The following is a 56,095-nucleotide window of genomic DNA, read 5'->3' as shown; positions in this document are numbered from 1 at the left end:
ATAGGAGCTGATGTCTTTTTTGATACGAATGGCATTCTTACATCTGGCTTTATTCACGCTCCTTCAACCTCGACGATTACGGTTGCAAACTCGGGCATTTACGAGATCACATTTTCCGTGTCAGGCGTGGAACCGAGTCAATTTGGCTTGTCCGTCAATGGTGCGGTAGTGCCGGGAACCATATATGGCTCCGGTGCCGGCACGCAAATAACCAGTGGACAAGCCATTGTTACGCTGACAGCCGGTGATGTTGTTACGCTGCGAAATAATGCGTCGGCTGTTGCGGTAACGCTGCAGACATTAGCCGGAGGAACGCAAACAAACGTAAATGCTTCGATATTGATTAAAAAATTAGGTTGAGGCAAGCTATAACGTTTTCGAAAACAGAGCAACCGAGGCATGAACTCGATTGCTCTGTTTTTTATAATCGAATATTGCGTGCGGCCGGCTAGGGAGCCCGGTCGCGCTTTTTGACGAACGCCTTCTGCAATCACTTGATTAATTCAGCGAGCATCCGCAATAACGCCAGCCCTGAACAAGTTCCCCCTAATAAACTCCTCCGGTTCCAGTACGACCATGATATCTGCCGTGTCCGTTCCCGCAGGGGAGAAGTACTCTATTCCGAGAGGCGCGAAGGAGAGGAACAGCATGCGTAGAAAAGGCAGCGGCAGCATGTCGGTCAAGAGCAAATGGACGAAGACCAAGTGGTTGCGGGCGGACCGCGCATTGAGACGGTTCGTTCCCGAGACAAGACGGTTCAGCCGTTCGTCGCTGAGGGCGATGACCGGACGCTATAGAACGGTGTACTTCAAACCGACGGACGGAACGGGCGGCAGCGGGATCGCGCGCGTCGTTCGGTTGTCTCCGCGGAGGTTCAGCGTCAAGAAAGACATGCGCACCTTCCAGGTGTCCTCCGCCGGTTCCCTGTATGGCCGACTGAAGGGCATCGCCCGCGGGCGGAGCTACTTGCTGCAGAAGGGCATTGCCCTGCGGACGTCAGGCGGACGGCCCTTCGACGTGCGCATGACGATGCAGCGGTCCGGCGGAAAATGGGTGCCCTCCGCGTTGTTCGTCAAGCTGGGCAAGCGGAACAAAGTCGTCACGAACTATCACCAAGGCGGCAAGCTGGCGTTGATCGAGCCGACGCTGCGGCGGTCGGGCTGCAGCCCGGTCCAGATCAACCGGTACAAACGGCGCCTGAAGACGCTGGGCCGCCAGACGGCGCGCTGCTTCGACCGCCACAGCACCCGGTTCAAGGAGCTTGGCCTGGACGTGGCGCTCGATCGCCAGGGCCGGCTGTGGATTCTGGAAGTGAACACGCGGCCGAATTTCAATGCGCTCAAGTCGCTTGGCGACAAGCGGCTGCACCGGACCGTGATGCGGTACGGCAGACAGTACGGGCGAACGAGATGATCGCCGGAGTCGCGGCATTCGAGAAACGAGTTCGGGCATGGAGGGCGACTAGCCAAGGCGGCCGCGCCTCTGCCCGCGGCGCTCTTCGGCTGCTTCAGCTTCCGGCGTCCTTGGACCGCGACCCGATCAAGTAGCCGATGATCGTCGACTCGACGGGGAGCACGAAGAGCGTCCACATTTCCTTCAGGCCGAAGTCGGCCGAGCGGTACCGATCGGGCATGAGCGTATAGACGAGGGCGATCAGCAAGATACCGAGCGCGATCGTGCCGACGATATACAGGCGCACGTTCTCGCCCGAGCCGAAGAATTTGCCGAGGAAGCCGAGCTCCGCTTTGCGCTTGTCGCTCTCGGCGTTCGCCGCGATGATCTTGCTGGCTACCTTCGGGTCCTGAATCTCGATCTTGTTCATTGCTGCGCGACCCCCTCGCCCGAGAAAAAGGTGAACGTCAGCGCCCAAGACGTCGCGTCGGAATTGATCGTCACCTCGTAGCGCAGCGAGAGCTTGCGGTTGTGCAGGACGCCGAGGTGGATCATGTCCTGGTTGCCGGTCGGCTTCCCGCGCGGAAAGTTGACGCACGCGATCCTGACCTCGTTGTAGCGGACAAGCCGGATGTCCGTCGTGAATTCGTCCCGCTCGGGATCGCGCTCGATGCAGAATACGAAGGTGAGCGGGTCGTTTTCTTCCGACAAGACAATCTCGATGGGGTTCATCCCATAGGCGAACACGCGGCCGTAATACACCGCCTCGAATCCGCCGGACGTAATTTTCATCTTCATCCCTCCCGAACGAGCTTCCTTCTATAGTGTACGAGCGCGGTTAGGGGTTCATGTCTATAAACGGGCGTCGCGGGTCGGGAGTTGGAGCGGGTGTGGGTGAGCGGCTGTGAGCGAACGGCTCGAATACTGTCGAGTCGCGCACGGGAAATATACATATTTTTGTAGAAGAACGAGATTTAATAGGATATAATCCCCTTGTAAATCATTATCTATTTTGGAAGAGGGATGAATCTTGAATCTATTTAGGACTAAATTATCAGCGCTGCTCCTCCTGTTGTGTTTGTCCATATTCACGATGCAGGCAGCGGCGTTTGCCGAAGAAGGGGAAGATTCCGGCACGGCAACGGTAACGGTAACGGATCTCTCCGTTAAAGTATCCAAGGTCAAGCTTAACGTCGGGCAGACCAGCGATTTTTCGATCCGGATCCAATATGCCGACGGCACCGTATCCTCCGATCTCGATAGCGCCCGCATCTGGATCGACAAGCCGTATATGCTTAAATTTCTGGATAACGACGATATTAAAGCGACGGCCGTAGGAGAAGCCACGATCAACGTCGAAGCCGGCGGTAAAACGCGGTCCGTGAAGATCAGCGCCAGCGCAGCCGAGCCCGTGGCAGGGGCAAAGGTGATCAAGGGCGTGACGTACCTGCCGCTGACGCCGGTCATTTACGCTTTGGGCGGAACGGTAAGCTACGATGCTCCGACGAAAAATTACGGCATTCAAATCGGAAAGACGAAAATCGCCATCGCAAGAGGAACCGCAAAAGCGAAAATAGACGGCAAAGCCTTCGTCATGAAAGGCGCCCCGATCGTGGACAAGGGGCAGACGTTCTTCACGGCCGACGTTCTCGTGAAAGCGTTGGGAGCCGGGCTGCAATGGGATGCCGCGAATTATCGGATGATTCTCTCGCTGGGCGCCGCGAGGCTGATCGTCAATGCCGAGAAGCCGAAGCCGGCCAATACGACCGGCATGTACGAGGTTGCCGCGACCGGAGACATGGCCGGGTGGAAGATCCTGAAGGGACATCCGTACGAGAAGTCGATCCGCATCTATTTCAAATACGATGGCCGCTATCTCTCGGTCCAGACCGAAGATATCCGCACGGTCAACTTGAATCAGAAGGTGACCTGGACCGACGAGGCCGGCAGGAAGCATGTCAACACCGTCGGCGAGATCTATGACATCTTCAGCTTCAGCAATGCGTATACGTCCGACTGGCTGTATGCGAGATTCGGCAATTTATATGCCGATTGGCTCGCTTCGTCATCCATCAATGCGGATCAGCTCGTGGAGGAGTACCTCACGGCGACGGGTCAGATGGAGGCGCCGCAGTACTATACGACGTTGACGCCCGATACGGAGGTCGTGACCGAATAGTCGGCCTGACCGATTCCGTTCATATATCGTCAAGAGCCGGCAAGCTCCTCGTTTGAGGCGCTTGCCGGCTCTTTTTGATCAAGACAGAGTTATAAGCGGGGTTAGCTTTTCAAGACGAACGGAGGTTCCTGGATTAGCTTGGGCGTCAATTCCGTCGCGGGTTCGTCCGCGATTCTCTCTTGAACGCCGATTAAGCCTTTGGATACCAGCAGGCAGAGCGCGAGGAACAAGCTATACGTCACGAATGTAATTAAGCTTGACGCGAACAATATCGAACCGGGGATTTCATCGGCATTGGCCACGAAACGGCCCAACACATTCGAGGCCGACATGATGATGACCAGCGGCACGGCTAAGCCCTGGATCCATTGGCCGGTCTTTCGCAGGGCGGCCGTCCGTTGATAATGACTTCCGATCAGCCGGAAGGTCGAGGGCTGGCCGTAAAGGTTGTAGACCGGAATCAGCATGCATGCCAGCGCGCTCCCCGGCGTGCGCGGGTATTGCAGATAGAGCCGGTTCAAGTCCATATGCACGCGGTAGATCCAAATTAAATAAACCACGATGATGATAATATACAGCACGGCCGATACGGAATCGACGAAACCGTATACGGCGACGAGACGTTCTCTGAACAGCTCCTCGTCCATCATATAGACCGTGGAGAAGACAAGATCGGCAGCGGCCAGCGCGACGAGCGCGGCCAGAAGAATTTTGAGGACAAACGTCATGAGTTCGGATTTCAAGGGCAAGCAGGTTCACGCTCCGGTTTAGGTATAGGGTAGTTGTTTCAAGCAGGCAATGGCTTCTTCCAAGGAAGCCACCGGCACGACATGAAGGTGCAACCGCAGCTCGTCGGCGGTTTGCAGCGCTTCTTCCTCGTTGCTGGGCCCGAAGTACATAAAGGTTTCTTTATCTTTCGGCACGAAAAAAATATCCGCCCCCGCAGCTTCGGCCGTTTGCAGTTTCTCGCGAATGGCGCCGACCGAACCGACCGAGTGGTCCTCTTCCAGCGTGCCCGTGCCGGCAATCGTAAGCTGGCCGCCTCGGGAGAAATCTTCGCGGCGCTCTTCCTCGTACAGGCCGATGCCGAGCATGAGGCCGATCGAATTTCCGTAGTATTGCGCGGTTTCGTCGATCAACGCGTTCAATTTGGTTGCCGTTTCTTCCTCGGTGCCGGTCTGGTCCGTGATGGCCGCCGCCGAATCGATCGCATGCCGGATCGTGTCGTTTTTCATGTCCTGCTCGATGTCCAGCATGTCGTCGAAGTCGTCCCCCGCGGAGGCATCCACGCGCGTGAAATGCGCGTCCGGATAGGATCGGCTTACCGTGAGTTTCTCGTACCGGTTGCGCGTCACGCCTTCGCGCACGTAGACGAAGCGGACGCTGCCGTGCACGCCGATCTCCTGGACGGGAACGATCTCGCCGGGGGCCGTGAAGCTGTTGTACTGAGGGAGATAACCGTAGAACCCGATCGATAAAGGGAGCAGGAGCAGCAGGACGGCAACGATCCATTTGCGGGCTGGATGGTTTCTCGGTTTGGCGGGGGGAAGCGGTAGTTGTTCCAAGATCATCGCCTCCGTTTGCTGAAATTCAACAAGGTTTGACTTCATTTTGGTTCTCTTTCGCCGATCCGGGCCGATTTTCCTGCAATAGGCGGAATTGGGATAGGAAAATGGATGGATTCCGGCGATTTTTGCATAGGCGGTCAGGCCAATACAGCTTATCATTTTCGAGCGGACGTCTGAATCCTATTTACCATAAATTAATATTTGTCCCGAAAGCGAACATGACCGTATCCTGCCAATCCGATTCGCACCCCGGCAAGAAAGCCCATAACCGCTGCGCCGGTTTCTCCGGGGACAGAAGCTTGCTTTGGAAGCTGCCCGGATACCCCGCCGCGCTTAAGCGCAAGTCTGGTATAATGGAAAGCAAAACGACAATCGGGGGGATTCGTCCATGTTCGGCAACAAAAATGCGCCGTCGAAAGAGCCGGCGGCCGCGTCGGAACGGGTTGTCCCGGTATTTACCGTGCACTCGCTGCCTCGGGCCTACGAAGCGCTGTGCGTGGTCTATGCAGGCAAAGTAAGCAATAATTCGCCGCTTAACGTGCTGCAGCAGCTCGGCCGCGCGGGCGGGGCGGTTCCGGAGTGCGACGCGGTCATCGGCATGATGATCACGCCCGGTTTCGCGGCCGGGGCCGTGAACGTGTACGGCACGGCGATCCGCTATCTGTAAATGCAAGATGCAAGCCGAATCAGAACCGGGCATGCCGCCCGGTTCTGATTCGGCGTTTGGGGGTTCTTTCCATTAGGTAGCCTTGCAGGAATAGACCCCGTTCCCCTTAAAACTTGTCGACGAGGCGCATGCGTAGCTGGTATTATTTGGGTAATGCAGATGCGAAGGCGGTGGAGTCCGGCATGCCCGACTGGTCTTATCAAACGATTTTCCGCCCGGGCTTGTTCCGTTTGCCTGCCAGACGGGCCCGGGGATTGACGCTTCGCGCAATGCGGAACGTCAGCCTGCTTCCCGGCGGCACCTTGTTAATCAAGACGCTGGGTCATATGGATCCGGCTCCTATCCTCGCGAGCCGCTTGTCCGGAACGACGCTGCCGACGCCGGTCGGCCTGTCGGGCGCGGTGGATCCCGAAGGCATCGCCGCGCGCGCGATCGCCCAGCTCGGCTTCGGCTTCGTGGAAGTGGGTCCGATTACGCCGGACCCGATCACGGACGCGTCGCCGATTCGGATGGATCGGCGCGAGGAGACGATCGTCTACCCCAGCGCCTACGAGAACGTCGGCGCGGAAGCGGCCCTGCGCCGCATACGCAACCCCGGTCACCGGCTGCCGCAGCTCGCGCGCATTGCCCCGATGCCGGAAACGAACCCGGAGCAGGCAATCGACGAGCTGCGCTCGCTCGTGGACCGATTCATGAACGAGAGCCGGGTGTCGGCCCTTATCATAGAGGCGGCAGCGCAAGGAAGAAGCCGGGATGAGAACGAACGCATCCTCCGCCAGATCGCCTCCTGTATCCGGGAACAGCCTGCGAGCGAGACGGCGATACTGCTGTACATCCCCCTGGAGCTCCCGGAGACGCAGTTAGCCGCGCTGGTCGGCGCAGCCGATCCGGAGACGTGGAGCGGCTTCTTCATAGGCGATTATACCAACGGTCCGGCAGGCGCGACAGTAGGCCGTACCGGGAAGGCAGCCTCCGTCGCGAAGCTAAGCGCTATCCGAGCGCAAGCCGCAGGAACACCCCTCCTATTCGCTTCCGCGGGCGTCCACGAGCCTGCGGATGCGCTGGATCTGATCGAAGCCGGCGCCGACTATGTACTGCTGCACAGCGGGTTCGTCTACTCCGGTCCGGGACTGCCGAAGCGGGTCAACGAAGCCATCATTCACCGCAAGCTGGCGCAGGCGGAGCTACCGGCCGGCCAGTCATTTTGGCGAAATTGGGGCTGGATGTGCCTGCTCGGGATCGGCATGATCATCGGGGGCATCATCGCATGGTTCATCGCGTCGACCTCGGTGCTCCTTCCCTACGACGAAGCCTTTCTCCGCATGACATGGGATGAAGTAAACGCGATCGACCCGCATCTGCTGCATTTCATGTCGCATGACCGGATCACGCTGGCCGGCACGATGCTGTCGATCGGCATTCTGTACTGCCAATTGGCGAAGCATGGCCTTCGATACGGCGTGCACTGGGCGCGGGTCGCCCTGCTGGCTTCGGGCGCGGCCGGGTTTCCGAGCTTTTTCCTCTACCTCGGCTACGGCTTCTTCGATCCCGTGCATGCCGCGGCGGCCATCGTGCTTTTTCCGATGTTTCTGCTGGCCATGCGGCGCAATCCCGACCGTCTCAACCGGGACCCGGTCAACCTGCGCAACAGCTTGGCCTGGCGACGGGCGCTTTGGGGCCAGTTGTGCTTCGTCGTTGTCGGCGCCGCGCTGTGCGTGGGCGGCATCGTGATCGCTTCCGTCGGCGTCACGAACGTCTTCGTGCCCGAGGATATCCGCTACCTGGGCATGGCACGGGAAAGCCTGGATCTCGCGAACCCGCGGCTCATTCCGCTGATCGCCCATGACCGTGCCGGATTCGGCGGCGCGCTGTTCTCGGACGCCGTCATGATTCTGATTTTCGCGTTATGGGGGCTGCGGCAGGGCGCCAAATGGATGTGGTGGACGCTCCTCTGGGGCGGCGCGCCCGGGTTCGTCGCCGGATTAAGCGTGCATTTCATGATCGGCTATACCGATTTCGTTCATCTGCTGCCTGCTTATTTCGTGTTTGCGCTATATATAGCAGGGCTTGCGCTGCTCTATCCGTATCTCATGCGAAGCGAGATCAACGGGGCCGTTTCTTCAACGTCCGGCGGATGAGCAGGGGACCGACCATGCTGCCGGTCATGGCGGCGAGTACCGAGTGAAGCGGGAGCAAGAGCATATAGTACAGCACCGTCCCGCCGACGATATCGATCACGACGAATTTCTTGATTTCCGAAAACGGTACGACCACGACCACGACCACGAATTCCTGCTTGCTCCCCATACCTTTAGCCCCCCGCCTTTGTCGCGAACCCTACTTGAAGAGTTTATTTTCCTCCTCCTTGTCCAATGTCAATGCACGGCAAAAACCGGAGTCCCCCTGGATGAGGGCGCTCCGGCTGCGGTCTAGCGAACAATCAGCGCGTTATACGCACGTAAAGGCATCGATCCGCTGCAGATCGAAGCCGGAGAACATCCAGAAGAAACCGTTCCAGCGGAAGCCCGAGATGGACGTGCGGCCGACGAAGATCGGATAAAACCAGAAGCCCTGACCGCTGCGCGGCCAAATGTACGTATTGCGAAACAAGCAGCGGGAGATGGCTCCCGGATCGATGGCAAGCGTCGACGCGGATAAAGGTTTTGGCGGAACCGATTGCGGCGGAGGCGAAGACGGAGGCGGCTGCGTGCCTTGCGGTCCGACGGGAGGCATAAAAGCCATGCTGATCACTCCTTCATGAATTGGCTGCCGTGCTCGCTTTAGAGCAGCGAGATGGCAAGCAGATTAAACAGGACGAGCGGAAGCACGAAGTTATTGTAATACGGGCTCACGGGGCCGGGAAAAAACGCGCGGTTGCAGCCTTCGTTCGACAACCGGATGTAGAGGATGCTCTTGTCGCAGTGGACGATATGCCCTTCGAATACGTCGCCGTCCATGGTCTCCACCTTGACCAGCCGGTGGGTATGCCCGCAGCATAATTGATGCAGGTGGTCGTGGACGGTCTTTAACGTATGATGCACCTTGGAATCGCACGTATAGATCGGCGTCGTTTCATGTTGTACATTGGTTTTCGAGCTCATGGTTGAATGACCTCCATATTGAACATGGAGTATCCTATGCACCAGCCCAGTTGGGCGTGACTGGACGGCGCGGGCGGCCGCGAACGACAACAAGAGGCTGCCCTTAACGGACAACCCCTTGTCGATGCATTGATATAGACCTGCGCGATGCGTAGAACTTTACAGCGGTTCGCCGTTCAGATAATTGAAGAACGGAACATCCGTCCAGAAATCGTAGCTCTCGACCTTGACCGAAGGATCCACTTGCTTGAACCCGTCGATGACCGCCTGGGACTGTTCCTTCAGGGAGAAGGACTGCGCGTAATAGCGGCCGATCGCGATCTTGTTGTTCGTGATTTCCTTGTATTCCGGAAGCGGCGTCAGCGAGTAGTAGAGCGGCTGCCACCACGAGCCGGCAATCAGGCCCTGCTGGTTCTCTTCATTCTTCTTGGCGTAGGCGTTCACGACGGCGTTGAAGCGCGCTTTGTCGGCGGCTGTCGCGAATTCGAAGGCGATGTCGAATTCCTTCGCGTATTCGATGTAGTTGCCGTTGGCGATCTGCTTCACCTCGTATTGCTCCGATACGCCCGGCTCGCCCCATTCCTTCAGGTAGACGAAGGCGGAAGTTTTCGGCTCGAACTGCACTTTGGCGTCGAGGCCCTCGCTTCGCAGCAGGCCGATCAGCTGAAGGGCGTGATGGAGGTCGGAGTGTCCGTAGACGAGCGACAGGGATTCGACGAAATTCGGCTCGAAATGGCTGTCCTTCAGGTTATAGCCCGTGACCAGCCCTTTCTCGAGGGCGGTGTCGACGATCTTCTGAAGCTCGTCGGACTTGATGATGGCGGATTCGTTGTACGCGTCCGTCAGCTTCGTATAAATGTCGGCGTCGCCGACATAGCCGATATAATGCTTGAACTGGCCTTTGAAGACGAGCGTCTTGCCGATCAGCAGGTTCGCGAGGTCCGCGGTAACGGCGGCGTTCGGCTGCAGCTGGTTGTAATAATCGGCAGGCAGCAATCCGGTGTCGACGGCGACGGCAAGCTCCTGAACGGTCTTCAGGTCGAGCGCGGATGCTTTGACCGGCAGCTTGGCGACGGCTTTTTCCGCTTTGGCCCGCGGATACGAATAGGCCAATTCCTTGAGTCCGGCAGCGCGGACGGCGGTCTGCACGGCGTTCGCGGCGCCGAGCGGTTTCGCGGCGTTCACGGTATCCGAGGCGAGCACGCCGTTTTGGTAGAGCGCTTTGGCGGCGTCGTAGTAAGGGCTCGTCGCGCTCAAATCCTTGAAAGAGACCGCTTCGTCGGTCGGCGCGAGCGACGTCGAGCGGACCAGATCGGCGAAGAACTCGCCACGGGTCACGTTGGCGGGGAGCGTCACGCCGAATTTGTCCTTCAAGAAAGCCGCGTATTCCGCGGAGCTGATCTCCTTGTCGGCGGTCGGCGCGGCGGCGGGAGAGGCCGGGGAAGCGTACGCCGCGGATTGGCCGGCGACGAGCAAAGCCGCGGACAGCGCGGCAGTCAGGAGAAACGTGTTGCGTTTGGCAGATAAAACGGTCATCAATGATAAGCCCCCTATAACAGTTAATGTGTATAAAACATAGTGAATTAGTAGGAATATACTATCATTGGGCATTCGGTGTCAATGATAGATTTGCGATAAATTAATAATGCGAATATCGGGGGCATGGATCAACGAAGCGCAGGAAGCATAAGCAGCAGTAAGCAAAAGCAGTAGTGGCCGAAAGTGGAAATAGCAGCAAGCAGAAATGCTTCGCGAGTAGCACTATGGAAGCCGAGCTGTCGAATCCGCGAGCTGCGCTATGACAGCAATACTTTTGAATCAAGTTACGCGCCTCGCGGGCGTCAGCCGTTTCCGCTTCCGCTCCTCCGCCAGCAGCTGCATCATCCGCGTCTGGACGCTGCGGCTATGCGGAGTCGCGAGGCCGGCATGCGCGAGGTTCCGCGTCTCCAGCGGGTCCTCGGTCATGTTGTACAGCTCGAACTCGTCTTGGACCGGGGCCGTTCCGCCCGAGGCGGCATGCGGTGTACTGTCATAGTAGCGCGAGAACTTCCAGAGCTGCTTCCGTCCTTGCAGGACGATCGGCGCGATTACGGTCTCGAGGCCGTTCGGCTGGACGACGGACGGATAAGGACGGCCGAACGGATTCACCTGATGCTGGCCCTGCGTCGGATTGTCCTCGGTCATGAAATAAACCGGTACGTCCGGAAGCGAGGACGGTTGCGCGCCTCCGATGGACGGCGCCAGGTTGCGCCCGACGAGCGGCCTGGCATCGCTGAAGCGGGGCTGCAGCCGATGCCGCGCGGCTTCGATGTCCACGCCTGCCAGCCCGAGCATCGTCGGCAGCAGGTCGAGATGGCTGGTGGGCGCATGGACGTCCCGGTGCTGCGGGAACATGCGCGGATTATGAATCAGGAACGGCACATGGAGCGCCTCCTCGTAGGCGCAGTGCCACTTCTGATGCAGATTCCCGTGCGAGCCGAGCAGGTCTCCGTGATCGGACGTGAAGATCACGATCGTATTCTCGTACATGGACGAGCGAGTCAGCGCTTCGAATACGGCCGTTAGCTGACGGTCGGCATTTTGCTGGAGCTGATAGTAGAGCCTGCGGTAGAACCCGCCGTCGTTGATCGGCTGGAGCGCCAGCGGATAGATATCCCGGTAGCTCGCTTGGCAGCGCGGCTTCGTCAGGAGGGACTCGCCGATCGTCGGCGGCGGGGGGATATCGGGGATCGCGGGCTCCGCCTCGAAGCGGAACGCATGCTTCAGCCGCGCGGTCTGGTCGCCGTACAGCACGATATCGTGCGGATTGACGAAGGAAGCGACGACGAGCCAGGGCTCGGCATGGCGGCCGGCCTTGCGTTCGCCGTCCAGCGCTTCGATTAATTGCGCGGCCTCGGCGCTGTAGACCTCGTCCCGTCCGCTGAGGCCGATTGCCGCGGAGGAGCCGGAATTCCGGGGATTGCGCCCGTGCGGCTCGGGACCGATCCAGTCGGAGAAGCCGAAGCGCTCGAGCCGTCCCGCGCGCGCGTAGAGCCGCACCTTTTCCCGATCGGGCACGCCGGTGACGGGGTCGTAGCTGGCAAGGCTGTCATGGGTGCCGGGGATGATGACGTCCTCGTCCGAGATATGCCATTTTCCTTTGTAGTACGTCCGGTAGCCGGCCGCGCGAAAATAATCGCCCATCGTCGGAACCGTATTCGCGTCCAGCCAGAACATATCGGAATCGAACGCTTCCTTGGCCAGGCCCGTCGTCTGCGTGACGCCGTGCAGCGACGGATAATGGCCCGTGAACATGGTGGCGCGGCTCGGGCAGCAGGCGGCGCTCCCGATATAATGCCGGTGGAATTCCAGCGCGTGTTCCCGCAGCAAGCGCTGCCCGACCAGATGGTCCAGGCGCCACCGCTTGATCGCGGGCGTTTCGTAAACGGGCGGATAACGCTCCTCGTCGACGAGAAGCACGAGGAAGTTCGGTTTGGCACGGTTCACCTGATCGCCCCCTGGGAAAGAGTCCTACCTAAGATTATGCGGCGATGCGAGTGAATAATCGGCCGACGGAAAACGGTACGGCCCCCGGGAACGCAGTCGAAAGAGAAGCTGTCCCGAATCGCTCTCGCGCCGATCGCCGCGACGCATCCGAAAACGCTCGTCGCTCCGCTTAACTGCGACGCATCGACCCGAATAAGAAAATTCTCATCCAAAAAGGGCTCCCCGCCCTATGGCTGACCGGCTCCCGCGCCGCTACAATGAGGTCCATAACCTGCAAGAGGAGTGAACAGGATGGGAAAGCGGAAAAGCTGGCAAGCGGCAACGATCGGTTTCGCATGCGGCGCGGTGTTCTTCTCCGGGCTCAGCTATGCGGCGACCGGCTCGATCAACGTCGATTTTCGTAGCATTCACTATTATTTCGACGGGGTGAACAAACAGCCGCCGAAGGATGCGCAAGGTTTCGTCTATAAAAACACGACTTACGTGCCGCTCCGCTTCATCGGGGAGTCGCTCGGCAAGCCGGTCGCGTGGGAGAACGCGACGAATTCCGTCTATATCGGCACCAAACCGGCGAAGCCCCCGGCCAACCAGCCGGCGAATCCGGCGGGATTGCAAGCGTTTCCGAAGGACAACGCGTGGAATACGGACATCTCCAAATATCCGGTGAACGCGAATGCCAAGCAATATATCGCCTCCATCGGCGCCGGCGTCGGCATGCACGCCGACTTCGGCACGGTATGGGACGGCGCGCCGATCGGCATTCCGTATACGGTCGTCGGCGGCGACCAGGCGAAAGTGAACGTAACGTTCACGGACTACGGCGACGAGAGCGACCCGGGTCCGTATCCGATTCCCCCGAACGCGCCGATCGAGGGCGGGCCGAACGGCGACGGCGACCGGCATGTCATCGTGGTCGACAAGGACAACCTGATGCTTTACGAGCTCTTCAACGCGCGCCCGTCGGGTTCAGGCTGGACGGCGTCCGGCGGCGCCAAGTGGGACCTGAAGTCCAACGCGCAGCGGCCGAAGGGCTGGACCTCGGCGGATGCCGCGGGCCTGCCGATCTTCCCCGGGCTCGTCCGCTACGACGAAGCGGCCGCGGGCGAGATCGACCACGCCCTGCGGTTCACCGTGAGCAAGACGCAGAAGGGCTTCATCGCGCCTGCGAGCCATTATGCATCTGGCAGCACGGATCCTAACCTGCCGCCGATGGGACTGCGGCTGCGGCTGCGGCAGGATTTCGACATCGCCGGCTATTCCAAGACGAATCAAGCGATCCTGCGCGCGCTCAAGCAATACGGCATGATCGTCGCCGACAACGGCAGCAACCTCTACCTCAGCGGCGCGCCGGACCCGCGCTGGGACGACGACGATCTGCATGCGCTCGGGAAGGTCAAGGGCAGCGATTTCGAAGTCGTGGATACGGGCAAGATCGAGAAGTAGGAGAGCGGATGGGCATACGGGACAATGGCGAATATCGGGCCGTTGTCCCGTTTTTATTGTCGGGCGGCGTACGGCGCGTCCTCCCGTAGTGGTATAATCGAGCCAGACTGCGAGTGCCGCATAAGCGAGAAGGAGAGAACCATGAGCGTAATTCGGTTGGAGAACGTCACGAAGAAATACGAAGATTCGCTGATTTTCCGCGATATTTATTTTCGCTTGAGCCAGGGGGAGCGCATCGCCCTGATCGGACGGAACGGCGCCGGCAAGTCGACGGCGTTCAAGCTGATCCTGGGTCAAGAAGAGCCGACGTCCGGGAAAGTGGAGGTCGATCCCGAGGTCAAGATCGGGTATTTCTCGCAATTCTCGGAGCTGCACGGGAGTTTGTCCGTCCAGCAGGAGCTGGAGCTGTGCTTCGAGCAGGTGGCGCAGATCGAGCGGGAGCTGCAGGACGTCGGGGAGAAGATGGGCCTGGTCGCGGACGACGGCGAGATGGAACGGCTGCTCGCGCGGCAGGCGGAATTGTTCGAGCAAATGGAGCATCTGGACGGCTGGAACGTCTCCGTCGAGATCAACACGGTGCTGACGAAGCTGGGCTTTAACGACCGCTCGCGCAACCAGCCCGTCGACGAGTTGTCCGGCGGCTGGCGCAACCGCGCCGCGCTCGCCAAAATGCTGATCCAGCAGCCCGACGTCGTCCTGCTCGACGAGCCGACGAATTACCTCGATATCGAGGGTATTGCATGGCTCGAGCAATGGTTGTTCCGCTTCAAGGGCGCCATGCTGCTGGTGTCCCATGACCGCGAGTTCATCGATAAAGTCGTGACGCAGACGATCGAGATCGAGAATTACCATTTCCAGACGTACGAGGGGAACTACACGGATTACGTGCGCAAGAAGAAGATGCGCAAGAAGGAGCTGGACCGCCAGTTCGAGTGGGAGGAAGAGCTGCTCGTCATGGAGGCGGAGGCCATCGACACCCGCGCGAGCCGCAAATCCGCCAAGGATCGTCTCTCCCGCAAGCTCGCGGACAATAAGAAGCGAATCGAGCCGCATCCCGTCAACGTGCTGATCACCGACATTTACGAGCGGCTGCGCTTTCCGGACAAGCTGTGCGAGGTGAAGGGGATCGGGCAAACCTACGACGGACGGCGGATCTTCGAGAACGTCAGCTTCGATATTCAGAAGGATGACCGTCTGGTCATCGTCGGCCCGAACGGCAGCGGGAAGTCGACGCTCATCAAGGCGCTGACCGGGCAAGAGAAGCCGGAAGCCGGCGAGGTGGTCTGGGAGAAAGGCGTCGGCTACGCGTACTTCAACCGGATGTGGGAGGAGCTCGATCCGAAGGATACCGTGAGCCATGCGGTCAATACGTACGGGCTGGGATTGGACGCGCCGCGCAAGAAGGTGAACAAGTTCCTCGCGATGCTGCAATTCTCGGAGAATGACCTGAGCAAGTTCATCGGCAACCTCTCCGGCGGGCAGAAGGCGCGGGTCGCGCTGGCGAAATGCCTGCTCTCCGGCGCCGCGGTCATCGTCCTGGACGAGCCGACCAACCATCTGGATCTCATGAGCATCCAGGTCATGGAGCAGGCGCTGATCCATTTCCCCGGCGCGGTCGTGACGGTCAGCCATGACCGGTTCTTCATCGACAAGATCGGCACGAAGATGCTGACCTTCGACCCGGAGAAGGGCGTCAGCGAGCAGAATTTGTAGGCAGGGCGACCGGTAGTCGGACAATCGGTTGCGCGCGAGCGGTTACCGGGAGCCGCGGTGCCAGCGGCATCGCGGCCTTCCGTGTCATGGGGTCAACCAGTTTTTGCTGGTTGGCCTTTTTTGCGGCCGAATTCGAGAAAGTTCGAGCATTGCACGAGACGGAGGAAACGACGACGGCGACGAAGGTATTGCTCGCGACCCGGGTCTGGTCGACGTTGCCGGCCGTGAAGAACGGTCACGTGTACGTCATGAACAGCCGCCGGAATTACGACGATCCGGTCACGCGGGAGCGGCTGCTCGACGAGCTCGGCAAGATGATGGCGCCGCAATAAGAATTCGGCATGGATGCGCCGGCCGACGAACCGAGATGGCATGCGCCGGCAACCGTTGCCGCCTAACGAACCGAGGATTGAGATGGACATTAATACCCCACTAATGCCCGACGTCGAACCGGGGAGGCCTCGCCAGGAGGGCTCCCCGGTTTTATTTTCGATCGGGCCGCGTGACGCGGACCGCTGGCGTCACAACGTTAAAATCACGTTCCCCTTCTTGCGTCCCGTCTCCACGTAGCGGTGCGCCTCGGCAGCTTGTTCGAGCGGATAACGCCGGTCGATGACCGGTCGGATGCCGCCGGCTTCGGCAAGCTCGCGGAGAAAGTCGAAGTTTGCCCGGGTTTGCCGCAAGCCCGCGGCGACGAACCGCGCCTTCTTGCCTTCGCGCTTGGCCGTACGCAGCGCATGGACCATCATCGTCGGCTTGAGGCTCGTGGAGAGATAGACGCCCTGCGGCGTCAGCGCGCCCGCGCAGCGCGGGAACGAGCTTTTGCCCACCGCGTCGAAGATCGCGTCGTAGGTTTGCCTGCCCGCGGTAAAGTCGGTCCGGGTATAATCGATGACCTTATCGGCGCCCAGCGATTGCACCAGCGCCAGATTGTCCGTGCTGCATACCCCGGTCACGTCCGCGCCGTAATGCTTGGCGAGCTGCACCGCGTAAGCGCCGACCGCCCCGGAGGCGCCGTTGATCAGCAGCTTCTGTCCGGGCCGGATCGCCGCGATATCCCGCAGGAAGATCAATGCCGTCGGCGCGCCGTCGCTGAGCCCCGCGGCTTCCTCGTACGTCAGATTGGCCGGCATGATCGCGAGCGGCCCGTTTTCGTCCAGGCAGTTGAACTCGGCATGCGCGCCGAAGGTGCGGGGACTGACGCCGAACACCCGATCGCCGGGCTTGAAGGCGGTCACGCTCCTGCCGACGGATTCGACGTCCCCGGCCAGCTCGACCCCCAGGATCGGATTCCTCGGTCTCGCGAGTCCGTACACGAACCGGACGATGAACGGGTCGGCCTTGCGAAAGGAGCAGTCCGACGGGGTTACGACCGCGGCGCGGACGCGTACCCGTATTTGGCCCTCTCCGGGCACGGGGGCGGGGACTTCGGTGAACCGCAGCACGTCAGGCGTGCCGTATTTGGCGCATATCACGGCTTTCATATCAGCTTCCTCCTCGAACGTTATGGGCGATGTCAGCGGACAAGGCGCATGGAACAGGGAACGACAAGCAGAAGCCTTAGGCTTCGGGAAGCTCGATATAAAATACCTCTTCGAGCGGTGAACCGAAGACGAGCGCGATGCGAAACGCCAGTTCCAAGGAAGGGGAGTAGTTGCCTTTCTCGATGGCGACGATGGTTTGGCGGGTCACGCCTACTTTCTCGGCCAGCTGCTGCTGCGTCATTTCATCGCGGTCGAAGCGCAATTTGCGGATGTGGTTGTGAACCGAGAGTTTGACCATCTTAGAATCCTTTCCGGTACAGATAGAGCTGCGTGAACGCGCCGACGAGCTCCGACGCGACTCCGGCGAACATCAGCATGACGAACATTGCCGAGGGCTCCGCATTCAGGATCAGCGACCCGAGCGACAGGAGAAAGCCGAGCACGAACGCGTAATGGGAGTTCCGCGTGGCCTTCAGCCCGATCAGCTTGTCGCGCTCGTCGGAGAAAGAAGGCTCCTTCTCGCGATCCGTCATGCGGTAGACGATGTTGAACAGGATCGTCAGGATGATCTTCGCCGCGATCGACAGCGGGATCAGGATGAGAATGGCGGCCGCCCAGAAGCGGAAGGACGCGGTGGAATCGAAGCTCCCCGCCTCATGCCGCTGCAGCACGAACCAACAATAAACCGCAAATAACAATAAACTGCCGATTCCGTTAACGAGATGCTTCTTTTCTTGATAGGACATCGTGGGCTCCTCCTGTAATGACGAATCTTGAGTCAATTATGTTATACATAATGTAATATAAAGCATACATAATGTAAAGTGTAATTTACATTGGAAAACGCGAAAATGCGAAGGACCGGCGGAATGCTTCTGAGGCGAAGCGCTTCCCGGTCCTTTCTAAATGGTGTTTTATTTCGATTGGCCTTCCATTTATGTCGGCTGGGCGTTCTAAGAGGGCGATCGCTCTTGATCAAACCGCGGCTGCCGCAAGATCTCCGGATTGGCCAGCAGGATCGCATCGGCGGCGTCCCGCAGCCGGGGCAGGAACCGGGCGACGGCTTCGGCGCGCCGCGCGAGATCCTCCGTGCCGGCGATGCCGAGGTCGGCCAAGACCGCGTCAAACGCCGGCGCGAGCGCGGCCTCCAGGTCCGGGGCATCCGCGGCGAGTATCTTGTGGCAGCGGGCGAAGGTCGCCACGATCCAGAAGACGGCTTCGCGGTGATCGCCGGCCCGGATGAGCGCGAAGCTCCCGTCGATCGCGATCGGCCTCGCCGCGGCGGTGATGTCCGAGCAGAAGAAGAACGGCGTCTTGGCCGCGGCAGCGGCGGCATCGAAGGTGCGGGCGAGTCCGTCCACGTGCCGGGCGGTACGTTCCGGCGTCCAGGTCGCGCAGCCAAGCAGCGCCAACAATTCCGGATACAAGCCGCCGTGGCCGTATTCCGCCAATACTTCGCGCGCGGCGAGGTAACGGAGCCGCACGGTAGGATTGCGCAGCGCCGCGACGAGGAGCACATGCGTGGTCACGCCGGCCGGGAACAGCCAGGACGTGACCTGATCGTGCCAGGGCGCGGAGGCGTCGAAGCCCCGCAGCCCGTTCTCGATCCGCTGCCTGGCGTTCTCGCAGCGGCGGCGCACCCATGCTTCCTCCGCAAAGCCGCGGGCGACCTGCGTTTGCACGCCGCGGAGCTGGCCCGTGGGGTCCGCGATGATCGTATCCGCGCGGAAGCTGCCCGCCAGATGATAGGAGGCGAGCACATCCTCGGCCGAGCCGATCTGCTCCCAGGAGAGGTAGGTGATCTCGATCAGCGTGCCGCGGTAGACGAACTTCCCGAGCTTGAGCGGGGGTTCCGGCCCGTCGAGCACGACGACGACATCGACGTCGGACGAAGCGGGAAGCTCCGCGTCATCCGGCTTTCCCACGGTCGAACCGCTGTAGTAAGCCCCCTTGAACCCGGCCTCCAAGCTTGCGTGCCGCGCGACCCAATCCGCCGCCGCGGCGCGCGCGTCCCCGATTCTCATGCTCCATGACCTCCCGGTTATCATCGCGCCCGGCGACGTGCGCTCGGACGGATGCTGGAATAAACGAACAATAAGCGGGAAAAATGCGATAAGAATAAGGCAATAAAAATAAGGCCCTCAACGTGTAAGCTGCGTTTTGCGTTATTTTGTCAAAAGAAACGCCTCGTTTGCCTCCTATAAACGCAAGGCAAATCTATCTTAACACGATCGGAACGATCGATACGATCGAAAAACGTATCCATCCCGGAAGATAAGTATGTGATCAGCTGCACGTAGAGGCCGGGCAAATTAAATCCCGCCTCCAATGCAAAGAACAACCCGAAAATTCGGGTTGTTCTCTCGTTGGAGCCGTTACGCCGGGCGCTTATGCGTTCACTTGCTTGAAGATCTCGTCGCGCTCCGCCCGCGAAGCTTGCGAGGTCAGCGTGGACCAGCCGTAGCTTACCTCTTGCTCGCCCTCGGCCAAGCTCTTCATGACCGCGTCCGCGAACAGATCGAGCGGGATGCCGTGGGCGTTGCCGCCCGGAATGCCGAGATCGGTATTCGTATGCGGCGGGCAGATCTCGAGCACCTCGATGCCCTGCTGCTCCAATTGCTTGCGCAGCGATAACGTGAACGAATGCAGCGCCGCCTTCGTCGCGCAATAGACGGGAGCCGCGGCGATCGGCACGTGGGCAAGTCCCGACGTGACGTTCAGGATCGCCGCTTGGTCTTTCCCCGCGAAATGCCGCGCGAACAGCGTCGACAAATGAATCGGCGCGGCCAGGTTCGTCGCGAGCTCGGACTCGGCGTCCTGCCAGGGCTCCTGCGCGTCCAGCCGGATGAACCGCATTACGCCGGCATTATTGAGCAGCACGTTCACGTCCGGATGCTCCCTCGTTACTTGCTCGTACAGCGCGATGCGCTCCGCTTCCTTGGACACGTCGACGACGTATGTCGCCAGCTCCGGATGGACCGCTTTGGCCTCGGCCAGCTTGTCCGCCCTTCTTCCGCCGATAATGACTTTGTTGCCGGCCGCCAGGAACCGCTTGGCCAGCGCAAGGCCGATGCCGCTCGCGCCGCCGGTAATGAGAATCGTATTGGATTCGAACTTCATTTTCATGCTCCTTCTCGGGAAATTGATTTCTTGCCCGTCTTCCCATAAGCTAGTGTATAGCGAACGAAAAGCGGCAAGAAGGCGGCTGGTTATACTGGTATCGCCACTCCCCTCTCTTGCGCGGACGGATAGGAGGACGGAATGCCTTTGGTGAAAACGGACATGAATCGGACGAGCGAGCTGGCCCATTTTCTCCGTAACCGGAGGGAGCGCATCACCCCGGCGCAGGCGGGGCTGCCGGAAGCGGGCCGCCGGCGAACGCCGGGCCTGCGGCGCGGGGAGGTCGCCATGCTGGCCGGCGTGAGCCTGGAATGGTACACGTTCCTCGAGCAGGGGCGCGCGATCCACGTATCCGCGGAGGTGCTCGAAAGCTTGGCGGTCGCGCTGCAGATGGACGACGCGGAGCGCAGGCATATGTTCCTGCTCGCCCATCGACAGCCGCCGCCGGAGAAGCCGGTCCCGCAGAGCAAGGTAAGCCCGGTGCTGCAGCGGTTTCTGGACGAGCTTGGATTGAGCCCGGCCTGCGCCATGGACGTCCGCATGACGATAGTCGCCTGGAATGCCGCGATGTACGTGCTGAGCGGCGATCTGAGCCAGTGCTCCGAACGGGAACGGAATCTGCTCTGGATCACGTTCGCGTCGGCGGAGTTCCGCCGCATGAAGGGCGACCAGTGGGAGGAGCACGCCCGCCGTACCGTGGCCCAGTTCCGGGCCGATTACGCCCGTCATGTCGACGATCCCTGGTGGGGCGAGCTGGTGGCGGCGTTATCCGAGGCGAGCGAGGAATTTCGCGCGTATTGGGCGCGTCACGACGTGATGGACTATTCGCAGGCGCATAAAATCATGCTGCACCCGACGGTCGGCGAGCTGACCTTCGATTACGTGGCGTTCCAGCCGCTCGAAGCGGCCGACCTCCAGATCGCCATCCATATCCCGCGCGACGACGGCGTGACGAAAGCGAGGATCAGGCAGCTCATGGAGCCGCGGGTCGGCTTATAATGCAATCCTCTTTGCCAAGGCCGCCCCGTCGAGGGGCGGCCTATTTGTTCGGCGGAAACGTTCCGCTCACCCTGAGGGCTTGGAGGTCCTGCGCAAGACGCGGAGGTTCGAGGGGACTTGTGACGGACGCCGGCTAGTTCCTTCCCGATCCCGCCGAGATATTCCGAGCCGAGTCGCCCCATCCGGCGCGGTTTATGCGATAATCAAGGAGCCGAAGGACAAACCCGCAACACACAAGGAGGCTATCTCCCATGACAACCATGCTTTGCCTGAAAGGTTTTACCGCGGAACAGCAGGAGGCCGTGCGGCGCGCCGCTCCGGGCGTATCGATCGTTTTCGGCGGGGCCGGCGACACGGCGGACGAGGTTTACCGGGAAGCGGAGATCATCTTCGGTTGGGACGCTAAAGTGAGGGACGTGGCGCTGCGCGAGGGCTCCCGGCTGCGCTGGCTGCAGAGCTGGTCGTCGGGCATCGACAGCCTGCCGCTCGGCCTGCTGGAGGAGCGCGGCGTGCTGTTGACCGACGCGAGCGGCGTGCACGCGCGATCGGTATCCGAGACGGCCGTCGCCATGATGCTGGGCCTCTCGCGCGGCATCGCGGCCGCCGTCCGCAACCAGCGGACGGGCGTATGGGAAAGTCCGCCGACGCTGGCCGAGGCGAACGGCGGCACCGTCGCGATCGTCGGCGCCGGCGAGATCGGCCGCGAGGTGGCCCGCATCGCGCGCGCGTTCGACATGCGCATCGTCGCCGTCCGCCGTTCGGGCGGCGCGATGCCCGAAGCGGATGTCGTCTACGATACGTCGCGTCTCGACGACGCGCTGCGGGAAGCCGATTACGTCGTCAATATTTTGCCGCTGACGAACGAGACGCAGCATGTCTTCCATGCCGAGCGCTTCGCCGTCATGAAGCGCAGCGCGTACTTCATCAACGTCGGCCGCGGCGCGACGGTACGGACGGAGGATCTGGTCGCGGCGCTGCGCGACGGCGTCATCGCGGGCGCGGGGCTCGACGTGTTCGAGCAGGAGCCGCTGCCCGCCGATCATCCGCTGTGGGCGATGCCGAACGTGATTCTGACGCCGCATAACGCCGGCGGCATGACCGTTCGCAACGCGGAGCGGCTCGTCCGGCTGTTCGTCTCGAACCTGGCCGTGTACCTCGCAGGCGAGCCCGGGAAGCTGCGCAATCTCGTCGATTACAAGAAAAGCTATTGATTCGTTGTCGGCCGGGCTTGCGTCCATCGCATGGTCGACCTGCGCGCTGGGCATGAGGTTGATAGCCATCACGCATCGCCCGCCTCGCGCGGGAGCTGCGAGGTGCCGAATCAGTTCGTTCCGGCATCCGGAGCGGAAGGCCGAAGCAGGCCATTCATGACGGGCCGTATGCCGCGAAGAAAAGGACAACCCGCCGGGTTGTCCTTTTCTTGTCGCTTCCGTCTGGTTCCGATCGCGCTCGCGTTTTCTCGACGCGTCCCGTATTTCACGTCGCGTCCCGCTTTCGCGACGGCCGCATTAACGGTTGATCAGGCCAGCGCCGCCGCTTGGCCGCGAATCGTCAAGACCCGGCCGGCTTCCCAAGCGACATTGGCCGAGAATTGCAGCTCGATCGCTTCCCCGTCCGCGCGGAGCGCGAGCTTATACGTGAACGGCGTTTCCGCGAACAGCAGCCGGATGTCCAGCGTATCGCCGTCCTGCCACGCAAAGCTGCCTTCCACGCGCTGCTCGGCGCCCTGCTTGACGCTTTCGATGCGAATCCGGCTCGCTTTCCATGCGCCCCGGCCCAATTGCGCGGTCTGCTCGCCGGCGCGTTCGCTGCCGATCACGAGCTCGGCGCCCTGCTCCGAGAAGCGAAGGGCGATCGTATCGAGCTGCAGCTCGTTCGGTTCCATGCGGAAGACGCGGCCCTCGAGCTGCGCTTCGTTCGGCGAAGACGGCTCCGCTTGCGGGGCGTCGATCCGCAGGGACGCCAGCCGCTCGGCGAGCGCCGCTTGATTCGCTTCGTCCGGTTCCAAGGCATCGGAAGCGGACAAGGCAGGCAGCAGCACGGCCCATGCGACGTCCAGCACGGCCTGCATGTCGGCTACGCCGGACGTGATGGCGAGCACGGCTTCTTGCTCCGGCAGGACGACGCAAAACTGGCCGAACGCCCCGTCGCCCCGATACGCGCCGTGGCGGCAGCGCCAGAATTGATAGCCGTAGCCCTGCGTCCAATCGTTCGCGCGCCCGTCGTCGTTATCGATCTGGAAGGAGGTCGCTTCGTCGACCCACGCGGACGGCAGAATCTGCTGCCCGGCCCATTCGCCGCGCTGCAGGTACAGCTGGCCGAACTTGGCGATGTCCTCCGTCGTCACGTTCAGCCCCCAGCCGCCGGTCGCGATGCCGCGCGGACAAGTCTCCCAGGTGGCTTCGGACAAGCCGAGCGGCGCGAACAGGCGCGGCTCCAGGAACGCGAGCAGGGACTGGCCGGTAATCCGGTGAAGGATGGCGGACAACATGTACGTCGCCGCGCTGTTATAGGCAAAGTGCGTGCCGGGGGCGTATTCGACAGGCTCAGCCAGGAAGCCTCTGACCCAATTGTCGTCCTTCTGCACGCTGCCGGTGACGTCCGCGGCATGCCCGGTGCCCATCATCAGCAGATGCCGCACCTGCATCGCGGCGAGGTTCTCCGATATCGTCTCGGGGACTTCGTCGGGGAAGAAGCCGATGACCGTGTCCTCCACCGACAGCAATCCTTCCGCCGCGGCGAAGCCGATCGCCGTCGACGCGAAGCTTTTGCTGAGGGAAAACAGCATATGCGGGTATTCGGGCCGGTACGGCGCCCACCAGCCTTCGGCGGCCACCTCTCCGCGCCGGAGCAGCATGAAGCTGTGCAGCTCCAGCTCTCGCTCCCGTATTGCGTCCAGGAACGCGATCACCGCTTGCGACGGGATGCCCTGCGCTTCCGGCGTCGTTCTCGGCAGACGAGCTTGGTTTTCCATGGTTTCGATTCCTCCCGGATTCATAATGAAGCATGAATGAAGACGTTTTCATGACTGGCGATTCCGACCGATGAGCGAACGTTTCCTGCTGCGGGTCTCGTTTGCTGTTCTCAGTTAGCATGTTATAGTAGTTGGATAATTGTGTAAAGCGGTCTTAGGGAGGGATTTTGACGATGCAGGTGTTTCGAATGAAAGCCGATCCGGAGGGGAGCCGCGGCTTGCCGGATTATCTGGAAAATCACTACGTCAGCTGCGGTCTGCCGGGCCTCGGCGACCTCGGCTTGCTCGGCAAGGCCGAATTGCGGGCGAATTTGATGCAGGCGCACCGGCTGGACGGGCGGAAGCTGGAACGGCAGCTGGAGGAGCATTGGTGCTTCGCGCACGGCATGCAGGACGGGGATTACGTCATCGTCGACGACGGGGACAAGCTGTATCTCGGCGACCTCGGCGATTATTATTACCTCGATGGCTGCGACAATGCCGAGGACCGCAGCGGGCACAGGCGCGGAGTAACCTGGCTGCAAAGCCTGCAGCGCGAGGATTTGCAGCCGGAGCTGCTCGCTTTCCTCGCGCAGGAGGGCGAGGTCGGGTTGTTCGGCCGGCCCGTTACGCGGGAGCAGTTGGAGCGGTTGTTCCTAAGACCGGCTCCGACTGCCGGCTCCGGACTGGTGGACGAGGAGACGCTCCGGGAAGCGCTCGCCGTGCTGAAGGCGGCGCTCGGCAGCGAGGATGCGGAGCGACGGGAACGGGCCGCGATCGCGATCCTGCAGGCGGCGCGGATGTAGCGATCATGCGTTTTTTTCGATGGGCGGTGCAGGACCTGGGGAGCGCGCCCGCGAATCCTTAGGGTAGACGAAAGGTACCGAAAAGGAGGCGCAGGAGGATGAAATTTCGATCCGTGGTCGAGCTTGGCGGGAAGACCGCAACCGGCATCGAGGTGCCGGAAGAGGCCGTGGCGGCGCTCGGGACGGGCAAGAAGCCGGCCGTGAAGGTCACGATCAACGCGTATACCTACCGCAGCACGATCGCGACGATGGGCGGCCGCTTCTTGATCCCGCTCAGCGCGGAGAACCGCAAAGGCGCCGGCGTAGCCGCGGGCGAAGAGGTGGAGGTCGAGCTCGAGCTGGATACCGAGCCGCGCGAGCTGGAGGTGCCCGCGGATTTTGCCGCGGCGCTCGAGGGCGCGCCGGCGGCAAAGTCGTTCTTCGACGGGCTGTCGTACAGCAACCGGCGGCGGATCGTGCTGTCGGTCGACGGAGCCAAGACGGCCGAGACCCGTCAGCGGCGCATCGATAAGGCGGTGCTTGCGCTGAACGAAGGCAGCATGCCTTAGCGGAAGCGTGCTTCATGGACCGGGAACGTCGTCGTCGGGCCGGCGATGCGCCCGGTCTTTTTGTGCCGCGAGCATGCGGACGGACCGAGAGCGCGATGCGGTAGGCCGGCGATGCGCTGTCTTTTGCAGACAGCCGGACCGAGGACTTCTTGCAATAGGCTGGCGATGCGGTCTGTCTTTTGCGCGCGCAGACAGCCGGACCGAGAGCGACGTGGTCGGTAAGCGGCATGATCGAGGCGTTCGCGGACATTGGCTTGAAGGCGAAGCGCTTCCGGCCGGTCGGCCTTGACTGGTCCCCGGTCCAGCGGCGAAACGGCGGCCCCGCATGCTATAATGAAGAAAATCCCGGATCGGAGCTGACGCATGAACTGGAAATTCGCCGGCTATATCGTAGTGGCGCTTATCGTCGTCCATCTGCCGTTTATCGGCATTTTCTTCCGGATCGCCAACACGCTCATTCATGAATCGTCCCATGCCGTCATGACGCTGGCGCTGCAAGGCAAGGTCGGGCAAATCCAGCTGTTCGCCAATACCGAGGGCGTGACGTACACGCTGTCCCCCAGCAGCTTCGCGTCGATCCTGACGAGCCTCGCCGGTTATGTGGGCTCATCGCTGTTCGCCCTGCTGCTGGCGGTCCTTTGCGCCAGAGGCAAGCATGCGGTCGTCCTCTGGCTGTTCGCCGTCATCTCCGTCGTGAACGCGGTGCTCTGGGTGCGCAACCCGTTCGGCCTCGCGTGGCTGCTCGCGTTTCTTTGCCTGCTCGGCTTCGCGCTGTGGCGGAAGGGGAAATGGACCGCCGTCTTGTCCATCGGCTTGTTCGTGTTCGTGCTGGCCGAATCCGTATCGAGCAGCTTCGCGATCCTGTGGCTGAGCCTGTATACGCCCGCCGGCGCGGGAGACGCGGCGAATTTGGCGCGGGAGACGATTTTGCCGACCGCCTTTTGGGGCTTTTTCTTCCTGCTGCAGGCCTGCGCTTTGGGCTTTCTGAGCGCGAAGACGGTGCTTTGGCGAGGCAGGGGCAAGAGGGCGCCGTTCCCCAAGCACGTATCATCCTAATCCATCGCAAGGAGCTGAATCATCCATGAAACAAAATCGCATCGGCGCTTCCGGGCTGCTCGTCGGCGAGATCGGGCTCGGCTGCATGTCGCTCGGCACGGAGGAAACGCATGCCGTCGCGCTTATTCACGAGGCGCTGGAGCGGGGCGTCAACCTGCTCGACACGGCCGATCTCTACGACGGCGGACGCAACGAGGAGCTCGTCGGCAAAGCGATCCGGGGACGTCGGGAGCGCGTCGTGCTGGCCACGAAGGTCGGCAATCGGCGCATTCCCGGCCAAGACGGCTGGTCCTGGGATCCGTCGAAGGCCTACATCCTATCTGCGGTCAAGGAAAGCCTGCGCAGGCTCGGCACCGACTACATCGACCTGTACCAGCTTCACGGCGGAACGATCGAGGATCCGATCGACGAGACGATCGAAGCGTTCGAGCAGCTGAAGCGGGAGGGCGCGATCCGGGAATACGGGATCTCGTCGATCCGTCCGAACGTCATCCGCGAATATGCCGCGCGATCCGGCATCGCCAGCGTCATGAATCCGTACAGCATCGTGGACCGACGAGGCGAAGAGACGGTATTTCCGCTGCTGCGGGAGAAGGGCATCGGCGTCATCGCGCGCGGGCCGCTCGCCGGCGGAGCGCTCGCGGCGAACAGGCAGCCCGTCAAAGGCGTGCCGGATTACGAGCTGGAGGAGCTGAGCGCGCTCCGCGAACGGCTGGAAGAGCTGACGGCCGGCGAGCGAAGCCTCACGCAGCTCGCGATCCGCTATTCGCTCAGCCATCCGGCGGTTGCCGCGGCCGTTCCGGGAGCCAGCTCGCGCGAGCAGCTGCTGCGGAACATCGCGGCGGCGGACGTCCCCGAGCTGACGGAGGACGAGGTGCGGGCGATCCGCGGCATGAGCAAGGCGAATCTGTATAAGCTGCATCGCTAGTCGAGGCCGGGGCGATGGAGAGCCGGACCGCTGGGAGGCATGCGGTCAGGGCTGCCGGCAGGAAGAAAGCCGCCTGCGCGACGATCGCGGGTCCGAGCGGCGGCGTCCCGCGGGATTCCTCCCATAGCCGGCGTCCCTCGGCGATTCGGACTTACGGCATAGCAGGCGATCGTTTACCGGGGAGAGGAGCAAGCCGATGAATTTCAAGCTGGAAGAAGCAATCGAATTGCTGGAGCGCACGCCGCGCGCGCTGGAGCTGCATTTGACCGGGTTGTCCGAGGGATGGCTGCAAGGAAACGAAGGCGAAGGCACGTGGAATCCCGTCGAGGTCGTCGAGCATCTGATCGAGGGCGAGAAGACGAATTGGCTGCCGCGGCTGGCATTCATGCTGCGGGAAGGCGACGGCAAGCCGTTTCCGCCGTTCGACCGATTTGCCCATTTGAATGACGGCTCCGAGCGGACGCTCGCGCAGAAGCTGCAGGAATTCGCCGCGATTCGCGCCGAAAACGTCGCCAAGCTGAAAGCGCTCGTCGGCCCTGACCCCGAACGGCTGCTTGAACGGACCGGCAGGCATCCCGCATTCGGCGTCGTGAAGGTACGGGAGCTGCTCTCGACATGGGTGGTCCACGATTTGACGCATCTGTCGCAGATCGCGCGCGTCCTGGCGGAGCGGTACCGCGCGGACGTCGGTCCGTGGATCGCGTACCTGGGCATTTTGCGGAAATAAAGCGTGCCATTCGCCTCCGTGCCGCCATCCGATACAATCGGGCACGGAATGTCGGATGGTCCTGCGTCAATCCTGCTATCCTGTGGATGAAGGAGGTCGGACGATGGATTTGCTGAAGAACATGAATGGCGCGCTCGCGTACATCGAGGACAATCTGACGAACGAGATCGACGTGAAGGAAGCGGCGAAGCGGGCGTTATGCTCGGATTACCACTTTCAGCGGATGTTCTCGTTTCTCGCCGGCATCCCGCTCTCGGAGTACATCCGCCGCAGGCGCCTCACGCTGGCGGCGTTCGAGCTTAGGGGCGGCGACGCCAAAGTCATCGACGTAGCGGTCAAATACGGCTATCGTTCGCCGGATTCGTTCGCGCGGGCCTTTCAGGCGCTGCACGGCATCATGCCGTCGGAAGCCCGCGGCGGCGGCCATTCGCTCAAAGCGTATTCGCCCATGACCTTCCAACTAACCATTCAGGGAGGCAGCGAGATGAACTATCGCATAGCGGAGAAAGAAGCGTTCCGCATCGTCGGCTTGAAGCGCAGGGTTCCGATTCAGTTCAACGGCGTCAATCCCGAGATCGCCAAGATGTGGGAGAGTCTGGACGGCGTGACGATTGGCGCCCTTAAGGCCTTGTCGGATGTCGAACCGCGGGGAATCATCAGCGCATCGGCGAATTTCTCGGAAGGCCGGATGGAGGAGCGAGGGGAGCTGGACCATTACATCGGGGCGGCGACCTCGCAGACGGGTCCGGACGACATGGCGCGGCTGGAGGTTCCGGCTTCGACCTGGGCGGTGTTCGAAGCGGTCGGACCGTTTCCGGATACGCTGCAGGCGGTATGGGGGCGCATTTATTCCGAATGGTTTCCGTCCTCGGACTATGAGCAGGTCGAAGGGCCGGAAATCCTCTGGAACGCGGACAAGGACATTGCCTCGCCGACGTTCAGAAGCGAGATCTGGATTCCGGTGGCGAAGAGGTAACGCCGTCGTTCGCGCATAGGTCCGTCGACCCTGGGCATGCGTCTCCTTGCATAAGCATGATCGTTTCGTCGAATTGAGCCGAACGCCTCCGATAAACGGCGGCCTCCGGCTCTTTTTTGTCATTCCGCCCCGTCGGATGCGGCCCGAATCTAGCGGATTATGCTATACTATGCGGCCGGATACCGGTCGAATGCTGTGACAAGTACGCATAAGCGGCCTGTCGCGGCCCTTTTCATTCTTTGGCTGACAGGTAGAATACGTGTTGAATAGGGGAGGCCGAGGGGGAAGAGCGCGGCCGGTGTTCCCTCTTGAAAAACGCTCACGCCCCGCGCTCGATCGCGGAAACGAATACGTGCCGGCGCGTCCGCAGGACCCGCATTTTTCCGTTGCCGATCACGGTCGGCTCTGCTACGATGGGAAAAAACGGAAGCGGGGTGCTCGCATGATCGACATGCATATTCATATATTGCCCGGCGTGGACGACGGCGCCAAGAATCTGGAGGAATCCGTCGCCATGGCCCGGATCGCCTATGCGGACGGCATACGGGATATCGTCGTGACGCCGCATTTCAACGGTACGTTCCTGACGACCGCCGATATCGTCCATCGCAAGGTGGAAGAGCTGCAGACGGAGCTGGACCGGCAGGGGGTCGGCATTCGCCTTCACCCCGGAAACGAAGTCCGGCTGGAGAACAGGGCGTTCTTCGACGAGCATTGGAGAAAACGCTCGTTCGCCTATTTGGGAACGCCGGGAGCGTACCTCCTGTTCGAGGAGCGTTGGACCGACTACGACGCCGATACGCCGGAGATCGTGCAGCGGCTGCGCGACGCGGACATCACGCCCGTGCTGGCGCATCCGGAAAGGCATTTTTTCTTCCGGGAGAATCCCGAGCCGTTGATGCGGCTGCTCGAGCTGGGCGTTTGGACGCAGGTGTCGGCGGACAGCCTGGTCGGCAATTCCGGCCCGGAAGCGCAGCAATTCGGGCGCTGGCTGATCGAAGCGGGCCTCGTCCATACGCTCGCGACCGATGCCCATAACCTGATCCGCAAGCCGAACCTGAGCGCGGGGATGGCGGTGTTCGAGGCATTGGCCGGCCCGGCGGAACGGGCGAAGCTGGAGGCCAGGATGAGCGGGATCGTGTAGGCCGCGCGCAGCAGGAAACGGCGCGTATGGCGCGAATTCGGCGAGCAAAGAAGCCAGGAACCCCCGTTCTACGGGGAATCCTGGCTTCTTTGTCGTGCTTGGCGTCGAGGCCTTGCGGCACGTTGCCGCCACGGACTATGCCTCGTCCTGCTGTGCTTGCGCGGACCTGCGGCGCGGAATCATCATGCGGCCGCCCTTGATGCGCAGCGAGACGAGCGGTTCGGGCTCGGCTTCGCCTTGGCCGGGCTCCGACGAGAAATCGAAGCGCTCGGCCAGCGTGCCCAGGATGAGCACGGCCTCCATCATCGCGAATTGCGAGCCGATGCAGCCCCGCGATCCTCCCCCGAACGGGAAATAGGCGAAGCGGGCCCAACCGGAGGCGCCGTCCGCGAACCGCTCCGGGCGAAAAGCCTCCGCGTCCCCGAATACCCCGTCGTTTCGGTGAATCGCATAGGGACTGATCAAGAAGCTGCTGCGGGCGGGGAACGCGTCGCCCAGCATGTCGAAGGCGAGATCCGCCTCGCGCAGGATCGCCCATGCCGGCGGATACAGCCGAAGCGTCTCTTGCACGACCTGCCGCGCATACGGCATTTCCCGATAATAGCCTGCCGCCGACAGGGATTCGCCGGTTTCCTTCTCCCGCAGCCGGACCGCGTCCAGCTCGAGACGGAGCCGCCCGGCGGATTCGGGCGAACGCTCCAGGGCGTACCATGCCCATACGAGCGCGTTCGCCGTCGTCTCGTGCCCGGCCAGGAGCATCGTCATCATCTGGTCGCGCATCTCCGCGTCGGGAATCGGCTGCCCTTCCTCGTCCCGCGTGTCGAGCAGCAGGCCGAGCAGGCTGTCGGCATAGGCGTCCGGCTGCGCCTTGGCCGCGGCGATGGCGCCGTAGATCATCGCGTCGAGCGTTCGGATCGCCTGGCGATGCGCCCGATTGCCCGGCGTCGGCCAGCCGAAGGGCAGGATGACCGGCGAGAAGATCGTGCTGGCGGTGTGGCGGATCGTCACGTCCACGGCTTTCGCGAGCGCCGCCTTGTCGCGTGCGAGCTCCGTGTTGAACATCGTTTTCGCGATGATCCCGAGCGTCAGCTGCATCATCGCGTCATGCATCGCGACGGGGACGCCGTCCTGCAGCGCGTCGGCGAGCCGTCTCGTCTCCGAGATCACGATCTCCGCGTAGGCATTGATTCGCTCTTTGTAGAACGCCGGCGTCAAGTATCGTTTCTGACGACGATGCGGCTCCCGCTCGGACGTGAGCAGGCCGTCGCCGATCGTGCGGCGCAGGACGCCGGCGCTGCGGCCTTTGCGCAGCTTGTCCTCTTGATGGACGAGGAGCTCCTGCACGAAATCGGGAGCGTTGACGATGAACGTCGGGCGAAACGAGCTGGTTCGCAGCGACACCACGTCCCCGAGCGGCCGCGCATCGACGAGAAAGCCGAGCGGATCGCGCTGGAAACGAAAAAAGTTGGACATCCGGGATGAGGGAATATCGACGACGCGCGTCATGGGAGCGCCTCCTTCGGAACGGCCGTCTGCGCGCAGGGCCGCCTTTTCCCCTGAGTCTAGCATGTTTCGCGCCGCGCATTCAAACGGTTCGGGTGGCGATGCCGCCGGACAAGGCGTATGATTGGAAACAACAACGGCATAAACTGTATATAAAGCGGTTTGGAAAGAGTGATAACGACAATGACGGCGATTACGTTTAAAGCTTACGCGGTAACCAATGAGATCGACCTCAACAAAATCGCCATTCACCGCGGGATCCCGAAGAAATACACGTGGGAGCAGCCCCTGATCCTGAGAGGAGAGAGCCTGCAGCCGATTTTGCGAAAGAAGGCGGGCGAGTCGCAGCAGGTGCTCGTGTTTTCGTTCGGCAGCATCGTCTTCGTCAATTATACGGACATGGACGAGATCGTGCGGTTTCTGGCCTACGTCAAGACCTTCGAGCCCGACATCGATATTCATCAAAGGGACGTCTACTCGGATGATTACAGTCTGCATACCGGGGATTCCGATCAGATGGAGCTGACCGACGAATACGTGGTGGTGCCGGCCTTCGAGACGTTCCATCCGGAGTTGATCGCCACCGTGCTCGCCAAATCGGTCGCCCTCGAGAAGATCGAGGAGCAGCTGGGCAAGATCCACGACAAGCTCGAAAACATGATCGACCGGCTGGAGAAGGGCAGGCTGCGCATCGGCAACAAGGAGCTCGCCAGAACGACCGCGAACATCATCCGCCACGAGTACAATACCCTTTCGTATATCATGATTTTGGATAAGCCCGACATCACGTGGGCGAGCAGCCATGCGGGGGAGTTTTACGACGGCATGCTGGAGTTCTTCGAGCTGAACGACCGGTACAAAATCATGAAGAGCAAAACCGACGTGCTGTATCACTTGATGGAAGGGTTCTCCACGATCAGCCATTCGATACGGGGCTTGTTCGTGGAATGGATCGTGGTCATCCTGATCGTCATCGAGGTCGTCCTGTCGGTGCTCCAGATCGTTGGCGTGCTGCCTTGAACGAGCGGTCCGTCGAGCCCGTAAGCCTGTCAAGCACGTCAAGAAGGCCGGAATCTCCTGCTGGGAGGATCCGGCCTTCGCGTTGTCTGCAGTTTAGGCGTTACGCGGAAAAGGACGTTCGGCGACGACTCCCGGCCGATCCTTATTCCTGGGGACGCGGTCCGGCGTCTAGGCCGGTGGAGGATGCGGTCTTGATCAGCTTGACCGTCAGGTCGCCGTGCACGTGAAGCTGGCAGGACAGACGGATCGCTTCGTCCTCGATCCCTTTGTTCCGGCGGACCGTTGCTTCCGCCTCGTCCATCTCGCCCGCATCGCCGGATACGATTTCGACGGCGCAGGTCGTGCATCTCGCGTTGCCGCCGCAGCGGTGAAGAACGTCGACGCCGCCGTCCTCCAGCGCCAGGACGAGCTTCCGGCCCGCTTCGGCCGGAACGGCTTCTCTACCCTCAATTTGAATCGTCGGCATGCTTGTTCCTCCTTGTACGTTCTGATTCCTATTCACCTGGTTGCCAGTTATATTAAACCATTTCAAGGCCGAAATAGGAAGCGATGCGGCGAAATCGCCGAAAACCGCCCGGGGACGCGATGATCCGGCGCGCCGCCTCCGCCGGTATCCGCTGCTGTACCTGGACTGCGCATAGTCCCGCTTCATGCGGCGTACACTACTGGGGTCTTTTGCATGAGTTGCCGTCATTCGGAAAAACGGAGGGAATTTTGCATGTCGGAAAGAACGGTATTCGCGTATTTCAACACGCCGGACCAAGCGAAGGAGGCACTGGAGCAGCTGAAGTCGCTCAAGCTGGTCGAGTACGCGATCGAGCGCATCGACGGCTATGCGGGCCCGGGCATTCAAAGCTTGGACACGCTCGGCGCCACCGTGGCCGGCGGCTTTCCCGGCCTCGGGTATCTCACGCTCGGGGGCGATTTCGACGGCCCGGATGCGGGCATCCTGGCCGCGGCGAGCGTCAGCGCGAGCGGCTACAGCTCGGGGGGGCCGGAGAACCGGGTCACCGGCCGGGATATCATGCTCGTGGCGATCGTCGAGGAGGCGGATTACGAGGAGGCGGACCGCATCGTCCGGGATGCGGGCGCGTTGTAACGCAATGGCGCAAACTTGCCGCGCCATGGAGAAGCGGCAAGGCTGGCAGGGTCGCGAGGGTATTGCTTCCGCCACCGGCGGCGTGGTTCTGGTCACAGCTGACGGCCGAGGCGCCGCAAGCGGCGACACGCTTCGCTCCGGCGAGGCGAGGAGCTATCGCATTCGCCATTGCCGATTGGCCGCCTTATTCGTCCGTTAATAGAGGGAACCCCGCGCTCATCGATCGATGACGCGAGGTTCCTTTTCTTTCGATCAAGAAGCGCAGGGGCGATCTTGGCCGGCTCCGCCGCGGACGATGCTTTTTGCTCCACATCGGGTAAAGCGGTAAACTAAGGGAGACAAACTTGAATGGCATAGCATCAAATTTACGGGAGGCGGAATGAGCGTTGGAGAAGCGAAAGCTGGGCAAAAGCGAGTTGACGGTATCGGCACTGGGACTTGGCTGCATGGGCATGTCGGAATTCTATAGCGGGAGGGACGACGAGGAGTCGATCCTCACGATCCATCGGGCGCTGGAGCTCGGGGTCACGTTCCTCGATACGGCGGATATGTACGGCGTCGGACGGAACGAGGAGCTGGTGGGCCGGGCGATCAAGGACCGCCGGAACGAGGTCGTGCTGGCGACCAAATTCGGCAACGTGCGCGACGCGAGCGGCCAGAGCCTCGGCATCAACGGCACGCCCGAGTACGTCCGTTCGGCTTGCGAAGCGAGCCTGCGCCGGCTCGGCGTCGATCATATCGACCTCTACTATCAGCACCGGGTCGATCCGAACACGCCGATCGAGGAGACGGTAGGCGCGATGGCCGAGCTGGTTCGCGAAGGCAAGGTGCGTTACCTCGGCTTGTCCGAGGCCGCGCCGGAAACGATCCGCCGGGCGCATGCCGTGCATCCGATCGCCGCGCTGCAGACGGAATATTCCCTCTGGAGCCGCGACGTGGAGGACGAGATCCTGCCCGTCTGCCGCGAGCTCGGCATCGGCTTCGTGCCGTACAGCCCGCTCGGGCGGGGCTTCCTGACCGGGCAGATCCGGAAGTTCGAGGACCTGGAGGAGGGTGATTTTCGCCGCAGTTCGCCGCGCTTCCAGGGGGAGAACTTCGCCAAGAATCTGGAGCTCGTCGAGCGGATCAAGGAAATCGCGGCCGAGAAGGGCTGCGAGCCCTCGCAGCTGGCGCTGGCCTGGCTGCTTGCGCAAGGGGACGACATCGTGCCGATTCCGGGCACGAAGCGCAGAACGTACCTGGAGGAGAACGTCGCGGCGCTTGCGGTCGAGCTGACGAAGGAAGACTTGGCGCGCATCGAGGAGAGCGCTCCGAAGGGCATCGCGCACGGCAGCCGGTACGCGGAAGCGAGCATGCGGTCGGTCAACCGGTAGTCGGGCGGGTAAGCCTGCCGAGGAAGCGGCCGACGATCTCGGCTGAACGACGAACATTGAAACGAGCGGCAAACAGGCAGCTAACCAAGCAATTAAGCGACTAACCCTGCAAGCAAACAGGCAGACCGCGATAAGCAATCAGGCAAACAAGCATACAGGCAACAAGCAAGGCGACAAGCAAACGAACGACAAGCAACAAGCAAAGAAGCCCCTGCCGCGCAGGGGCTTCTTTGCTTGTTTTTATGCCTTTAAACGTTCTAAGCTTTTAATCCTTTTCTACCGTTAATCGTTTAGATGTTTAACGCTTCGAGCAGCATGTAGACGACCTTGGCCGCTTCCGCTCTCGTCAAGGTATTGTCCGGACGGAAGGTGTTGTCCGGATAGCCGTTCACGATGCCGGCGGAGACGGCCTTGTCGATGAATGGCTGTGCCCAAGCCGGAATGGCGGCCGCGTCGGCGAAGGCCGCGCCGGCGCTCGAGGAGGAGGCGGCTCCGGACGCGTCCAATACCCTTGCGACGACGGCGGACAGCTCCCCGCGCGTAATCGGCCGATCGGCATTGAACAAGGTTCCCCCGTTCGCGGCGGTGCCGGTAATATAGCCCGCGTTCACGGCAGCCGTTACTTCGCCCTTGGCCCAAGCCGGGATCCGGCCGTCATCGGCGAAGCCCGTCGTTCCCGCAGCGGTCGGAAGAGCGATCGCGCTTGCGAGCATTTTGACCCATTCCGCGCGGGTGACCGCTTGCTCCGGCCGGAATTTCGAATCGTCGTAGCCGGCGATGACGTTCATCCCGATCAGCCGGTCGGCATACGGTTTCGCCCAGGATCCGTTCAGATCCGCGAAGGCTTGGGGCGCATGGTTGAATACCGCGAACTTCGCGAAATGCTTCGTCTCGACCGTGATCGTATCCGCGGCCGCTTTCCCGCCGAGGAAGATCCATTTCTTCAGCGTTTCATTGAAGTAATAGACGGCCGGCTCATCGTTCGGATGCGCCGAATCTTTCTTGTAGGCGAAGGTCAGCGCCAATGGTTTAATCGGCGAAGCGCCCGCGGTGCTCGACAATTCGACGACTTGCCCCAAGGCTTGAAGGCTGCCGAAAGGCGGTTGATTGCCGGTCTCGACGATGGACGCCGTGACTTTGCCGCCTTGGGAGACGGCGCCGGCCGGAATCTTGAAGTCGACGATGCCCGTCAAGCTTCCCGTGCTTTCCCGCGCGGGATCGACGTCGATTTGCACCGAAGTCGGCGGCGTTTCGGGCGTCGCAGGAGTTGTCGGCGTCGAAGGCGTCGACGGAACCCACGTGCTCGGGAGCGCCTTGACCGTGACGGTAAAGGTCGTCGAATCGGACGCCGTCCCGCGCGCCACCGTCGCCTTCAGCGTAACGGACGCGTCCTGGCGGCCGGCGGAAGGACGGGTGACTTTGGCGATGCCGTCGTCGATCGCGACCGCGCTCTCGCTGTCGGCGGTCTCCGCCCACTGCACCGTCGCGCCATGCTCGCCGGCGGCCGGCAGCGTAATATCCGAGGTGACCGCGCTCGTATCGCCCAGCGTCAGCTTGTCCAGCGTATCCGCGACGGCTTGCTCGTCGCCGTAGGCGGCCGTATCGACGAAGATCGGATTGGAATAGAACCAGAGATCCTGGTAGTTTCGATCGTTAATCTCGTTAAAACGCGCGGCAGCATCGGCCGTCGTCGCTTTCGGGTCGATCAGCGGATTGCCGTCCTTCGTTTCTCCCGCGACGTTCATGCCGAGATTCGTGCCCCGCAGGCGGAAATACTGGTTCTTGCTCGCCGACGGCAGATCGTACGTGATGACGTTATAGCCATCCGCGTCCGTCGTCCAATCTTCGCTCGTGAACGTGGCGACGACACGGGTAGAGTCGTTCGTCGCTTTGTCGTAAGCCGATGTGCCGGGCTCCGCCAAGCCCGTCACATCGCCCGCGATGAGGTCGATATGATCCACTTGCGGCTTCATGTTGCCCGAGATGCCGCTGTTGATCGGGGTTTCGTAGTTGTTGGTCGCCGGGCTTTTGAATCGGATCGTCAGCTTGAGCTTGTCGCCCTCGGTCGCTTGCAGATCCTCGCCCATCTCGGCATCGTCGCCGTCATCCGCGATGCGGAAGTCCAGCGCGTTGATGAGATCGCCGAAGACGGAGAACGATTTGCCGGAACGCATCGCATTCAGGATATCCTGCGTGGAGCGGCCTTCCGTCCAGAAGTAGTTTTTGGCGTATTCGCCGGGCCAGTACCCGCTGGAGTTACCGTCGATCGTTTTGAAATGATAGTCCGAATTGGCGTAATTCCAAAATTTTCGGCCTTCGCCGAGCAGCGAGTCCCAGACGCCGCCGACTTGAGCGACCATGTAATCAACGCCGCCGTAAGCTCGGTTCTTATAGTTGTTGTCTGCCGTCGGGTCCGCGATATTGTACGTCGTGTTATATCCGCCCCGATCAGGCTCCATCTGATTGCCGAGCATGCCTTCGAAGCCGAAGGCGATATCCGGCGCTTCGTTATTGAAGTCCCGGAAATCCGAGATCTTGTATTTGCCGACGCCGCGGGAAGGATGGTTGACGATCATGTAGCTCGTGTTCGGGTAGTTCTTCTTGAGCCAATCGAGCGCGGCCAAGCTGTCGGCATGCGTGGAGAACGCGCGGTCGTCGTCGGTTTCCCATTGCGCCACGTCGGCCGGATCGAACCAGCTCGCGTCGCGGTTCGTGAACAGGTACTCGAATTGGTTCGCGGCTTTGAGCGCCGCGGGCGAGCCCGGTTCGTCGGACAAGATGCCGACCGAGCCGTGCTCGTGCGAAGGAATGTCCCATTCGAAGCCGGAGAAGATCGTTTTGCCGGCGTATTTGCCTGCCGCCTGCAGGGCTTTCGTCTTGGGAACCTGGTAATCGAGGATCCCTTGCGACAGCGGAATCGGCCCGCCGGGTATTTCGGCGCCCGTATCGTCCCGCTTGGAGGAGCGCAGATGGTCGGCCAGCATGATGAAGTCAAGGCCGAATTTGTCCAAGCCGTTATCCAGTACCGATTCCAGCGAGCTTTGGGCGTCGTCGGATTCAAAGGTATGGGCGTGAAACTCGCCGGTCAGCCATTGTCCGCCGCCATTGTCCGCGTCCGCTGCGCTTTGCGCGGCCTCCGCTTCCGCCTTCGGCATCGGCGCCGTCAGGCCCGTCGACAGCAGGCTGACCGACAGCGACATCGGGAACAGCACGCGGAATTGTTTTTTGAATAACACAAGCATTCACCGCCAGTTCGGATTTTTTGCCGCATAGGAGTGCGTTAGTAGGCAATAGACGTAGTGTACAGGCGCAATGTAAGGGGGATGTTTATTAAATCTGCGATGTTTGTTAATGAGGGCGGAAAATAGTGGGATATCGTGCTTTTCGGAGAAAACGAGCTAAAATGCGGTCGATTTCAAAAAGACAGCACAATCCGTTATTCACAATACCGAGGGAAGGCACTATACTAGACGAAGATAATGATAATCAATCTCAATTATAGGAGCCACTCGACATGAAATTAGGTACCCGCTTTGCGCAGCTTGCGCTCATTGTTTTGCTGATTACCGTATTGGCCGCTTGCGGCAACGCGAACAACAACGGGGGCGATGCTTCGTCCTCGTCCGATTCCGACGCGCAGCAGCCGGCGAACGCCGGCGATACGAATACGGGCAACGCCGCCGCCGGCAATGCCGGGCAAACCGGGAACGAGACGGCCGGCACCGCGAACGCGGCCGGCGACGACGCCGTTCGCGTGCTGAAGGACGCGATGGGCCATGACGTCAATGTGCCCGCTCACCCGCAGCGGATTATCGCGCCATTCCTGGAGGATCCGCTCTCGGCGCTCGGCATGAAGCCCGTCGCGCAATGGGGCGCGGCCGGCGTTCCGCAGCATTATTTGCAGGACAAGTTCAAGGACGTTCCCGTCCTGGACATGGAGGGCGGCATGAAGCCGGAGGAGGCGCTGTCCTACTCGCCCGACTTGATCATCTTCTTGGCGCCGACCTATCTGGCGGACGGCAGCTACGAGCAGTTCGCCAAGATCGCGCCGACGTTCGTGCTGTCCGACAACGAGTCGGACTGGCGGGGCAACCTGGAGAAGCTCGGCGCGCTGCTGAACGACGACGACGCGGTGAAGACGGCGCTGGCGACGTACGACCAGAAGGTGGCGGACGCGAAGAGCCGGCTCGGCACGCTGCCGCAGGAGAAGACCGCCGTCCTGATGCAGATCGACGGCGAGAAGGGCTTCAAGCTGTTCGGCACGAAATTTTACGGCGGCGAAACGCTCTATACGACGCTCGGGTTTCAGCCGCCCGCCTTATTGAAGGGCGATTACGAGACGTATTCGATCGAGAAGCTCGGCGATCTCAAGGACGTCGATTACATCTTCGTCATCTCCGGGGAAGGCCGGGGCAAGCCGCCGGTCGACAACCCGCTGTGGAAGTCGCTCTCCGCCGTCAAGAACAACCGGGTGTTCGACGCCGATTCCGGCCACTGGTTCAACGCCAATCCGATCGCGAACGGCCTCATCGTCGATGACGTGCTGAAGGATGTCCATGAATAAGAAGACGACCGCCGACCTGCAGCCTCCCGCTGCGGTCGGCCTTTGTTATAGGCTGCTCGACGTGCGGGTGCTGAGGGACGATCCGATGCGTCCGCGGGCGGAACGGGAATTCATCGCGGCGCCGTCGCATCTGCTGCTCCTGTCAGGCGCGAACGGCGGCCGCTTGATCATCGACGGGCGGCTGCATGTCCTGCGGCCGGGCTCGCTGTTCGTCTGCGCGCCGGGCCAACTGCTCGAATGGACCAATTACGCGGGGCATCCGCTGGAATTGCTGCTCCTCTATTTCCACGCCTACGCGCCGCCCGGCGAGGAATCGGCCGCGGCATACAAGGCGCTGCCGCCGCGTTTCCCGTTCTTCGGCGAAGCGACGATATCGTCCGGCTCGGCGGCGGGACAGCTCTTCGGTTCCATCAGCGGCGGTTGGAGCCAGGGCTCGGCCTCGGGCCGGCTTCGGTGCGAAGCCGGGCTGCTGGAGCTGCTGAGTCTGGCGATCGACTATCGGGAGCGGCAGACCGAGCTGGCGCTCGAGGCGGCCCGCATGGAGCTGGAGCGGCAGTACGCCAGCGAGATCACGATCGTGAAGCTGGCGAGGATCGCCGGACTGAGCCGCTTTCACTTCATGCGGCTGTTCAAAGAGCGCTTCGGCAGAGGCGTCATGGAGTACCGGACCGAGCTCCGGTTGACGGAAGCCAAGCGCTTGATGAGCGAGGCTGGCCTGCCGCTCGCGGAGATCGTCGAGCGGATCGGCTATAAGAGCGAGAGCTACTTCAGCAGCCTGTTCAAGAAGCAGGTCGGCTTCGCGCCGGCGGTCTATCAGCGCAACCAGAAGCGGAGCATCGCCGCTTACAGCTGGATCAATATCGGGCAGCTGCTCGCGCTGCAGACGATCCCGTCCGCGGCGCCGATGGACCAGTATTGGACGGACCATTACCGGAGCAAGTACGGCTACGAGGTCAAGACGCGGCTGAGCCATCACTACGAGTTCAACCTGGGCGCGCTGAGGCAAGCCGGGCCGGACCGGATCGTCGGGATGAACGAGCTCGTTCCGCCCGAGGAGCAGGACAAGCTCAGGGAGCTCGCGCCCTCGTTGTTCCTGAGCTGGAAGGACGGCTGGCGGAGCCATCTGACGATCCTGGCGGCTTTCCTGGAGCGGGAGGAGGAAGCCGCGGCCTGGCTGAGACGCTACGACCGTCAAGCAGGCGCGATCCGCGAACGATTGGCGCCGCTCGTCGGCCGCGACGCGGTGCTGGTCCTCGTCGTCGCGCGCCATCGGCTGTCGGTCTGGGGGCGCAGGGCCGGGACGGTGTTGTACGACGATCTTGAATTGGCGATTCCGGCCGCGCTGGCCGAGGCCGATTGGGAGCGGCCGGTCGAGGCCCCGGAGCTGGCCGGGATGAGGGCGGACCGGATCGTGGTCCATGTCGAGCCGAACGCGGCGGCGGCGGCAAGGTGGAACAGCCTGTCCCGGTCGGAGGCTTGGCGGAAGCTGTCGGCCGTGCAGGCGGGCCTCGTCCACGCGGCCTCCGGCAGCGCATGCTTCGAGTCGCCGTGGAACGAACATTCGGCCGATCCGATCGGACGGCTCCTGCAGGACATGCCGCGCATATTCGGCCTTCGGGGATGAACGGCCCGCGGGAGCAGGGGCGATCGCGCAGACGAACGAAACGAGGCTCGCGCCGCTTGAGGAATCAAGCGTCCGCGAGCCTCTTCTTGTTGGAGGGCGATGCCGCGCGGAGGGTCCACGCGCTCACGTGGAGGTATCCCGCGGGGACCGCCGCGCGCCGTCACGGCTCGCGTCCCCCGGCTTGGCGGCAAGCTGCGGCTGATCGCGCGCATTCGATGACGCCGTGCATGGCCCAAAGGCGAGATGCTTGCAATCCAGGCATTCGCCATCGTCCAGACCGGACAAAGCGCGGTCGATCGCTTCGCCGGCGCCGTCGAAGAAACGGTCTGCCCCGATCCGGTCGTACAGGCCGGTTTTCTTCAATGTCTCGAGCGGCTGCGGCTGGATGCCGGAGACGAACACGGCGCCTCCCTGCTTCAGAAAGCGACGGACCAGGCCGGATAAATGATGCTCGCCGGTCATATCCATAAACGGCATTTTATCCAGCCGAAGCAGCAGGATTGCGGAGGGAGGACGGTTGGTCTCCCCGGTCGCCTGCTCGAATTTGTCAGCTGCGCCGAAGAAGAGGGGACCTTCGATCGCGTACACGCCGATTTGGGGGCAATCGTTGCGCTTTTCTTCCGTACGGGCATGGATCTCCTCGAAGGCGGGACCGGGGAGCGTCAGGGAAACGCGCAGCGTGCGGCGCATGCCAAGCGCGAACAGCAGCAGGGCCAGCAGGAACCCGACTTCGACCGCCGTCGTCAAGGTGGTAAACACCGTCAATAAAAAGGTCGCGGCGAGCACGAGGGAATCGCCGGTTCGGGTTTTCAGCACACGGGCGAACTCCTTGCGTTCGCTCATGTTCCACGCGACGAGCATAAGAATGGGAGCCATGCCGGCTAGCGGGATGTCCGAAGCGTACGGCGCGAATAACACGAGCACGAGGAGCACGACGACGCCGTGGATGATGCCGGAGGCGGGCGACGCCGCGCCGTTCTTGATATTGGTCGCCGTTCTCGCGATGGCGCCCGTCGCCGGAATGCCGCCGAAGAGGGGGGCGGCGATATTGGCGATCCCTTGCCCGATCAATTCGCGATTGCCGTTATGCCGCTGTCCCGTCATCCCGTCCGCGACCACCGCCGACAGCAGCGATTCGATGCCGCCCAGCATCGCGATAACGAATGCCGGTTGAACCAAGAGGCCGATTCGTTCCCACGCGAGGTCGGGGATATGAAAGCGGGGCAGCGTGCTCGGGATGGCTCCGAACGCGGATCCGATGGTGGCGACCTGTCCGTCGAAGAACAGCCCGGCTACGGCCGTGGATACGAGAAGTCCGGCCAAGGAGCCCGGAACCTTCGGCAAAAACCTGGGCGTTAGCAGCATGACGGCCAAGCAAATGAGCGCCGTTCCCGCGCTGCTCGGATTGAACGTGTCCAGGCGGATAAGGATTTCTTTCATGTTGGCCAGAAAGGCTTCATGCTGCTCTATCCCGGTCAAGCCAAGGAAATTCGCGATTTGGCCGCTGAAAATAATGACGGCGATGCCGGCGGTAAATCCCGTGGTCACCGGACGGGGGATGAACCTGATGAATGCGCCTAATCGCAACAGTCCCATCAGCACCAAGAGGATGCCGGCCATCAATCCGGCAATCAGCAAATTGTCGTACCCGTACTGCATGACGATGGCCAACAGGATCGGGATGAATGCGCCGGTCGGACCGCCGATCTGAAATTTCGAACCGCCGAAGAGCGAGATGGCGATCCCGGCCACGATGGTGGTGTACAGGCCGTATTCGGGTTTGACGCCCGAAGCGATCGCGAACGCCATGCCGAGCGGGATGGCGATAATGCCGACAATCAGACCCGAGACAAGGTCTTTGCAAAGCGAGGCAAGGCCGTAGCCCGCGAATCGTCCCGTCCATTTCATCTAAATTCCTTCTTTTTTATATATTTGATTATTTGAATATATAGAAAAGACTACTCCCATGGCGAAACGTTGTCAATCGGATTTCGCGATTTCGAATCCAACGAAAAAAACAAGGTTTTCCGGCCTCGGGGCTCGAATCGCCTTGTTTCTTATTGTTCTTTGCGGATTCCTTCGAGCAGCGAGATGGCGTCCACCAGATGATTGTCGAAGATCTGTTTGGCCACGGCCAGCAAATCCTTGATCAATGGGTCGCGCAAGGAATAGACCACCGTGGTGCCTTCCTTTATGCCGTACACGACGTTTTTATGGCGCAGCACGGACAATTGCTGCGAGACGGCCGAGCCTTCCGAACCGAGAATGCTCTGCAGCTCGTTGACGTTCTTGTTTCCTTCGCTCAATTCCTCCAGAATCCGAATCCGCATGGGATGTGCCAGCGCTTTGAAAAAATCGGATTTGAACAGTTGAATGCTTTGGTAATGATGCATCGCGATTGCTCCTCTTACCCTCTGAACTTTTGAAGATACGAATATAATAGCACATTCCGGGACGGATGGTTCAAGTGCCTCGCGTAAGGCGAATGCGGGCATCATTGCCTTTTACCGGTATGATCCGTATAATGACCATATCTTCAAATTATTGAATATTTGATTTTATAAGAGGGAGAGGACGCGAATGCCGGAAACGATAGACGAGCAGCAACCGGGGTTTGACGGCCTTGTTCCGTCCGATAAGCAGCGCATCAGCAGGGAAGCCGTCATCGAGGCCGGGCTCCGATACCTTCGCGAATCCGGTACGGACAGCATTTGCAAGGTGTGCATCTCGCATGCGGGTTCATGCTGCATCGACTGCCTGCACCTGCAAGATCGGGTGGGCTGCCAGCGCCGCAACACCGGTTGCACCGCGTGGTTATGCGGGTTCCATAACTTTTTGCTGTACGAATTGGACCAGCTGGAGGCGTGGAACCGCTTTTGGGACGAGGTCCCCGGGCAGGACTACCGCACGGACGAGACGCCGGCGTTCCTGTACATGTCGCGGTCGCTGTCGGCGCCGGATTTCAGGCTCGTCAGCGAAGCGTTTGCTTCGGATCTCGAAGAGCTGGCGGTGAAGCACGTCGCGCTCGGGTTCATTTTCACGCTTAGGGAGAAGCTGGATAAGCAAGTCGAACGCGCGGCGCTTTACCGCGACGATCCGAGATATAGCACAGAGATCAATCGGCGGATCCAAGAGCTGTCGTATCCGTTTTACCGCTTTCGCGCAGCCCTGCATGATTATCGTCTGCGCGCGGCGGATCGAGACGGGGCGTAGGCTTCGGCCGGCGGTTATTCCGCGTTGTCCGCGAACAAGCCGGCACGGCTGACGGGCAGGCCTGCCCGATAGAGATGCCCGATGTCGCCGACGCCGTAGCAGCGGGGAGCGGCCCAGCCGTGGGCGCGTTCCTCCATGACGACGGTCGTGACCGAGCTTGGCGCGATCCAGAATCCGGACCATACCATCGAAAGCGGCAGCTCGAGCAGGTGGGAGAGCCAGGCGAGGCCGAATCCGAGATGGCAGAAGACCGCGATCGTCTCCCGGTTCGGCGAAGCGCTCCGGTAACGTCCGCCGTCGCGCTCGTAGCCAAGGCTTCGGAAGAACGCGTCGGAGCTGTCCTGCAGCTGCCGGAATTTCTCCTTGAAGGACGGATGGTCGAAGGGCGCCCGCTCGTGCCAATCGCTGCTCGAAGGATAAGGCCGGTGCTCGCGGACCCAGGTATGGTCGACGTTCCAGGCGACGGTGGATTGCCCCGACGGTTCGGTAATGTACCAGCCGTCCAATTCCGCCGTCCACGGCAGGGTGGTCGGGGTCATGCCGAGGGCGTCGGCGGTATATCGCATCGTGTGCTGCGCCCGTCCGAGCGGCGAGCAATAGATGCGGTCGATGCGGGTACCCGCGAGCTTCTCGGCCAATGCTTGCGCTTCCAGATGCCCCGGAGCCGTAATCGTACGGTTGGGATAATCCGGCTCCGCATGGCGAATGAGCAGGATCTTCATCTCGGCACCGCTCCCCAGGCCTCGGGAGGCACGTCCCGGACATGCTTGGCGAACATCCAGGGATGTCCCTCCGGATCTTCCGCGACGTATTGCTGTTCGCCGTATTCCGTCACGTTGAGCGCTTCCGAGATTCGGGCGCCCGCTGCCAGCGCGCGCTCGTAATGCGCCTCGATGTTTTCGACGAACAGCATGAGGTTCTGCGTGTAGCCGCCGATTCGAGCCGGGCTGGCCGCGGCTTGGGTCAAGCTCTTGAGCATCACCCATGCGTCTTCGCGGCGGATCAGCGCGCCGTGGAGCGTCCCGTCCGGCAGGCTGAAGCGGTACTGTTCTTCGAAGCCGAAGGCTTCCTGCAGCCAGGCCAGCGCCGCGGCCGGGTCTTCGTAGTAGACATGGGGAAGCATCACGTTCATCGGTACGGATCGATTGTGCAGCATAATGGGCACCTCCGTTAATTTCTATTCGGAATCAGCATAACAGAGGCAGGCTGCGGCAGGCAAAATATTCCTTATCGCCAAGACTGGAAACAAGAAAAAACCATCCCGCGGAGGGATGGCTTATTTGTCGTGGAACTCCGTGCCGGGCAGCGTCAGTTCGGGAAATCGCCCAGATCGGAGCCCTGCAGAATCGCGAGCACGATCGCAAGAATCGCGAGCACGAGCGCGGGCACGACTTGGCCGAAGCTGTCTTTGGCGCGAAGGTGGGCGATGACCGCGCACACCATGATGAAGCCGATGCCGATGGCCGCCCACGCGGACCAGCTGGTCGTCCAGAAGCCTACGACGAGACCGGCGACGCCGACCAGCTGCAGAAGTCCCGTCAGTACGCGGAACCATTGCGGCAATCCGAGTTTGTTGAAACTATCGACTTGCATTTTCACGCCGGCCACTTTCGTGAAGCCCGAGAACAAAAACGCAACGGCCAGCAATATTTCGATTACGATAGCCATAATGGCAATCCCCCTTGTTTTTCGGGTAATCCCGATATAAGCAACATGTGTTGCGTAAGTTATGATATGATAAAGATACGCAAGGAACAACCGTCAATATTCCGGTTTTATCGTTTACGCGACATTATCGCCGTTTTGTTCGGAAACTCGCGCTTGTTTGCAGGCAAAGGAGGGGGAGCCTCATGGAGGAATCAAAGCTGGATCCGCGCGTATTGCGCACGCGGCAGCTGATCATGGACGCGTTCAGGGCGCTGGTCATGCAAAAGGATATCAAGGACATCACCGTCGGCGACATCACGGGGCGGGCGAAGATCAATCGCGCGACGTTCTACGCTCATTTCGCGGATAAATACGCGCTGCTCGATTCGACGTTCGAGGGCATGTTCCGGGAGGGCATCATGCAGAAGCTGCAGTGCCATGCCGAGTTCAGCCGTCAATCGCTCACGGGCATTATCGAGACGCTGTGCGAGTTTCATCGGGAATTCAGCACGCAATGCCAGAAGAATTACGATTCCATGGGGCCGTACATGGAAGTCAAGATCAAGCAGATGCTGCAGGAGGTGCTCTTCCATCTGATGGACAAGCGAGACGGCGGCCCGCATGCCGGCTTCGACGCCGAAACCGCTAGGACGGGGGCGACGATGCTCGCGTGGAGTTTATTCGGGATTACGCACGCCTGGAACGCCGGCGGGCGCAAGCTGTCGCCGGAAGAACTCGCCGCGCACGCGCTGACGTCGCTCGCGCAGTCGATCGGGAAATTGGCCGGCGCTGCGGTTACCGTGTAACGCGGGCGACCGGAGGCGGCACGATAGCGCGCGCAATGCCGAACATCAAAAGGAGCTGCCCCCGAAGGTCACGGGAATGACCGGGGGCAGCTCCTTTTTTCCTTCATGGACGGATTCCTGCAATAGTGCATCATTTGCTAAGCATGGCGCCCCGAAGGAGCAGAATTGCTGCACATCTACAGCAATATGCGTCTTCGCAGCGGCATCGGAGGGCTTAGCTCGCGAAATTCCTGCAGCATTGCAGCAATGTTTGTTGCAAAAAGGGACATTGTCGTAAAATCCTGCAGAAACGCAGCATTTTAAGCGATACTTCTCGCCAAGGGAGGCAGAATTCTTGGAGCGCTCCTCTAAAAGCACTTCCGTGCGCGCGCCGAAGCGGCCGCGTTCCGGTCCTCAGCCTTAATAGAAGTTGCGGTCCCAGCCCTGGTAGAAGTCGCGGTCCTCAGCCTGGCAGAAGTCGCGGTCCTCAGCCTGGCAGAAGCTGCGGTCCTCAGACCTGGCAGAAGTTGAGGTCCTCGTTCCTGGCAGAAGTCGCGGTCCTCAGCCTGGCAGAAGTTGTGGTCCTCGGTCCTGGCAGAAGTCGCGGTCCTCAGCTTGGCAGAAGCTGCGGTCCTCAGCCCTGGCAGAAGTTGCGGTCCTCGGTCCTGGTAGAAGTTGCGGTCCTCGGCCCTGGCAGAAGTTCCGGTCCTCAGCCTTCGTAGAAGTTCCGGTCCTCAGCCCTGGTAGAAGTTGCGGTCCCAGCGATGCGCCTTGAGCTTGGCCAGCTTCTCCGCGGACAAGCCTTGTCCGTCGCCGACTTTCATGTTGCGCTCGACGTTGCTGACGGTGCGCATGCCCGGGATGACCGTCGAGACGGCCGGGCTGCTCAGCACGTAGCGGAGCGCGGTTTCCGCCATCTCGTCGACGGAGATGCCGAGATCGGCGGCGATGCGTTGCACGCGGTCGTACACCTCTTGCTTGCGTTCGCCCCGGAAGTAGTTGCCGCGGAAATCGCCCGCGTCGAACGTGGTGTCCGGCGTGATTCGGCCCGTCAGGCCGCCTTCGTCGAGCGCGACGCGGACGATGACGCCCACGTTATGCTTCTCGCACGCCTGAAGCAGCCCGTCCTCCGGGCTTTGGTCGAATATATTGTAGATCACCTGAACGGTGTCGACGAGGCCGGTCTCGATCAACCGAATGGCGTTGCTCGCTTGGTGGTCGTTGATCGATACGCCGAAATAGCGGATCTTGCCCTGCTCCTTCAGCTTCTGCACGCCTTCCGCCCAATCGCCGCGGCCGACCCATTCGTCGGACCAGACGTGGAACTGCTGCACGTCGATCGTCTCCACGCCCAGGTTGCGCAGGCTCGTCTCCGTGCTGGAGATGACGTGGTCCGCGGGAAACGCGTCCTCCGGCGAGATACCGGACGGAGCCGGCCATTTGCCGTTTTTCGGCGGGATCTTGGTTGCGACGTAGATCGGCTGCGATTGCGCCTTGACGACTTGGCCGACCAGGCGTTCGCTGTGTCCGGCGCCGTAGCCCAATGCCGTGTCGATGAAATTAAGACCGAGCTCGACCGCTCTGTTCAGCGCCTTGAGCGACTCGTCGTCGGATGCGCCGATCCAGCCGGATTTGCCGATGCCCCATGCGCCGTAGCCGATCTCTGAAATGTTAAGGCCCGTTCTGCCCAGCGTTCTATAGTTCATGGTTCGTTCCTCCTCGGTATGGTAGGTCTGGTGCGGTGGTTGCGCTGCAGGCTTGGCTGCGCGCTTAAGCTTCGGGTGCGTAATTCCGCCAAGCGTGCTTCGGCTGCCAGCCGAGCAGCTGCTTGGCCTTCTTGTTGCTGAGCAGCGATTCGAAGCCGTTCAGCGGCTCGCGGAATTCGGCGACTTCCGGGAATTGCTCGGCCAGCAGCTGCCGGCTCGGAATCGCCATGCTCGTATCGTCCGCCGCGAGATTGATCGCGACCGAGCCGAGCCCGTCCTTCTCGATCGCCAATTGACAGGCTTCCGCGATATCCCGCGTGTCCACGTAGCTCCACAGGATCCGGTCGCGTTCGGCCGAGTTATGGATGAAGGACGGGAACTGCTCGTACCGCTCCGGCGGAATGACGTTGCCGATCCGCAGCGAGACGACCTGCATGCCGGTGCGGCGGTGGAACATGTCCGCCGTCTGCTCGTTCACGACCTTGGAGAGGCCGTAGCTATCCTGCGGCAGCTGCGGATGGTCCTCGTCGACCGGCACGTAGGACGGACCGAAGCGGTTGACCGCGAACACGATGCCGTAGGACGATTCGCTGGAGGCGATGACCGCCTTGCGGATGCCGAGGCCCGCGGCCGCTTCGAGGATGTTGTAGGTGGACATGACGTTGTTCTCGAACGTGACTTCGCTGGTGCGGATGTGCGCGGCCGGAATCGCCGCCAGATGGACGACGGCATCCGCGCCGGCCAGCGCTTGATAAACCTCGCCCAGATTGGTCAGATCCGCGACGATCGTCGGACAGAGCCACTCCTGCGGACGCACGGTATCCACGTTCACCACTTCGTATTGCTGCTCGACGAAATGCTTGACGACCCAGCGGCCGAGCATGCCGCTTCCGCCGGTTACGACGACTTTTGCCACTTGCTTGTCCTCCTTTGACGCTGCGTTTGCTTCCTTATGCTAGAATGCCCTCGATCTTCGATATTACGTCCGCGGACAGCGCGACGCCCGAGGCTCCGGCGTTCTCCGTGACCTGCTCCGGACGGCTGGCGCCGATGAGCGCGCTCGAGACGTTCGGCTGGCGCAGGATCCAAGCGAGCGCCAGCTGGCCGATCGTGATGTCGAGCTCGGAGGCGATCGCGCTCAATTGCTTCACTTTGGCGACCTTCTCCTCCGTGATGTTGCTCTTCATCCGGTCGATCTTCGCCGCGCGGCTGCCCGCCGGAATATCGTTCGCCGAGCTGTACTTGCCCGTCAGCAGGCCTTGCGCGAGCGGCGAGAAGACGACTTGTCCGATGCCGTTCTGCTCGCTGATCGGCATGATGTCCTTCTCGATATAGCGGTTGAACATATTATAAATCGGCTGGTTGACGACGATGCGGTCCAGCAGGTAACGGTCCGCCGCGGCCAAGCCTGCGGCGATGTTCGCCGCCGTCCATTCGCTGATGCCGGCATAGAGCACCTTGCCTTGGCGAATCAGGTCGTCGATGGCCCGCAGCGTCTCCTGCACCGGCGTCTCCGTATCGAAGCGGTGACAGTACAGAATATCCACGTATTCCAGTCCGAGCCGTTTCAGGCTGGCGTTCGCCTGTTCCGTGATATGCTTGCGCGAGAGGCCGCGGTCGTTCGGACCGTCGCCCATTTGGCCGAACACCTTCGTGGCCAGCACGTAGGATTCGCGAGGATAGGCCCGCAGCGTTTCGCCGACGACGATCTCCGCTTCGCCGCGCTCGTACACGTTGGCCGTATCGAAAAAGTTGATGCCCAAATCGTATGCGGTCTCGATCGATTTCACCGCGTTTTCCTTCTCCACGTAGCCGCCGTAGGTAAGCCAGCTCCCAAGGCTGATCTCGCTTACCTTCAGACCGCTGCCGCCCAATCTCCGATATTGCATGGTTTCAAGCCTCATTTCATCCGATTGTAAGCTTTGCGAAAGCCCTCTATAAGTATAAAGTTCCCCCTGCGGAACCGAAAGTAGTGAATATATGTTCAATTAATGATACGCGGTATATCTACTATACTTTCATGACGGACAAGCCGCGCCGCAGTAAGCTCTTCGAGGTTGCGGCCGCGGATCGAACGCCCGGCCGGCCGCCGCTGCCGAGCGCCAAGCATCCACGCGCGGCGGACATGGCAAAGGCCGGGAATCCCTCGCACGAGGGACTCTCCGGCTTCTCAGCTGTCGGCACCGTTCGGCATCGACATGAACGCCGATCCAACCGACTAGCCTGCGGCGTCCGGCGTCGAACGGGCCAGCTTGACCAGCAGCTGCGCCAGCTTATGCCGCTCGTCTTCCGTGCCGACCTTCCACAGTTCCCGCAACAGATATTCTTCGCGGTTGCGGGGTTCTTCATGCTCGGCCAGATACCCGGCCACCTTGAGGGCGATCGCGGCGAGCTGTTCATCGCCGAAGCCCAGGTCCTGCGCCATTTCGACGCGTTTGGCCAGATAGGCTTGGAAGGCGCGAAAGTCCTGCGGGATCGGCTCGTCCGTGCCGCTGCTCATCGCCAATACGGTCATGGCGACCTTTTCCGCCTGTACCTCCCGGTCCATGCCCAAGACCTGATCGTTTCCGTGCATTGCGCATACCTCCTTGTTTGAATGGTTATGCGGACGGCTTCTCTCCTTGTTACCCGGGGCGTTCGAGGACGAATCTGCCGCGGCGCGGGGGCCGCTGCGAATGCTTGACATCACAAAAAGCGGGTGCGCCGAAGCACGCCCGCTCTTTTTGTCTCGCTAACCTTCTTGATCTGCGTATTTCCCGATGCCTATTCCGCTTGCTGCAGCTGCTCGATCTCGGCTTTGTACAGCCCGAGGAGCTTGGACAGCGCTTGTTTGATCGCCTCGGCGTCTTTGGCGTCGGCCGCCTTGCTCAGCTCGAATTGGCCTTCGAGGAGCGGGCTGTCGATCGGAGTTGCTTGAATCGCGATCGTCGCGGGCTTGCCGTCGGCATCCTTGAGATCGCCGCCGATCGTGATGTCGCCGCTTGTAACCGTAACCGCTTGGGCGGGCATCGCCTTGATCGCCTTAAGGTCTTCCGGCGTAAGATCGCGCACTTTTTGCAGCTTGCCGTCGCTGATCTTGGAGATCGAGATGGCGAGCGGCTTCGACGTCGCCCGGTTGGCTTGCGTCAACTCGGTGCCGCTTACCGCCGTCCCCCTTACCGCGACCGCTTGTCCAACCGTGGCGTTCTCCGGAAGCGGAGCGGAGGTCGCCGTGAGCGTGACGTTCTTGACGAGCTTGTCGAATGCCGCGAGCGTCTTCTCCCACTCCGAGACCGTATTCGGCGCGTATTGCTTCGCAAGCGCCAGGGGATCGACGAGCGCGACGGCTTTGCCGGCGACGACGTTGCCCGCGTCCGGAAGGGACCAGCCTTCGCCTGCTTCCGTCAGCGCGGCCGTGTAAATGTTCGACAGCGGGGCGGTTGCGGCATTCGCGGCCAGCGGGCTCGCGAAGGCGGACAACATGAGGGCGACGGCGGCGATTTTGGTGACGGTACGTTTGTTTTGCATGATACACACTCCTAAGGGGTTATTTGTTCTTGCAGTTCCCATACTACCGGCCAAGTGTGGCAGGCCATTGGTGAAATTGTGGAAAAACGATGGCACGGCCCTATGCGCCGAGTTCGAGTTGATATAATGGGAGGGAGACGCGCGAAAGCGGGAGGTGCCACCTTGAACGAGTACATGATCGCCGTCGTGGACGACGATTCCAATATAAGAGGCCTCGTGGAGGCGTATTTGCACAAAGAACATTTCCAAACGGTCGGGCTCGGCTCCGCGGAGGAAGCCTGGGAGCTGTGGCGGAACGATCCGCCGGATCTGTGGGTGCTGGACATCATGCTGCCCGGCATGGACGGGTACGAGCTGTGCCGGCGCATCCGAAGCGAGGCGGACGTGCCCATCATCATGATTTCCGCCAAAGACAACGAAGTCGACAAAATTCTCGGGCTCGAGCTCGGCGGCGACGATTACCTCGTCAAGCCGTTCAGCCCGCGCGAGCTGGTCGCTCGCGTGAAGCGCCAGCTGCAGCGATGGTACAAGCAGCGTCCGGCCGACGACCCGGCGTCGGCGCAGGCGGCATCGGCCGCGCAGCACAGCGTGGACGTCGGTTCGCTGCGCATGCTGCCGGACGAGCGGCGCGCGTTCTTCGGCAAGGACGAGCTGGATCTGACGTTCAAGGAATTCGACCTGCTGCGGGTGTTCGCCGAGCATCCGAATCGCGCGTTTACGCGGGAAGAGCTGCTCGTGCTGGTATGGGGCGACGATTATTTCGGCAGCGACCGCGCGGTGGACCATCTCATCAAACGGCTGCGCAAGAAGGCCGACCAGCTGCCGATCGAGGCGGTCTGGGGACACGGGTACCGATTACGATCCGGTGGAGGGGAAGAAGCATGAAGCTGCTGCATCAAATCAATCTGGCCTTCGGCCTGCTGCTTATCGTCGTATTGGGCGTCACGGCGATATCGATTCATTTCGTGTTAATGGACCATTTCATCTCGACGCAGAAGCAGGAGCTGCGGTCGATCGGCACCTCGATGGCGTCGACGCTGGCCGGGCAGTCCGGCCATTTCACGGCCGCTGCGGGCAGCGTCGCCGTCACTGCCGCGCCGCTGGCGTCCATGAACGTGGCGCTCGCCGCTCCTCAGGGCGTCGAAGTTTACCTGGCGGACTCGAAGGGCACGGTGCTGCAGAACAATCGTGCCGTTCCGCTTGCCGGAAGCGCCGTTCAAGCCCCCTGGATATCGCAGACGACGCTGACCGCCGCGAACGTGAACACGATCACGAAAGCGGCCAAAGCCGACAATTATCTCGTCAACGTGAGCGCGGTCCCGCAGGGCACGCTGACCTTGATGACGCCGCTCAGCAAAGTCCGGGCGGTCGAACAGGACCTGCTCGGCCGGCTGCTGATCGTGCTCGGCATCGGCGGCGCGCTCGCGCTGCTGCTCAGCCTGCTGATCACGCGAAAGCTCATTCGCCCGTTGATGAAGCTGCGGGAAGAACTCAAGAAGGTGCGGGAGCGGCAGTTCGGCGAGGTCGGGCTCGTGAAGGCCGGCGGGGAGATCGGAGCGGTGGCGCGGACCGTGTACGAGCTGGCCGGCGAACTGGAGCGCCACAATCGGGCGCAGAAGCAATTTTTCCAGAATGCCTCGCATGAGCTGAAGACGCCGCTCATGTCGATCGCCGGTTACGCGGAAGGCATCCGCGACGGCGTCTTCGAAGGCGAGAACTCGCGCAAGGGACTCGACATCATCCTGAGCGAGAGCGGCAGGCTCACGAAGATCGTGACGGAGATGACCCTGCTGGCGAAGCTCGACAGCGAGGAGGATATCTTCCAGACGTCCTCCGTGAGCGTCCGGGAGATCGTGACGGAGACGATCGAACGCATCAATCCGCTGCTCGCGGCCAAGGGGTTGGAGCTTCGCACGGCGTACCAGGAAGGGGTGCAGGAGCAGCGGCTGACGGTCAGCGCCGACCGCGACAAGCTGCTGCAGGCGCTGCTGAACATCGTGTCGAACGCGGCGCGCTACGCGAATCGCGCCATCGTCATCGAAGTCGGCATCGAGGGGGGCCAAGTATCGCTCGCGGTCGCCGACGACGGCAAAGGCTTCCCCGAGAGCCTGCTGCCGCATCTGTTCCACCGGTTCGTGAAAGGCAAGGACGGCGAGACGGGGCTCGGGCTCGCGATCTCCCGCGCGATCGTCGAACGCTGCGGCGGCCGGATCGCGGCGGGCAACCGCGCCGCCGGCGGAGCCGTGATCTCGCTGAACTTCCCCCCGGCGCACCCGGGCGGAGCGTGACCGGAACCCAGACGCTGGCGGGTCCGTTCGCGCGCTGAAGCGGAGGCGCCATTTAAGCCGCATGGCAGCGTACGAACAAAGAAAGAAGGCCGGGATCCCCGCGTGGGGGGTTCCGGCCTTCTTAGCATGATCAGGGAGGAGCTTGTCATCGAACAAAGGACGCTCGGACGGGCGAATGCGTCCGTCCCGTCCGGTTATTTTCCGGACGGCTTGACCGGAATGTCGAGCGAGACGCCGGCCTTCAAGCCCGCCTTCTCGTCCAGGTTGTTGTGCTTGGCCAGGAAGCCGACGTAATCGCCCGATTGATAGAACTGCACGGAGATCCGGTACAGCGTGTCGCCGGGGCGAACGAGGTAGGTCGCCGGCAGCTTGACCGCGGAATAGTCCACGGTATCCGGTTTGCCGGACCCCGATCCGGCGCCTGCGGTCAGCGCCGGAATCTTGATGGTGTCGCCGACCTTCATGTCGTTGACGAACACGATCTTGTTGCGCTCCGCCAGGAAGGAGACGTACTGCTTGGAATGATAAAATTTCATGGAAATCGTCGACAGGGTATCGCCCTTCCGGACGACGTACGTCGTCGGAAGCTTGGTGTCCGAATGCCCGGACGAAGCCGGCGGCTTGGTTCCGGCATCCGTTTGCTTCGGCGGGGAAGCCTCGCCCTTGCCCGCATCCGTCTTCGCCGGTTCGTCGCTGCCGGGGGCGGCGGGAGTTTCCGAACCGCCGCCGCTGCCTGCGCCGCCGTTGTCCCCGGCCGCCGCATCGCCGCCGGAAGCGCCGTCTCCGCCCGCCGCCGCATCGCCGGCCGCCGCGTCCGAAGCATCGGACGGATCGTCCGCGGAGCCGCCGTCGGCGTTCCCCGACGATACCGGCGTATCCGGATCGTTCGCGCCGGCCGCGTCCGAACCGCCGGCGTTCGTTTGGTCTTGCGGCTTGCCGTTGTCGGCGTCCGCCGTTTCATTGCCTGCCGGCGGCCGGGCAGCTTCAAGCTGCTTGTCCCCGGAATTTTTATGCGAAGAATAAATGCTGAATAGGACGACGCAAAGCACGATGAGGAATGCCCCCGTCGCCAGCAGGACGCCGCTGGACCCGGCCTTCTTCTCTCGCGCGCGCACGGTTCTGGACCGGCGGCTGGTTTCTGTCGGTTTGTCGTTCTGCATGATAGCCTCCCCTTCGCGCATGGTCTCTTAGGATTCGACAGCTCGGATTCGCCCTCGATTCTGCTTGGGCGCAGCTTCTATTTTACTATAATTTCCCGGCCGACAATATTAGACCCGGAAAATCAGGCCGTTGGCCCTATTAAGCCTGGCGCGGTCGCCGTCGACGGGGAGGCGCGACGGCAAAAAACCGGCACTTAAGCGCCGGCTTGGCCGATGAGTCGAAGGATGGATCCAGGAACGCGCCCCATGAACGCCGGCAAGCGAAATCCGTCGACCTGGATCGAACGGTTGCGGCATTTCCATCGCGGTCGCCGCG

At 61.4% G+C, this 56,095-nt stretch carries 55 protein-coding genes (1 of these 55 running past the window's edge); 26 read left to right on the top strand and 29 right to left on the bottom strand.

What is annotated here, in order from left to right; genetic code table 11:
- Positions 1-360: the end of a stalk domain-containing protein gene (locus GT019_RS25205; RefSeq protein ID WP_235949297.1), read on the top strand. The gene continues 948 nt to the left of window position 1, outside the view; 360 of the gene's 1,308 nt are visible here — the last part of the coding sequence; the start codon falls outside the window, past its left edge; the stop codon is at positions 358-360.
- A gap of 288 nt (positions 361-648) precedes the next feature.
- On the top strand, positions 649-1,413 hold the full coding sequence (locus GT019_RS25200) for a YheC/YheD family protein (RefSeq protein WP_161746199.1): 765 nt from the start codon (positions 649-651) through the stop codon (positions 1,411-1,413).
- Between the two features lie 94 nt (positions 1,414-1,507).
- On the opposite strand, the gene GT019_RS25195 is transcribed toward GT019_RS25200, so the two are convergent.
- Positions 1,508-1,822: a hypothetical protein gene (locus GT019_RS25195; protein WP_161746198.1), complete on the bottom strand. Its 315-nt coding sequence runs from the start codon at positions 1,820-1,822 to the stop codon at positions 1,508-1,510.
- Entirely contained in the window at positions 1,819-2,184 is a 366-nt protein-coding gene (locus GT019_RS25190; protein WP_161746197.1) for a DUF6864 domain-containing function, read from the bottom strand. The genes GT019_RS25195 and GT019_RS25190 overlap by 4 nt, the downstream gene beginning before the upstream one ends.
- A 238-nt stretch (positions 2,185-2,422) precedes the next feature.
- Between GT019_RS25190 and GT019_RS25185 the strand changes: the two genes are divergently transcribed.
- Positions 2,423-3,571: a copper amine oxidase N-terminal domain-containing protein gene (locus GT019_RS25185; protein WP_161746196.1), complete on the top strand. Its 1,149-nt coding sequence runs from the start codon at positions 2,423-2,425 to the stop codon at positions 3,569-3,571.
- Positions 3,572-3,672: 101 nt separating this feature from the next.
- Here the strand turns inward: GT019_RS25185 and GT019_RS25180 are convergent, their stop codons facing one another.
- Complete coding sequence (locus GT019_RS25180) at positions 3,673-4,320, bottom strand: DUF4328 domain-containing protein (protein WP_161746195.1); 648 nt, start codon at positions 4,318-4,320, stop codon at positions 3,673-3,675.
- A gap of 18 nt (positions 4,321-4,338) precedes the next feature.
- Positions 4,339-5,136, bottom strand: coding sequence for a hypothetical protein (locus GT019_RS25175; protein WP_161746194.1), 798 nt, complete (start codon positions 5,134-5,136; stop codon positions 4,339-4,341).
- 391 nt (positions 5,137-5,527) lie between these two features.
- Between GT019_RS25175 and GT019_RS25170 the strand changes: the two genes are divergently transcribed.
- Positions 5,528-5,806 (top strand): hypothetical protein, encoded by a 279-nt coding sequence (locus tag GT019_RS25170; protein WP_161746193.1) that lies wholly within the window; start codon positions 5,528-5,530, stop codon positions 5,804-5,806.
- Positions 5,807-5,988: 182 nt separating this feature from the next.
- A complete protein-coding gene (locus tag GT019_RS25165) occupies positions 5,989-7,944 on the top strand; it encodes a dihydroorotate dehydrogenase (protein WP_161746192.1) in 1,956 nt (651 codons plus the stop codon).
- Here the strand turns inward: GT019_RS25165 and GT019_RS25160 are convergent.
- The 5 genes from GT019_RS25160 to GT019_RS25140 form a co-directional block, all read right to left on the bottom strand.
- Positions 7,910-8,113, bottom strand: a complete 204-nt coding sequence (locus GT019_RS25160) for a hypothetical protein (protein ID WP_161746191.1) — start codon at positions 8,111-8,113, stop codon at positions 7,910-7,912. The two genes, GT019_RS25165 and GT019_RS25160, sit on opposite strands and share 35 nt — an antisense overlap.
- 141 nt (positions 8,114-8,254) lie before the next feature.
- On the bottom strand, positions 8,255-8,548 hold the full coding sequence (locus tag GT019_RS25155) for a transporter (protein WP_161746190.1): 294 nt from the start codon (positions 8,546-8,548) through the stop codon (positions 8,255-8,257).
- A gap of 38 nt (positions 8,549-8,586) precedes the next feature.
- The gene (locus GT019_RS25150) at positions 8,587-8,907 is read right to left on the bottom strand and encodes a hypothetical protein (RefSeq protein WP_161746189.1); all 321 of its coding nucleotides are present in this window, start codon (positions 8,905-8,907) and stop codon (positions 8,587-8,589) included.
- A gap of 159 nt (positions 8,908-9,066) precedes the next feature.
- On the bottom strand, positions 9,067-10,443 hold the full coding sequence (locus GT019_RS25145) for a hypothetical protein (RefSeq protein WP_161746188.1): 1,377 nt from the start codon (positions 10,441-10,443) through the stop codon (positions 9,067-9,069).
- A 282-nt stretch (positions 10,444-10,725) separates the two neighbouring features.
- The gene (locus GT019_RS25140; protein WP_161746187.1) at positions 10,726-12,393 is read right to left on the bottom strand and encodes a sulfatase-like hydrolase/transferase; all 1,668 of its coding nucleotides are present in this window, start codon (positions 12,391-12,393) and stop codon (positions 10,726-10,728) included.
- Between the two features lie 291 nt (positions 12,394-12,684).
- Between GT019_RS25140 and GT019_RS25135 the strand changes: the two genes are divergently transcribed.
- From GT019_RS25135 to GT019_RS25125, 3 genes are all read left to right on the top strand, one after another.
- The gene (locus GT019_RS25135) at positions 12,685-13,836 is read left to right on the top strand and encodes a copper amine oxidase N-terminal domain-containing protein (RefSeq protein ID WP_161746186.1); all 1,152 of its coding nucleotides are present in this window, start codon (positions 12,685-12,687) and stop codon (positions 13,834-13,836) included.
- 141 nt (positions 13,837-13,977) lie between these two features.
- Positions 13,978-15,549, top strand: a complete 1,572-nt coding sequence (locus GT019_RS25130; RefSeq protein ID WP_161746185.1) for an ABC-F family ATP-binding cassette domain-containing protein — start codon at positions 13,978-13,980, stop codon at positions 15,547-15,549.
- A gap of 149 nt (positions 15,550-15,698) precedes the next feature.
- Complete coding sequence (locus GT019_RS25125) at positions 15,699-15,881, top strand: ABC transporter substrate-binding protein (protein ID WP_161746184.1); 183 nt, start codon at positions 15,699-15,701, stop codon at positions 15,879-15,881.
- A gap of 189 nt (positions 15,882-16,070) precedes the next feature.
- On the opposite strand, the gene GT019_RS25120 is transcribed toward GT019_RS25125, so the two are convergent.
- From GT019_RS25120 to GT019_RS25100, 5 genes are all read right to left on the bottom strand, one after another.
- Positions 16,071-17,033, bottom strand: a complete 963-nt coding sequence (locus GT019_RS25120) for an NAD(P)-dependent alcohol dehydrogenase (RefSeq protein ID WP_161746183.1) — start codon at positions 17,031-17,033, stop codon at positions 16,071-16,073.
- 76 nt (positions 17,034-17,109) lie between these two features.
- Positions 17,110-17,331: a helix-turn-helix transcriptional regulator gene (locus tag GT019_RS25115; RefSeq protein ID WP_161746182.1), complete on the bottom strand. Its 222-nt coding sequence runs from the start codon at positions 17,329-17,331 to the stop codon at positions 17,110-17,112.
- Between the two features lies 1 nt (position 17,332).
- Positions 17,333-17,779 carry a hypothetical protein gene (locus tag GT019_RS25110; RefSeq protein WP_161746181.1) on the bottom strand — a complete coding sequence of 149 codons (447 nt, stop codon included), beginning with the start codon at positions 17,777-17,779 and terminating at the stop codon, positions 17,333-17,335.
- 207 nt (positions 17,780-17,986) lie between these two features.
- Positions 17,987-19,057, bottom strand: coding sequence for a hypothetical protein (locus GT019_RS25105; protein WP_161746180.1), 1,071 nt, complete (start codon positions 19,055-19,057; stop codon positions 17,987-17,989).
- Positions 19,058-19,421: 364 nt separating this feature from the next.
- Entirely contained in the window at positions 19,422-20,153 is a 732-nt protein-coding gene (locus GT019_RS25100; protein ID WP_161746179.1) for an SDR family oxidoreductase, read from the bottom strand.
- Between the two features lie 141 nt (positions 20,154-20,294).
- On the opposite strand from GT019_RS25100, the gene GT019_RS25095 reads away from it, so the two are divergent.
- A complete protein-coding gene (locus tag GT019_RS25095) occupies positions 20,295-21,152 on the top strand; it encodes a helix-turn-helix transcriptional regulator (protein ID WP_161746178.1) in 858 nt (285 codons plus the stop codon).
- Positions 21,153-21,403: 251 nt separating this feature from the next.
- Positions 21,404-22,363 carry a D-2-hydroxyacid dehydrogenase gene (locus tag GT019_RS25090; protein WP_161746177.1) on the top strand — a complete coding sequence of 320 codons (960 nt, stop codon included), beginning with the start codon at positions 21,404-21,406 and terminating at the stop codon, positions 22,361-22,363.
- A gap of 308 nt (positions 22,364-22,671) precedes the next feature.
- On the opposite strand, the gene GT019_RS25085 is transcribed toward GT019_RS25090, so the two are convergent.
- Complete coding sequence (locus GT019_RS25085; protein WP_161746176.1) at positions 22,672-24,126, bottom strand: serine hydrolase domain-containing protein; 1,455 nt, start codon at positions 24,124-24,126, stop codon at positions 22,672-22,674.
- A 173-nt stretch (positions 24,127-24,299) separates the two neighbouring features.
- Here GT019_RS25085 and GT019_RS25080 point away from each other — a divergent pair, with 173 nt between their 5' ends.
- The 7 genes from GT019_RS25080 (at position 24,300) to GT019_RS25050 (ending at position 30,290) form a co-directional block, all read left to right on the top strand.
- Positions 24,300-24,911: a hypothetical protein gene (locus GT019_RS25080; RefSeq protein ID WP_161746175.1), complete on the top strand. Its 612-nt coding sequence runs from the start codon at positions 24,300-24,302 to the stop codon at positions 24,909-24,911.
- Between the two features lie 98 nt (positions 24,912-25,009).
- Positions 25,010-25,459, top strand: coding sequence for a YdeI/OmpD-associated family protein (locus tag GT019_RS25075; protein WP_161746174.1), 450 nt, complete (start codon positions 25,010-25,012; stop codon positions 25,457-25,459).
- Between the two features lie 363 nt (positions 25,460-25,822).
- Complete coding sequence (locus GT019_RS25070) at positions 25,823-26,515, top strand: M50 family metallopeptidase (protein ID WP_161746173.1); 693 nt, start codon at positions 25,823-25,825, stop codon at positions 26,513-26,515.
- A gap of 25 nt (positions 26,516-26,540) precedes the next feature.
- Positions 26,541-27,443, top strand: coding sequence for an aldo/keto reductase (locus GT019_RS25065; RefSeq protein ID WP_161746172.1), 903 nt, complete (start codon positions 26,541-26,543; stop codon positions 27,441-27,443).
- A gap of 196 nt (positions 27,444-27,639) precedes the next feature.
- Positions 27,640-28,170 (top strand): DinB family protein, encoded by a 531-nt coding sequence (locus GT019_RS25060; protein ID WP_161746171.1) that lies wholly within the window; start codon positions 27,640-27,642, stop codon positions 28,168-28,170.
- Between the two features lie 103 nt (positions 28,171-28,273).
- Positions 28,274-29,146: an AraC family transcriptional regulator gene (locus GT019_RS25055; RefSeq protein WP_161746170.1), complete on the top strand. Its 873-nt coding sequence runs from the start codon at positions 28,274-28,276 to the stop codon at positions 29,144-29,146.
- Between the two features lie 442 nt (positions 29,147-29,588).
- Positions 29,589-30,290: a tyrosine-protein phosphatase gene (locus GT019_RS25050; protein ID WP_161746169.1), complete on the top strand. Its 702-nt coding sequence runs from the start codon at positions 29,589-29,591 to the stop codon at positions 30,288-30,290.
- 135 nt (positions 30,291-30,425) lie between these two features.
- Here the strand turns inward: GT019_RS25050 and GT019_RS25045 are convergent, their stop codons facing one another.
- On the bottom strand, positions 30,426-31,796 hold the full coding sequence (locus tag GT019_RS25045) for a cytochrome P450 (RefSeq protein WP_161746168.1): 1,371 nt from the start codon (positions 31,794-31,796) through the stop codon (positions 30,426-30,428).
- Between the two features lie 180 nt (positions 31,797-31,976).
- Between GT019_RS25045 and GT019_RS25040 the strand changes: the two genes are divergently transcribed.
- On the top strand, positions 31,977-32,813 hold the full coding sequence (locus GT019_RS25040) for an RMD1 family protein (RefSeq protein WP_161746167.1): 837 nt from the start codon (positions 31,977-31,979) through the stop codon (positions 32,811-32,813).
- Between the two features lie 142 nt (positions 32,814-32,955).
- On the opposite strand, the gene GT019_RS25035 is transcribed toward GT019_RS25040, so the two are convergent.
- Positions 32,956-33,279: a 2Fe-2S iron-sulfur cluster-binding protein gene (locus tag GT019_RS25035; protein ID WP_161746166.1), complete on the bottom strand. Its 324-nt coding sequence runs from the start codon at positions 33,277-33,279 to the stop codon at positions 32,956-32,958.
- A 252-nt stretch (positions 33,280-33,531) separates the two neighbouring features.
- Here GT019_RS25035 and GT019_RS25030 point away from each other — a divergent pair, with 252 nt between their 5' ends.
- Both GT019_RS25030 and GT019_RS25025 read left to right on the top strand, forming a co-directional pair.
- Positions 33,532-33,912, top strand: a complete 381-nt coding sequence (locus GT019_RS25030) for a hypothetical protein (RefSeq protein ID WP_161746165.1) — start codon at positions 33,532-33,534, stop codon at positions 33,910-33,912.
- 386 nt (positions 33,913-34,298) lie between these two features.
- The gene (locus GT019_RS25025) at positions 34,299-35,285 is read left to right on the top strand and encodes an aldo/keto reductase (protein ID WP_161746164.1); all 987 of its coding nucleotides are present in this window, start codon (positions 34,299-34,301) and stop codon (positions 35,283-35,285) included.
- A 290-nt stretch (positions 35,286-35,575) separates the two neighbouring features.
- Here the strand turns inward: GT019_RS25025 and GT019_RS25020 are convergent, their stop codons facing one another.
- Positions 35,576-38,521, bottom strand: a complete 2,946-nt coding sequence (locus tag GT019_RS25020; RefSeq protein ID WP_161746163.1) for an S-layer homology domain-containing protein — start codon at positions 38,519-38,521, stop codon at positions 35,576-35,578.
- A gap of 278 nt (positions 38,522-38,799) precedes the next feature.
- Here GT019_RS25020 and GT019_RS25015 point away from each other — a divergent pair, with 278 nt between their 5' ends.
- Together GT019_RS25015 and GT019_RS25010 are read left to right on the top strand one after the other, a co-directional pair.
- On the top strand, positions 38,800-39,849 hold the full coding sequence (locus GT019_RS25015) for an ABC transporter substrate-binding protein (protein WP_161746162.1): 1,050 nt from the start codon (positions 38,800-38,802) through the stop codon (positions 39,847-39,849).
- Positions 39,842-41,473: an AraC family transcriptional regulator gene (locus GT019_RS25010; protein WP_161746161.1), complete on the top strand. Its 1,632-nt coding sequence runs from the start codon at positions 39,842-39,844 to the stop codon at positions 41,471-41,473. Before GT019_RS25015 ends, GT019_RS25010 begins: the two co-directional genes overlap by 8 nt.
- 123 nt (positions 41,474-41,596) lie before the next feature.
- Here GT019_RS25010 and GT019_RS25005 read toward each other — a convergent pair whose 3' ends face one another.
- Together GT019_RS25005 and GT019_RS25000 are read right to left on the bottom strand one after the other, a co-directional pair.
- Positions 41,597-43,381 carry a SulP family inorganic anion transporter gene (locus GT019_RS25005; RefSeq protein ID WP_161746160.1) on the bottom strand — a complete coding sequence of 595 codons (1,785 nt, stop codon included), beginning with the start codon at positions 43,379-43,381 and terminating at the stop codon, positions 41,597-41,599.
- Between the two features lie 149 nt (positions 43,382-43,530).
- Complete coding sequence (locus GT019_RS25000; protein ID WP_161746159.1) at positions 43,531-43,866, bottom strand: ArsR/SmtB family transcription factor; 336 nt, start codon at positions 43,864-43,866, stop codon at positions 43,531-43,533.
- Between the two features lie 187 nt (positions 43,867-44,053).
- Here GT019_RS25000 and GT019_RS24995 point away from each other — a divergent pair, with 187 nt between their 5' ends.
- On the top strand, positions 44,054-44,686 hold the full coding sequence (locus GT019_RS24995) for a hypothetical protein (protein ID WP_161746158.1): 633 nt from the start codon (positions 44,054-44,056) through the stop codon (positions 44,684-44,686).
- 14 nt (positions 44,687-44,700) lie between these two features.
- On the opposite strand, the gene GT019_RS24990 is transcribed toward GT019_RS24995, so the two are convergent.
- The 3 genes from GT019_RS24990 to GT019_RS24980 form a co-directional block, all read right to left on the bottom strand.
- Positions 44,701-45,408 (bottom strand): histidine phosphatase family protein, encoded by a 708-nt coding sequence (locus GT019_RS24990; protein ID WP_161746157.1) that lies wholly within the window; start codon positions 45,406-45,408, stop codon positions 44,701-44,703.
- The gene (locus tag GT019_RS24985) at positions 45,405-45,842 is read right to left on the bottom strand and encodes a VOC family protein (RefSeq protein WP_161746156.1); all 438 of its coding nucleotides are present in this window, start codon (positions 45,840-45,842) and stop codon (positions 45,405-45,407) included. Before GT019_RS24985 ends, GT019_RS24990 begins: the two co-directional genes overlap by 4 nt.
- Before the next feature lie 152 nt (positions 45,843-45,994).
- Positions 45,995-46,354, bottom strand: a complete 360-nt coding sequence (locus tag GT019_RS24980) for a DoxX family protein (RefSeq protein WP_201755581.1) — start codon at positions 46,352-46,354, stop codon at positions 45,995-45,997.
- A gap of 182 nt (positions 46,355-46,536) precedes the next feature.
- Here GT019_RS24980 and GT019_RS24975 point away from each other — a divergent pair, with 182 nt between their 5' ends.
- Positions 46,537-47,139: a TetR/AcrR family transcriptional regulator gene (locus tag GT019_RS24975; protein WP_161746155.1), complete on the top strand. Its 603-nt coding sequence runs from the start codon at positions 46,537-46,539 to the stop codon at positions 47,137-47,139.
- A 713-nt stretch (positions 47,140-47,852) separates the two neighbouring features.
- Here GT019_RS24975 and GT019_RS24970 read toward each other — a convergent pair.
- The 5 genes from GT019_RS24970 to GT019_RS24950 all read right to left on the bottom strand — a co-directional run bounded on the left by GT019_RS24970 (position 47,853) and on the right by GT019_RS24950 (position 52,331).
- The gene (locus GT019_RS24970) at positions 47,853-48,824 is read right to left on the bottom strand and encodes an aldo/keto reductase (protein ID WP_161746154.1); all 972 of its coding nucleotides are present in this window, start codon (positions 48,822-48,824) and stop codon (positions 47,853-47,855) included.
- Between the two features lie 64 nt (positions 48,825-48,888).
- Complete coding sequence (locus tag GT019_RS24965) at positions 48,889-49,740, bottom strand: NAD-dependent epimerase/dehydratase family protein (protein WP_161746153.1); 852 nt, start codon at positions 49,738-49,740, stop codon at positions 48,889-48,891.
- A 34-nt stretch (positions 49,741-49,774) separates the two neighbouring features.
- The gene (locus tag GT019_RS24960) at positions 49,775-50,713 is read right to left on the bottom strand and encodes an aldo/keto reductase family protein (protein ID WP_161746152.1); all 939 of its coding nucleotides are present in this window, start codon (positions 50,711-50,713) and stop codon (positions 49,775-49,777) included.
- 329 nt (positions 50,714-51,042) lie between these two features.
- Positions 51,043-51,399: a DUF3243 domain-containing protein gene (locus tag GT019_RS24955; RefSeq protein WP_161746151.1), complete on the bottom strand. Its 357-nt coding sequence runs from the start codon at positions 51,397-51,399 to the stop codon at positions 51,043-51,045.
- A 188-nt stretch (positions 51,400-51,587) separates the two neighbouring features.
- On the bottom strand, positions 51,588-52,331 hold the full coding sequence (locus tag GT019_RS24950; RefSeq protein WP_161746150.1) for a hypothetical protein: 744 nt from the start codon (positions 52,329-52,331) through the stop codon (positions 51,588-51,590).
- Between the two features lie 162 nt (positions 52,332-52,493).
- Between GT019_RS24950 and GT019_RS24945 the strand changes: the two genes are divergently transcribed.
- On the top strand, positions 52,494-53,216 hold the full coding sequence (locus GT019_RS24945) for a response regulator transcription factor (protein ID WP_161746149.1): 723 nt from the start codon (positions 52,494-52,496) through the stop codon (positions 53,214-53,216).
- Positions 53,213-54,619, top strand: a complete 1,407-nt coding sequence (locus GT019_RS24940; protein ID WP_161746148.1) for a sensor histidine kinase — start codon at positions 53,213-53,215, stop codon at positions 54,617-54,619. Before GT019_RS24945 ends, GT019_RS24940 begins: the two co-directional genes overlap by 4 nt.
- A 194-nt stretch (positions 54,620-54,813) precedes the next feature.
- Here GT019_RS24940 and GT019_RS24935 read toward each other — a convergent pair whose 3' ends face one another.
- Complete coding sequence (locus GT019_RS24935; RefSeq protein WP_161746147.1) at positions 54,814-55,779, bottom strand: LysM peptidoglycan-binding domain-containing protein; 966 nt, start codon at positions 55,777-55,779, stop codon at positions 54,814-54,816.
- Positions 55,780-56,095 lie beyond the last annotated feature (316 nt).

The sequence above is a fragment of the Paenibacillus glycinis genome (assembly GCF_009909185.1).
Taxonomy (GTDB): domain Bacteria; phylum Bacillota; class Bacilli; order Paenibacillales; family Paenibacillaceae; genus Paenibacillus_Z; species Paenibacillus_Z glycinis.
Note: the sequence above shows the minus strand (reverse complement) of the source record. Positions and strands in the feature narration are given on the sequence as shown.

Excerpts from the sequence above, each read along its gene's own strand:
- GT019_RS25200 (WP_161746199.1), top strand. The coding sequence starts at position 649 with ATGCGTAGAAAAGGCAGCGGCAGCATGTCGGTCAAGAGCAAATGGACG.
- GT019_RS25195 (WP_161746198.1), bottom strand. The coding sequence starts at position 1,822 with ATGAACAAGATCGAGATTCAGGACCCGAAGGTAGCCAGCAAGATCATC.
- GT019_RS25190 (WP_161746197.1), bottom strand. The coding sequence starts at position 2,184 with ATGAAAATTACGTCCGGCGGATTCGAGGCGGTGTATTACGGCCGCGTG.
- GT019_RS25170 (WP_161746193.1), top strand. The coding sequence starts at position 5,528 with ATGTTCGGCAACAAAAATGCGCCGTCGAAAGAGCCGGCGGCCGCGTCG.
- GT019_RS25165 (WP_161746192.1), top strand. The coding sequence starts at position 5,989 with ATGCCCGACTGGTCTTATCAAACGATTTTCCGCCCGGGCTTGTTCCGT.
- GT019_RS25160 (WP_161746191.1), bottom strand. The coding sequence starts at position 8,113 with ATGGGGAGCAAGCAGGAATTCGTGGTCGTGGTCGTGGTCGTACCGTTT.
- GT019_RS25155 (WP_161746190.1), bottom strand. The coding sequence starts at position 8,548 with ATGGCTTTTATGCCTCCCGTCGGACCGCAAGGCACGCAGCCGCCTCCG.
- GT019_RS25150 (WP_161746189.1), bottom strand. The coding sequence starts at position 8,907 with ATGAGCTCGAAAACCAATGTACAACATGAAACGACGCCGATCTATACG.
- GT019_RS25145 (WP_161746188.1), bottom strand. The coding sequence starts at position 10,443 with ATGACCGTTTTATCTGCCAAACGCAACACGTTTCTCCTGACTGCCGCG.
- GT019_RS25135 (WP_161746186.1), top strand. The coding sequence starts at position 12,685 with ATGGGAAAGCGGAAAAGCTGGCAAGCGGCAACGATCGGTTTCGCATGC.
- GT019_RS25130 (WP_161746185.1), top strand. The coding sequence starts at position 13,978 with ATGAGCGTAATTCGGTTGGAGAACGTCACGAAGAAATACGAAGATTCG.
- GT019_RS25120 (WP_161746183.1), bottom strand. The coding sequence starts at position 17,033 with ATGAAAGCCGTGATATGCGCCAAATACGGCACGCCTGACGTGCTGCGG.
- GT019_RS25115 (WP_161746182.1), bottom strand. The coding sequence starts at position 17,331 with ATGGTCAAACTCTCGGTTCACAACCACATCCGCAAATTGCGCTTCGAC.
- GT019_RS25110 (WP_161746181.1), bottom strand. The coding sequence starts at position 17,779 with ATGTCCTATCAAGAAAAGAAGCATCTCGTTAACGGAATCGGCAGTTTA.
- GT019_RS25105 (WP_161746180.1), bottom strand. The coding sequence starts at position 19,057 with ATGAGAATCGGGGACGCGCGCGCCGCGGCGGCGGATTGGGTCGCGCGG.
- GT019_RS25100 (WP_161746179.1), bottom strand. The coding sequence starts at position 20,153 with ATGAAGTTCGAATCCAATACGATTCTCATTACCGGCGGCGCGAGCGGC.
- GT019_RS25095 (WP_161746178.1), top strand. The coding sequence starts at position 20,295 with ATGCCTTTGGTGAAAACGGACATGAATCGGACGAGCGAGCTGGCCCAT.
- GT019_RS25090 (WP_161746177.1), top strand. The coding sequence starts at position 21,404 with ATGACAACCATGCTTTGCCTGAAAGGTTTTACCGCGGAACAGCAGGAG.
- GT019_RS25085 (WP_161746176.1), bottom strand. The coding sequence starts at position 24,126 with ATGGAAAACCAAGCTCGTCTGCCGAGAACGACGCCGGAAGCGCAGGGC.
- GT019_RS25080 (WP_161746175.1), top strand. The coding sequence starts at position 24,300 with ATGCAGGTGTTTCGAATGAAAGCCGATCCGGAGGGGAGCCGCGGCTTG.
- GT019_RS25075 (WP_161746174.1), top strand. The coding sequence starts at position 25,010 with ATGAAATTTCGATCCGTGGTCGAGCTTGGCGGGAAGACCGCAACCGGC.
- GT019_RS25070 (WP_161746173.1), top strand. The coding sequence starts at position 25,823 with ATGAACTGGAAATTCGCCGGCTATATCGTAGTGGCGCTTATCGTCGTC.
- GT019_RS25065 (WP_161746172.1), top strand. The coding sequence starts at position 26,541 with ATGAAACAAAATCGCATCGGCGCTTCCGGGCTGCTCGTCGGCGAGATC.
- GT019_RS25060 (WP_161746171.1), top strand. The coding sequence starts at position 27,640 with ATGAATTTCAAGCTGGAAGAAGCAATCGAATTGCTGGAGCGCACGCCG.
- GT019_RS25055 (WP_161746170.1), top strand. The coding sequence starts at position 28,274 with ATGGATTTGCTGAAGAACATGAATGGCGCGCTCGCGTACATCGAGGAC.
- GT019_RS25050 (WP_161746169.1), top strand. The coding sequence starts at position 29,589 with ATGATCGACATGCATATTCATATATTGCCCGGCGTGGACGACGGCGCC.
- GT019_RS25045 (WP_161746168.1), bottom strand. The coding sequence starts at position 31,796 with ATGACGCGCGTCGTCGATATTCCCTCATCCCGGATGTCCAACTTTTTT.
- GT019_RS25040 (WP_161746167.1), top strand. The coding sequence starts at position 31,977 with ATGACGGCGATTACGTTTAAAGCTTACGCGGTAACCAATGAGATCGAC.
- GT019_RS25035 (WP_161746166.1), bottom strand. The coding sequence starts at position 33,279 with ATGCCGACGATTCAAATTGAGGGTAGAGAAGCCGTTCCGGCCGAAGCG.
- GT019_RS25030 (WP_161746165.1), top strand. The coding sequence starts at position 33,532 with ATGTCGGAAAGAACGGTATTCGCGTATTTCAACACGCCGGACCAAGCG.
- GT019_RS25015 (WP_161746162.1), top strand. The coding sequence starts at position 38,800 with ATGAAATTAGGTACCCGCTTTGCGCAGCTTGCGCTCATTGTTTTGCTG.
- GT019_RS25010 (WP_161746161.1), top strand. The coding sequence starts at position 39,842 with ATGAATAAGAAGACGACCGCCGACCTGCAGCCTCCCGCTGCGGTCGGC.
- GT019_RS25005 (WP_161746160.1), bottom strand. The coding sequence starts at position 43,381 with ATGAAATGGACGGGACGATTCGCGGGCTACGGCCTTGCCTCGCTTTGC.
- GT019_RS25000 (WP_161746159.1), bottom strand. The coding sequence starts at position 43,866 with ATGCATCATTACCAAAGCATTCAACTGTTCAAATCCGATTTTTTCAAA.
- GT019_RS24995 (WP_161746158.1), top strand. The coding sequence starts at position 44,054 with ATGCCGGAAACGATAGACGAGCAGCAACCGGGGTTTGACGGCCTTGTT.
- GT019_RS24990 (WP_161746157.1), bottom strand. The coding sequence starts at position 45,408 with ATGAAGATCCTGCTCATTCGCCATGCGGAGCCGGATTATCCCAACCGT.
- GT019_RS24985 (WP_161746156.1), bottom strand. The coding sequence starts at position 45,842 with ATGCTGCACAATCGATCCGTACCGATGAACGTGATGCTTCCCCATGTC.
- GT019_RS24980 (WP_201755581.1), bottom strand. The coding sequence starts at position 46,354 with ATGGCTATCGTAATCGAAATATTGCTGGCCGTTGCGTTTTTGTTCTCG.
- GT019_RS24975 (WP_161746155.1), top strand. The coding sequence starts at position 46,537 with ATGGAGGAATCAAAGCTGGATCCGCGCGTATTGCGCACGCGGCAGCTG.
- GT019_RS24970 (WP_161746154.1), bottom strand. The coding sequence starts at position 48,824 with ATGAACTATAGAACGCTGGGCAGAACGGGCCTTAACATTTCAGAGATC.
- GT019_RS24960 (WP_161746152.1), bottom strand. The coding sequence starts at position 50,713 with ATGCAATATCGGAGATTGGGCGGCAGCGGTCTGAAGGTAAGCGAGATC.
- GT019_RS24955 (WP_161746151.1), bottom strand. The coding sequence starts at position 51,399 with ATGCACGGAAACGATCAGGTCTTGGGCATGGACCGGGAGGTACAGGCG.
- GT019_RS24950 (WP_161746150.1), bottom strand. The coding sequence starts at position 52,331 with ATGCAAAACAAACGTACCGTCACCAAAATCGCCGCCGTCGCCCTCATG.
- GT019_RS24940 (WP_161746148.1), top strand. The coding sequence starts at position 53,213 with ATGAAGCTGCTGCATCAAATCAATCTGGCCTTCGGCCTGCTGCTTATC.
- GT019_RS24935 (WP_161746147.1), bottom strand. The coding sequence starts at position 55,779 with ATGCAGAACGACAAACCGACAGAAACCAGCCGCCGGTCCAGAACCGTG.